General features: G+C 68.2%; 49 protein-coding genes and 1 pseudogene (1 of these 50 running past the window's edge). 23 read left to right on the top strand and 27 right to left on the bottom strand.

All coding sequences use genetic code 11. From position 1 onward, the window contains the following. A pseudogene (locus QOZ99_RS00005) lies at positions 1–99 on the top strand (amino acid ABC transporter ATP-binding protein); the annotation flags it as partial. Between the two features lie 13 nt (positions 100–112). On the opposite strand, the gene QOZ99_RS00010 reads toward QOZ99_RS00005, so the two are convergent. The 6 genes from QOZ99_RS00010 to phnA are packed head-to-tail and all read right to left on the bottom strand — an operon-like array spanning position 113 to position 7,689. Then, on the bottom strand, positions 113–1,777 hold the full coding sequence (locus QOZ99_RS00010) for a dipeptide ABC transporter ATP-binding protein (RefSeq protein ID WP_306887814.1): 1,665 nt from the start codon (positions 1,775–1,777) through the stop codon (positions 113–115). Continuing rightward, the gene (locus QOZ99_RS00015; RefSeq protein WP_306887815.1) at positions 1,774–2,697 is read right to left on the bottom strand and encodes an ABC transporter permease; all 924 of its coding nucleotides are present in this window, start codon (positions 2,695–2,697) and stop codon (positions 1,774–1,776) included. The genes QOZ99_RS00010 and QOZ99_RS00015 overlap by 4 nt, the downstream gene beginning before the upstream one ends. After that, a complete protein-coding gene (locus QOZ99_RS00020; protein ID WP_306887816.1) occupies positions 2,694–3,560 on the bottom strand; it encodes an ABC transporter permease in 867 nt (288 codons plus the stop codon). Before QOZ99_RS00020 ends, QOZ99_RS00015 begins: the two co-directional genes overlap by 4 nt. Further along, complete coding sequence (locus QOZ99_RS00025) at positions 3,557–5,116, bottom strand: ABC transporter substrate-binding protein (RefSeq protein ID WP_306887817.1); 1,560 nt, start codon at positions 5,114–5,116, stop codon at positions 3,557–3,559. Before QOZ99_RS00025 ends, QOZ99_RS00020 begins: the two co-directional genes overlap by 4 nt. Then, complete coding sequence (locus tag QOZ99_RS00030; protein WP_306887818.1) at positions 5,113–6,432, bottom strand: alkaline phosphatase family protein; 1,320 nt, start codon at positions 6,430–6,432, stop codon at positions 5,113–5,115. Before QOZ99_RS00030 ends, QOZ99_RS00025 begins: the two co-directional genes overlap by 4 nt. A gap of 3 nt (positions 6,433–6,435) precedes the next feature. Further along, on the bottom strand, positions 6,436–7,689 hold the full coding sequence (phnA, locus tag QOZ99_RS00035) for a phosphonoacetate hydrolase (RefSeq protein ID WP_306887819.1): 1,254 nt from the start codon (positions 7,687–7,689) through the stop codon (positions 6,436–6,438). 162 nt (positions 7,690–7,851) lie between these two features. Between phnA and QOZ99_RS00040 the strand changes: the two genes are divergently transcribed. Then, positions 7,852–8,757, top strand: a complete 906-nt coding sequence (locus QOZ99_RS00040; RefSeq protein WP_306887820.1) for a LysR family transcriptional regulator — start codon at positions 7,852–7,854, stop codon at positions 8,755–8,757. Between the two features lie 73 nt (positions 8,758–8,830). Here the strand turns inward: QOZ99_RS00040 and QOZ99_RS00045 are convergent, their stop codons facing one another. The 18 genes from QOZ99_RS00045 to QOZ99_RS00130 form a co-directional block, all read right to left on the bottom strand. Then, positions 8,831–9,628 (bottom strand): ATP-binding cassette domain-containing protein, encoded by a 798-nt coding sequence (locus QOZ99_RS00045; protein ID WP_306887821.1) that lies wholly within the window; start codon positions 9,626–9,628, stop codon positions 8,831–8,833. Continuing rightward, a complete protein-coding gene (locus QOZ99_RS00050) occupies positions 9,625–10,497 on the bottom strand; it encodes an alpha/beta hydrolase (RefSeq protein WP_306887822.1) in 873 nt (290 codons plus the stop codon). The genes QOZ99_RS00045 and QOZ99_RS00050 overlap by 4 nt, the downstream gene beginning before the upstream one ends. Beyond that, positions 10,494–12,536 carry a Fe(3+)-hydroxamate ABC transporter permease FhuB gene (gene fhuB / locus QOZ99_RS00055; RefSeq protein ID WP_306887823.1) on the bottom strand — a complete coding sequence of 681 codons (2,043 nt, stop codon included), beginning with the start codon at positions 12,534–12,536 and terminating at the stop codon, positions 10,494–10,496. Before fhuB ends, QOZ99_RS00050 begins: the two co-directional genes overlap by 4 nt. After that, positions 12,526–13,443 carry an iron-siderophore ABC transporter substrate-binding protein gene (locus tag QOZ99_RS00060; protein ID WP_306887824.1) on the bottom strand — a complete coding sequence of 306 codons (918 nt, stop codon included), beginning with the start codon at positions 13,441–13,443 and terminating at the stop codon, positions 12,526–12,528. The genes fhuB and QOZ99_RS00060 overlap by 11 nt, the downstream gene beginning before the upstream one ends. Beyond that, positions 13,440–15,776: a TonB-dependent siderophore receptor gene (locus QOZ99_RS00065; protein ID WP_306887825.1), complete on the bottom strand. Its 2,337-nt coding sequence runs from the start codon at positions 15,774–15,776 to the stop codon at positions 13,440–13,442. Before QOZ99_RS00065 ends, QOZ99_RS00060 begins: the two co-directional genes overlap by 4 nt. Before the next feature lie 226 nt (positions 15,777–16,002). Then, on the bottom strand, positions 16,003–16,989 hold the full coding sequence (locus QOZ99_RS00070) for a FecR family protein (protein ID WP_306887826.1): 987 nt from the start codon (positions 16,987–16,989) through the stop codon (positions 16,003–16,005). A gap of 121 nt (positions 16,990–17,110) precedes the next feature. Beyond that, complete coding sequence (locus QOZ99_RS00075; RefSeq protein ID WP_183189446.1) at positions 17,111–17,605, bottom strand: RNA polymerase sigma factor; 495 nt, start codon at positions 17,603–17,605, stop codon at positions 17,111–17,113. A gap of 203 nt (positions 17,606–17,808) precedes the next feature. Beyond that, positions 17,809–18,711, bottom strand: a complete 903-nt coding sequence (locus QOZ99_RS00080) for a ribokinase (protein WP_306887827.1) — start codon at positions 18,709–18,711, stop codon at positions 17,809–17,811. Between the two features lie 6 nt (positions 18,712–18,717). Next, positions 18,718–19,359 (bottom strand): cysteine hydrolase family protein, encoded by a 642-nt coding sequence (locus tag QOZ99_RS00085; RefSeq protein ID WP_306887828.1) that lies wholly within the window; start codon positions 19,357–19,359, stop codon positions 18,718–18,720. Beyond that, on the bottom strand, positions 19,356–20,423 hold the full coding sequence (locus QOZ99_RS00090) for an ABC transporter ATP-binding protein (RefSeq protein ID WP_306887829.1): 1,068 nt from the start codon (positions 20,421–20,423) through the stop codon (positions 19,356–19,358). Before QOZ99_RS00090 ends, QOZ99_RS00085 begins: the two co-directional genes overlap by 4 nt. Next, a complete protein-coding gene (locus tag QOZ99_RS00095; RefSeq protein ID WP_306887830.1) occupies positions 20,410–21,189 on the bottom strand; it encodes an ABC transporter permease in 780 nt (259 codons plus the stop codon). The genes QOZ99_RS00090 and QOZ99_RS00095 overlap by 14 nt, the downstream gene beginning before the upstream one ends. A gap of 12 nt (positions 21,190–21,201) precedes the next feature. Next, complete coding sequence (locus tag QOZ99_RS00100; RefSeq protein WP_183189800.1) at positions 21,202–22,023, bottom strand: ABC transporter permease; 822 nt, start codon at positions 22,021–22,023, stop codon at positions 21,202–21,204. 94 nt (positions 22,024–22,117) lie between these two features. Next, positions 22,118–23,191, bottom strand: coding sequence for an ABC transporter substrate-binding protein (locus tag QOZ99_RS00105; protein ID WP_306887831.1), 1,074 nt, complete (start codon positions 23,189–23,191; stop codon positions 22,118–22,120). A 172-nt stretch (positions 23,192–23,363) separates the two neighbouring features. Further along, a complete protein-coding gene (locus tag QOZ99_RS00110; protein WP_306887832.1) occupies positions 23,364–24,389 on the bottom strand; it encodes a 2,5-dihydroxypyridine 5,6-dioxygenase NicX family protein in 1,026 nt (341 codons plus the stop codon). A gap of 128 nt (positions 24,390–24,517) precedes the next feature. Then, positions 24,518–25,150 (bottom strand): N-carbamoylsarcosine amidohydrolase, encoded by a 633-nt coding sequence (locus QOZ99_RS00115; protein ID WP_306887833.1) that lies wholly within the window; start codon positions 25,148–25,150, stop codon positions 24,518–24,520. A gap of 10 nt (positions 25,151–25,160) precedes the next feature. Continuing rightward, positions 25,161–25,916: a maleate cis-trans isomerase family protein gene (locus tag QOZ99_RS00120; RefSeq protein ID WP_503128544.1), complete on the bottom strand. Its 756-nt coding sequence runs from the start codon at positions 25,914–25,916 to the stop codon at positions 25,161–25,163. Next, the gene (locus QOZ99_RS00125) at positions 25,913–26,734 is read right to left on the bottom strand and encodes an alpha/beta fold hydrolase (RefSeq protein ID WP_306887834.1); all 822 of its coding nucleotides are present in this window, start codon (positions 26,732–26,734) and stop codon (positions 25,913–25,915) included. Before QOZ99_RS00125 ends, QOZ99_RS00120 begins: the two co-directional genes overlap by 4 nt. Positions 26,735–26,741: 7 nt before the next feature. Beyond that, entirely contained in the window at positions 26,742–27,887 is a 1,146-nt protein-coding gene (locus QOZ99_RS00130; protein WP_306887835.1) for an FAD-dependent monooxygenase, read from the bottom strand. Positions 27,888–28,333: 446 nt separating this feature from the next. On the opposite strand from QOZ99_RS00130, the gene QOZ99_RS00135 reads away from it, so the two are divergent. Genes QOZ99_RS00135 through QOZ99_RS00155 form a run of 5 tightly spaced genes read left to right on the top strand, consistent with a single transcriptional unit; the run spans position 28,334 to position 37,775 of the window. After that, positions 28,334–28,801: a MarR family winged helix-turn-helix transcriptional regulator gene (locus QOZ99_RS00135; protein ID WP_306887836.1), complete on the top strand. Its 468-nt coding sequence runs from the start codon at positions 28,334–28,336 to the stop codon at positions 28,799–28,801. A 40-nt stretch (positions 28,802–28,841) separates the two neighbouring features. Continuing rightward, positions 28,842–29,354: a (2Fe-2S)-binding protein gene (locus QOZ99_RS00140; RefSeq protein ID WP_306887837.1), complete on the top strand. Its 513-nt coding sequence runs from the start codon at positions 28,842–28,844 to the stop codon at positions 29,352–29,354. After that, complete coding sequence (locus QOZ99_RS00145; protein WP_306887838.1) at positions 29,351–32,866, top strand: molybdopterin cofactor-binding domain-containing protein; 3,516 nt, start codon at positions 29,351–29,353, stop codon at positions 32,864–32,866. The genes QOZ99_RS00140 and QOZ99_RS00145 overlap by 4 nt, the downstream gene beginning before the upstream one ends. 23 nt (positions 32,867–32,889) lie before the next feature. After that, entirely contained in the window at positions 32,890–35,112 is a 2,223-nt protein-coding gene (locus QOZ99_RS00150) for an amylo-alpha-1,6-glucosidase (protein WP_306887839.1), read from the top strand. Then, positions 35,109–37,775, top strand: a complete 2,667-nt coding sequence (locus QOZ99_RS00155; RefSeq protein ID WP_306887840.1) for a carbohydrate-binding protein — start codon at positions 35,109–35,111, stop codon at positions 37,773–37,775. The genes QOZ99_RS00150 and QOZ99_RS00155 overlap by 4 nt, the downstream gene beginning before the upstream one ends. Before the next feature lie 42 nt (positions 37,776–37,817). On the opposite strand, the gene QOZ99_RS00160 is transcribed toward QOZ99_RS00155, so the two are convergent. Together QOZ99_RS00160 and QOZ99_RS00165 are read right to left on the bottom strand one after the other, a co-directional pair. After that, positions 37,818–39,101 (bottom strand): glycosyltransferase, encoded by a 1,284-nt coding sequence (locus tag QOZ99_RS00160; protein ID WP_306887841.1) that lies wholly within the window; start codon positions 39,099–39,101, stop codon positions 37,818–37,820. Further along, the gene (locus tag QOZ99_RS00165; RefSeq protein ID WP_306887842.1) at positions 39,098–40,060 is read right to left on the bottom strand and encodes a GntR family transcriptional regulator; all 963 of its coding nucleotides are present in this window, start codon (positions 40,058–40,060) and stop codon (positions 39,098–39,100) included. Before QOZ99_RS00165 ends, QOZ99_RS00160 begins: the two co-directional genes overlap by 4 nt. A 162-nt stretch (positions 40,061–40,222) precedes the next feature. Between QOZ99_RS00165 and QOZ99_RS00170 the strand changes: the two genes are divergently transcribed. From QOZ99_RS00170 to QOZ99_RS00230, 13 genes are all read left to right on the top strand, one after another. Then, positions 40,223–41,269, top strand: coding sequence for a polyamine ABC transporter substrate-binding protein (locus QOZ99_RS00170; RefSeq protein ID WP_306887843.1), 1,047 nt, complete (start codon positions 40,223–40,225; stop codon positions 41,267–41,269). A gap of 113 nt (positions 41,270–41,382) precedes the next feature. Further along, on the top strand, positions 41,383–42,249 hold the full coding sequence (locus tag QOZ99_RS00175; protein WP_306888419.1) for an ABC transporter permease: 867 nt from the start codon (positions 41,383–41,385) through the stop codon (positions 42,247–42,249). Continuing rightward, positions 42,242–43,033, top strand: coding sequence for an ABC transporter permease (locus tag QOZ99_RS00180; RefSeq protein WP_306887844.1), 792 nt, complete (start codon positions 42,242–42,244; stop codon positions 43,031–43,033). The genes QOZ99_RS00175 and QOZ99_RS00180 overlap by 8 nt, the downstream gene beginning before the upstream one ends. Continuing rightward, positions 43,030–44,085, top strand: a complete 1,056-nt coding sequence (locus QOZ99_RS00185; RefSeq protein ID WP_306887846.1) for an ABC transporter ATP-binding protein — start codon at positions 43,030–43,032, stop codon at positions 44,083–44,085. Before QOZ99_RS00180 ends, QOZ99_RS00185 begins: the two co-directional genes overlap by 4 nt. 65 nt (positions 44,086–44,150) lie before the next feature. Further along, on the top strand, positions 44,151–45,425 hold the full coding sequence (locus QOZ99_RS00190; RefSeq protein ID WP_306887847.1) for a nucleotide disphospho-sugar-binding domain-containing protein: 1,275 nt from the start codon (positions 44,151–44,153) through the stop codon (positions 45,423–45,425). A gap of 5 nt (positions 45,426–45,430) precedes the next feature. Next, entirely contained in the window at positions 45,431–45,790 is a 360-nt protein-coding gene (locus QOZ99_RS00195; RefSeq protein ID WP_306887848.1) for a cupin domain-containing protein, read from the top strand. A gap of 12 nt (positions 45,791–45,802) precedes the next feature. Beyond that, positions 45,803–46,147 (top strand): cupin domain-containing protein, encoded by a 345-nt coding sequence (locus QOZ99_RS00200; RefSeq protein WP_306887849.1) that lies wholly within the window; start codon positions 45,803–45,805, stop codon positions 46,145–46,147. A gap of 8 nt (positions 46,148–46,155) precedes the next feature. Further along, positions 46,156–47,193 carry an aminoglycoside phosphotransferase family protein gene (locus QOZ99_RS00205; protein ID WP_306887850.1) on the top strand — a complete coding sequence of 346 codons (1,038 nt, stop codon included), beginning with the start codon at positions 46,156–46,158 and terminating at the stop codon, positions 47,191–47,193. A gap of 11 nt (positions 47,194–47,204) precedes the next feature. Next, on the top strand, positions 47,205–48,764 hold the full coding sequence (locus QOZ99_RS00210; protein WP_306887851.1) for an aldehyde dehydrogenase family protein: 1,560 nt from the start codon (positions 47,205–47,207) through the stop codon (positions 48,762–48,764). Beyond that, positions 48,757–50,265: an aldehyde dehydrogenase family protein gene (locus QOZ99_RS00215; RefSeq protein ID WP_306887852.1), complete on the top strand. Its 1,509-nt coding sequence runs from the start codon at positions 48,757–48,759 to the stop codon at positions 50,263–50,265. Before QOZ99_RS00210 ends, QOZ99_RS00215 begins: the two co-directional genes overlap by 8 nt. After that, positions 50,262–51,005, top strand: coding sequence for an NTP transferase domain-containing protein (locus QOZ99_RS00220; RefSeq protein ID WP_306887853.1), 744 nt, complete (start codon positions 50,262–50,264; stop codon positions 51,003–51,005). Before QOZ99_RS00215 ends, QOZ99_RS00220 begins: the two co-directional genes overlap by 4 nt. Then, on the top strand, positions 51,002–52,393 hold the full coding sequence (locus tag QOZ99_RS00225) for an NAD(P)/FAD-dependent oxidoreductase (RefSeq protein WP_306887854.1): 1,392 nt from the start codon (positions 51,002–51,004) through the stop codon (positions 52,391–52,393). The genes QOZ99_RS00220 and QOZ99_RS00225 overlap by 4 nt, the downstream gene beginning before the upstream one ends. Positions 52,394–52,420: 27 nt before the next feature. Then, complete coding sequence (locus QOZ99_RS00230) at positions 52,421–52,774, top strand: cupin domain-containing protein (protein ID WP_306887855.1); 354 nt, start codon at positions 52,421–52,423, stop codon at positions 52,772–52,774. Between the two features lie 58 nt (positions 52,775–52,832). Here QOZ99_RS00230 and QOZ99_RS00235 read toward each other — a convergent pair whose 3' ends face one another. Next, positions 52,833–53,453 carry a TetR/AcrR family transcriptional regulator gene (locus tag QOZ99_RS00235; protein WP_306887856.1) on the bottom strand — a complete coding sequence of 207 codons (621 nt, stop codon included), beginning with the start codon at positions 53,451–53,453 and terminating at the stop codon, positions 52,833–52,835. Between the two features lie 227 nt (positions 53,454–53,680). Here QOZ99_RS00235 and QOZ99_RS00240 point away from each other — a divergent pair, with 227 nt between their 5' ends. The 3 genes in view from QOZ99_RS00240 to QOZ99_RS00250 are tightly spaced (each overlapping or abutting the next) and all read left to right on the top strand, a layout consistent with a single transcriptional unit that may run on beyond the window. Beyond that, on the top strand, positions 53,681–54,796 hold the full coding sequence (locus tag QOZ99_RS00240; RefSeq protein ID WP_306887857.1) for an efflux RND transporter periplasmic adaptor subunit: 1,116 nt from the start codon (positions 53,681–53,683) through the stop codon (positions 54,794–54,796). Then, positions 54,793–55,878 (top strand): efflux RND transporter periplasmic adaptor subunit, encoded by a 1,086-nt coding sequence (locus QOZ99_RS00245; RefSeq protein WP_306887858.1) that lies wholly within the window; start codon positions 54,793–54,795, stop codon positions 55,876–55,878. Before QOZ99_RS00240 ends, QOZ99_RS00245 begins: the two co-directional genes overlap by 4 nt. Continuing rightward, positions 55,875–57,671, top strand: partial view of an efflux RND transporter permease subunit gene (locus QOZ99_RS00250; RefSeq protein WP_306887859.1) — the 5' portion only. Its footprint extends 1,251 nt past the window's final position; 1,797 of the gene's 3,048 nt are visible here — the first part of the coding sequence; its start codon is at positions 55,875–55,877; the stop codon falls past the right edge of the window. The genes QOZ99_RS00245 and QOZ99_RS00250 overlap by 4 nt, the downstream gene beginning before the upstream one ends.

Here is a 57,671-nt window from a genome sequence, read left to right on the forward strand (position 1 = left end):
GATGCCGGGCAGATCATCGAGATGAACGAGCCCGAGGCGTTCTTCTCCAACCCGCAGCACGAGCGCACCAGGCTCTTCCTCAGCCAGATCCTGCATTGATGGCGCGTGGACCCTACCAGGCCGGCAGGCAATCGGCGGCGGTCGCAACGTGCAGCCGCGGTTCCCCGCCGGTTTTTTCGACGATCGCGCCGTCGAATTCCGGCATCAGCCGCGCGGAGAGGAGACGCCGCGTATAGGGGTCGCGAACGGCCGAAAGGTCGAGCTGCTCGGGACGGCAGCGCTCGACAATGCGCCCCTGATGCATGACCAGCACCTCGTCGGAGATCCAGCGCACCGCCTCGATGTCATGGCCGACGAACAGCATGGCGAAGCCGCGCTCCGCCTGCAGCCGCTTCAGGAGGTCGAGGATCTGCACCTTCACCGTCATGTCGAGCGCCGAGATCACCTCGTCGCAGATCAGCACCTCGGGCTCGCACAGCAGCGCCCGCGCGATGCAGGCGCGCTGGCGCTGGCCGCCGGAAAGCTGGTGCGGATAGCGCATGGCGTGGTCGGCATCGAGACCGACCTCGTGGAGCCCCGCGACGATGCGGGCGGCCTGCGCAGATGCGGGCACGCCGGCAAGCGCCAGCGGCTCGGCCAGGGCGCGGCCGATGGTGAGGCGCGGGTTGAGCGCGCCATAGGGGTTCTGGAACACCATCTGGCAGCGGCGGCGCAAGGCGCCGGGCAGCGGCCGCCCGCCCGGCTCGATCACATGGCCGAGCAGGCGGATGCGCCCGGCGGAAGGCGCGCGCAGCCCGGCAAGCGTTGCCGCCAGCGTGCTCTTGCCCGAGCCCGATTCCCCGAGCAGCCCGACCGTGCGGCCCGCCAGCAGGGAGAGCGAGGCGCCGTGCACGGCGCGGAACGACGTGCCGAACAGCCGGCGCGCGGCATAGTCGACACACACGGCTTCAGCTGTCACCGCAACCGGGCGCGCCATCGTCTGCGCCGCCGGCACGTCAGCCAGACGTCGCCGCGCGCCGACGAGGCGGGCGGTGTAGGGATCGCGCGGCCGGGAGATGACCTCCGCCGCCGGCCCGGTCTCGACAATGCGGCCGTGCTGCATCACCGCGATGGAATGGCCGAGCGCGCCCGCCACCGCCAGATCATGGGTGATGATCAGCAGGGCGAGGCGGCGATTGGCCTGCAGCCGCGCCAGCAGCGCCACGATGTCGGCCTGCACGCTGGCGTCGAGCGCGCTGGTCGGTTCGTCGGCGACGAGAAGGTCGGGCTCGCCGGCCAGCGCCATGGCGATCATCACCCGCTGCTGCTGGCCTCCGGAGAGTTGGTGAGGGTAACGCGTGGCCAGCGCCGCCGGGTCCGGCAGTTCCACCTCGGCAAGGCCGCTCACGATCCGCTGTCGCCGCTCGGCGGGCGCGGCGATGCCGGCGCGCCGCAGCGTCTCCTCGATCTGCTCGCCCACCCGCATGAACGGATTGAGGCAGGCCATCGGATCCTGAAACACCATGGCGATGCGCCGTCCGCGCAGCGCCCGCCAGCCGCGTTCGTCGCGCGGCGCCAGCACGCGACCGTCCACCGCGATGCGGGTCGCGGGATCGACCTCCAACCCATCCGGCAGCAGGCCGAGTAGAGACAGCCCCGTGAGCGACTTGCCGGAGCCGGATTCGCCGATGACGGCCAGCGTGCGCCCGGCCTCGAGATCGAGCGAGACGCCATCGACCAGCCGGCGTCCGCCAGCGCTTATGATGAGGTTGCGCAGGGAGAGAAGCGGTGCGGTCATGACGTCATCCTCGGGTCGATCAGGCGATGGAGGAGATCCGTGGCGGCGTTGATGATCACCAGTGCGATAGCGATGACGAGGATCGCGGCCTGGATCACCGGATAGTCGCGGCCGTGAATGGCGTTGAGCAGCAGGCTGCCGACGCCCGGCAGGCCGAACAGCACTTCCATGGTCAGGGTGCCGGCGACAAGGCTGGTCAGCACGAGGCCGGACAGTGCCAGCATCACCGGAACGGCGGTTGGCAGCAGATGGCGCAGCGCGATGCGCGAGGGCGCCAGCCCCTTGGCGCGGGCGGTGCGCACATGGGCGGAGGTTGCGGCCTCGCGCAGTTCCTCGTGCAGCGGCTTGACGATGAGCCCGGCGCTGTCGATCCCGATGATGATCACCGGCAGCACCATCGACCCGAGCACCGGCAGCCAGCCGAGCCAGATGGAAAAGACCAGGATGCCGACCACCCCGACGCAGAAGGTCGGCAGGGCGATCGACCAGACGTTCAGCACATCGACCAGCCCGCGCAGGCCGCGATGGCCGGTCGTCACCGCGCTCACCGCGACGCCGAGCGCGAGGAGCAGCGCGAAGCTGAAGCTCAGCGCCGTGAACAGCAGGGTCGTCGGCAGCGCGGTCGCCAGCATGGCCGAGACCGGCCGGCCGAAGCGGATCGACGCGCCGAAATCGCCGTTGAGCAGCCGCCAGCTCCAGCCGGCGAGCTGTTCGACGACGGGACGATCCAGCCCGAGTTGATGGCGCAGTTCCACCTGCTGGGCGGCGGTGAGATCGCCCTCAAGGCCCTTCACATCCACGGCGTCGCCCGGAATGAGCCGGGCCAGCAGGAAGACGATGACGACGATGCCGGCGGCCTGCGCCAGCATCCGGGCCAGGGTGAAGGCGAGGGGGGCGAGGCGGTGGAGGAGGTTGGTCATAGCGTGGCCTCGCCGGCCGCGCGCAGCGGATCGAGATGCCGACGCACCGCTTCGCCGAGGATGGACAGCGACAGGGTGAGCAGGATGATCGCGATCACCGGCGCCAGGATGACGTGCGGGGATGTCTCGATATAGCGGCTGGCATCGGCCACCATGCGGCCCCAGGTCGGCTCGTCGGGCGAGGAGCCGAGGCCGAGGAAGCTGAGCACCGATTCCGTCACCACGCAGCGCGGCAGCAGGATGGCCGCCTGGGTGACGAGCCCGCCGACAAGATTCGGCGCCAGATGCAGGCGCAGCACATGCAGCTTGCCGCCGCCGAACAGCCGCGCCGCCGTGACATAGTCCTTCACCGCCTCGCGGTGGAAGGTGGCGCGGGCGACATAGGCGAAGAACGGCGCGAAGGCCACGCCGAGGGCGATGACCACGGGCTGCGCCCCCGCGCCGAGCGCCACGATCAGCAGCAGCGCCAGCAGCACGTCCGGCATGGCGCGCACGAGGTCGATGAGCGCGAACATCACCGTCTCCGCCACGCGCCCGAGCGACAGCGCGACAAGGCCGAAACCGGCGCCGAGGACGAAGGCGACCAGTGCCCCGCCAAAGCCCACCATCAGCGTGGTACGGGCACCCATGGCGAGGCGGGAGAAAACATCCCGCCCCATGTGATCGGTGCCCAGCCAGTGCTCCGGCCCCGGGGGCTGGTTCAGCGCCAGAAGGTCCTGGTCGAGCGGGTCGAACGGGGCGACCAGCGGCGCGGCCAGCGCCAGTGCGACAATCGCCGCCAGCACCAGCGCGGCGATGACGGTGCGGGGGGAAAGCCCCCGCCGCACCGATTCGCCCGCCTCGGAGGGGAGCGCGAGGCTCACGACCGGCCCGCGAGCCAGGTCTGGGCCACGCCGCCATCCACCCGGTTCGGCGACCAGGTGAAGCCGGTCTCATAGCCCTCAACGCCCTTGCGGATGACGATCTGGTCGGCATCCATGCCGAGCGCGACGACATAATACTTGTCCATCACGATCTTCCAGGCGTCGAGATAAAGCTGGCGGCGGGTGACGAGGTCGGTTTCGGCCACCGCCTTCTTCACCAGCGCGTCGAACGCCTCATCCTGCAGGCCGCCCCACAGCACCGGGTTCGGCCCGTCGCTCATCAGCCGCACATAACGCAGGAAGATGTCGGCACGCGGACCCGAACTCATGCAGTTCATATCCCAGTCATACTGGCCGAGCCGCTTCTGGGTGCCGATGTCGTCGAGCGCGACATGGTTCACGTTGAAGCCGAGCTTGCGCACCATCTGCACCACGACCTGCGGGTAGCTTTCCTGCCAGGAGACGAACTCGATGGTTTCCTTGGTGGGATCGACGCCCGCCTCCTTCAGCAACGCCTTCGCCTTGGCGAGGTCCGCCTTGGCATGCGGGTCGGCCTTGAACAGCGCCTCGTCGAAATAGAGATTGCCCGGGCCGACCATCTGGTTGGAGACAACGCCGGTGCCCGCCGAGGCGAAGTTGATGAATGCCGCTTTGTCGATCGCGTAGGTGAGCGCCTGACGCACGCGCACATCATCGAAGGGCGGGCGGGGCTTGCGGTTGTTGAAGGCTACGAAGTACCAGCCAGCGTCCTTCAGCTGGGAAACACGCAGGTTCGGATCCTTGGCGAGCTGCTTGGCGATGTCGGCCGGCACGCTGGCAATGTCGATCTCGCCGGCGCGCAGGGCCAGCTGGCGGTCGGCGCCATCGCGCAGGTCCGCCTCGATCGCCGCGAGGTAGGGCATGCCGCCGCGCCAATAGGCGGTGTGGGCCGGGGCCGTGAGCTTCACCTTGGGCTGCCAGTCGCCGAAGGTGAAGGGGCCGGTGCCGATCGGGGTGGTGATGGTGTCGTCCCAGCCCGGAGATTTGGGCGAGAGGATCCACAGTTCGGACATCAGGTTCAACAGCGGCGCGTAGGGCTCGCGCATGGCGATGACCACGGTGCGGTCGTCCGGCGCCGTCACCGTGTCGACCAGCTTCATGGCCGAGGCGAGCCAGCCGCCCTTCACCTTCTCCTTCACGCGGGTGATGTTGGCGACCACGTCGCCGGCATTCATCACCGCGCCATTGTGGAATTTCACACCGTCGCGCAGCGTGAACGTGTAGGTCTTGCCGTCCGGCGAGATGCTGAAGCTCTCGGCGAGGAAGGGCTTCACCGAGCCGTCATCGCCGATCGAGGTCAGTGCCTCGACATAGATCTGCTGCACCGAGATCGAGCCGGTATGGCGATGGGGATCGGCGGTATCGAGCCCGAGCGTCGCGTAGCGCAGGACGCCCCCGCGCTGGGGATCGGCGGCGGCGCGGGCATTGTGCGGCTGGAAGCCGGTCAGCCCGCCGGCAAGGCCGACAGCGGCGGTACCGGCCAGGAATGTGCGACGGCTGAGACGTAGCGTGGTCATGGGCGGGTCTCCGAAACGGGAAGCTGAAGGGAGAGGGGGCGGGAGCCCGAACGCGAGGGTCCGGTCTCCTGCAGGGGCGTGCCGTCGGTTTGGTCCGCCGGCAGGCCGAGATGGGCGAGAAGGGTGGGGGCGATGTCGACCACCGCCACCGGGGCGGCGCGTTCGCCGGATGTGAAGCCGGCGCCGTCGATGACGAGCACCGGTGCCTGTTCATGGGCATTCAGGCCGCCATGCTGGCCGAAACCGAGCCGGTCGGCCTTGCCGCCCTGCGGCTTCACAGCAAGGCAGGAGCCGGGAATGCCGAAAGCATTGGGCGCCTCGTTTCCCTTCATCGACACCGCGAAGGCGAGGGCGCCGGCCGGGGCCTGCCCGACGGCGCCGAGTTCGTCCCTGCCGAATACCGCGCCGGCCCAGGCACGGCCGCGCAGGAAATCGTCGAGCCGCCCGCGCCGGCTTTCATGGTCGGGGTGCAGATAGATCAGCGCCGCGGTGCCGTTGGCGGCAACCACGACATCGTCGGAATGAAGCTCCGCCTTGAGGCCAGAAGCGACGAGTTCCTCCTCGATGTCGATAATACAGGTGATGGTCTCGTGGCCATGATCGGAGCCGGCGACCAGCAGCACGTCCTCGCCCTCGCGGCGCAGCGCTTCCACCGCGGCGATGACGCGGCCGAGATTGGCGTCGGCTGCCCTCAGCACCGAAAGATGGGCCGGCGAGCCCAGCGGCGTCTCGTGCTGGATATGGTCCGGTTCGCCCATCCACAGCACCGCGAGAGCCGGGCCGCCGGGAACCAGCGCTTCCGCGATGAAACGCGACGTCATCGCCGTATCGCCGGCGACGTCCAGTGCGATGTCGAGCCCGTTGGGAATCGGCACCCGCCCGGGTCCGAAGGAGCCGGCGCGATGGAACACCCGGCCGTGGCCGTCCGGGTCATGGGCATAGGCGGCGCCGGGCGAGACATTGTTGAAGACCATCGCACCGCCATGGCCGGCCATCCGCTCGGCAAGGGTCGGCGTGGCGAGGGAGCGGCCGGTGACGCGGCGCTTGTGCTGCAGGAAGTCGGGGTGGCCCACATCGTGGCGCACCAGCCGGCCGTCCTCGACCAGCACCATGGAATTGCCCTGCAGGCCGTGCCGCGCCGGCCAGCAGCCGGTCGCCAGGGTTGAGGACACCACCCGTGTGGCAGAGGGGAAGGCGGAGCGATAGCCGGCAAAGAAGGCGCCGCGCTCGCGCAGCGCCGCCAGATGGGGAGTGCGCTCCGCGTCGACGAAGTCACGACGCAGGCCATCGAGAATGACGAGGACAGCGCGGCGCATGGCTCAGCCCACCCGGTTCAGCACGAAGTCAAAAATGTCGAAATTGCGCAGTCGGTGGCCCGCCTCCGCCTCCAGCAGCGGATGCGAGAGAAGGAAGGGCACGCGCTGTTCCGACAGGCTGCCATGGGAGCGCAACCGCTCGCCGGCGAGCTGGGTGATATCGTGGTCTACCGCACGGGCGCCGAGCGCGAAGCCCTCGGCCCCCACCGCCACGAAATCGGCCTCGCGGTCTTCCGGCATCTCGAAACGGGCGGCGGCCTCCTCTCCCGTCAGGACGAGCGCGACGCCCGGCTGGGCGATCAGGAGATCCTGCACGGCCTGGCGGGACATGCCGTCCCCGAGCAGGTGGACGCGCACGAAGCCGCCGAGGGCGCCGTGATGCCTCACGAAGGGATCGGTGATCGGGCAGATCACCCGCGTCGCGCCCTCGCCGAAGGCGGTGTCCAGCACATCGCCGAGATAGGTCACGCGCGGCGCGCCATCAGGCTGGGCCATGTCGGTCATGCCGTGATCCGCGGTGATGCCGACAACCGCGCCGAGTTCCAGCAGCCGCGCCACGCGCGCATCCACCGCCGCCATGAAGGCCAGCGCCTCCGGGGCTTCCGGCGCATGCTTGTGCTGCACATAGTCGGACAGCGAGAGGTAGAGCACCTCGGCACGCCGCGCCTCGATCAGCCGGATGCCGGCATCGAGCACGAAGAGCGACAGTTCCGGCGAATACTGGTCGGGTTTCGGCAGGCCAACGAAGCTCGCCGCATCGTCTATGCCGTGTTCATCCTCCGTGGTGCCATTCGCACATTCGGCGGAGAAGGCGATGCCGTCGAGCCCGAAGGCCAGAGCCTTGCGCAGCTTGTCCTTGGCCGTGACCACCGCCACCGCGCTGCCGATGCCGGCCAGGCCGGCCAGAATGGTGGGCGCGCGCATCAGCGCGGCATCGAGCATCATCACGGTCTCGCCGGTGGCACGGTCGAGATAGAAATTGCCGGCCACGCCATGCACCGCCGGCGGCGCGCCGCACACGATCGACACGTTGTTCGGGTTGGTGAAGGTCGGCATGGCCGCATCGGCGAGGGCGAAGTGACCGTTCATGCGCATGGCGTCGAGCGCCGGCGTGACGCCGGCCTGCGTGGCGGCCTCGATATAGGCCGGGTCGCAACCATCGAAACAGATCACCACGGTGGCACGCCGCGGCCTGCGATAGTTTCGCCCGTTCACGTCAATGCATTCGCGCGACGCGCTGACGTCGGTCGTTATCATGTCCATTTTATCTATTCCGTTATTAAATCGTCGCAAACGAGAGGTAAGATTTTGTTTTTGTTTGTTATTATCTCTCGTTACTGTTGTCTTTATTATTGGCTATACACTGTGTGAGTAAAGCGATATTAGTTCCGTCATAGTGTGAGTATTTGGAACAAGGGCATGGCGCGCAGTCTTCCGCCGCTGAAGGCGGTCGTGGCATTCGAGGCGGTGGCCCGCATCGGCAGCGTCACGGGAGCCGCCCAGGAACTCGGCGTCACCCATAGCGCGGTCAGCAAGCAGCTCGCGGTGCTGGAGGCCTGGCTCGGCGCGCCGCTTTTCGACAGCAATCGACGCCACATGACGGCGACGCCACCGGCCCTGCGGCTGGCCTCCGCGGCCGGTGCGGCGCTGGACCTGCTCGCCGCCGCCATTGACAGCTTCATGCCGGACGACGCATCGGAGGTGCTCGATGTCATCGCCCCCGCCACGTTCGCCATGCGCTGGCTGATGCCGCGCCTGCCGGCCTTCGAGGCGGAGTTCAGCCATATCGATGTCCGCGTGCGGCCGATTCACACGGGCGAGGAGTGGAGCGGCATTCCTTTCGATGTGGTGATCCGGCGCGGCGAGGCGCTGCAGGGTGACCTGCGCAGCATCACCTTGCTGCGCGAGGAAATCGGGCTGCTGGCACGGCCGGAGGTCGCGGCGTCTCTCGCCACCTGCGCGGATCTGGCCGGCATTCGTCTGCTGGAATCGGTGACGCGGCCCGGCGAAATGGCACGCTGGCTGCTGGCGGCGAACATGCCGGCCGAGCTTGCCGCCGGCGCATCGCGCTTCGGCCATTTCTATATCGCGCTTGAAGCCTGTCTGGCCGGGCAGGGCGCCATCGCCGCACCGATCGAGGTCGTGTCGGATCTTCTCGCCCGTGGCGATCTCGTCGAGCCTTTCCCGCTCCTGCGCGTGAGTGGACCGGAGTATCGGCTCGGCTATGCACCCGCCGGTTTGCGGGCAAACCTTGCGGCCTCTTTCGCCGAATGGGCGCTGCGGACGGCGACGATCGATGCGGGGCTGGCGGCCGGAGACCCGTGAGGGCGCGGGCCCCCGTCTATGGCGGCTCGCCCGCCGTGGAGCGGGTTCCGGGTTTGCGGCTTGTTCGCCGCTGTCAGATGCGGGGCACCGCGACATACCCCCCGCCATCCCCGCGGATCACATCCATGGGAATGCCGTAGATGCGCGCCAGCGTATCGGGCGTCACGATCTCCTGCGGCGCGCCGCGCGCGATCAGCCGGCCACCATGCAGCGCGATGATGTCGTCGCAGAATCGCGCAGCCATGTTCACATCGTGCAGCACCACGATCACGCCGGTGCCGCGCTCCCGGCAGAGCCGACGGATCAGCGAGAGCGTTTCGATCTGGTGCGCGATGTCCAGCGCGGAAATCGGCTCGTCCAGCAGCAGGCAGCCCGCGTCCTGCGCCACCAGCATGGCAATCCACACACGCTGGCGTTCGCCGCCGGACAGCGTGTCGACCAGACGGTCGGCGAAGGCGCCGGTATCGGTCAGCGTGATCGCCTCCTCCACCTTCTGTCGATCCACCGTGGTGAACCGGCCGAGCGCGCCGTGCCAGGGATAGCGGCCGAGGGCTACCAGTTCCCGCCCGGTCATGCTGCCCGTCGCGGGCGATGATTGCGGGAGATAGGCGACATGGCGGGCGAAGGCCCGCGTGCCCCATTCCGAGAGCGGCCGACCTTCGAAGCGAATCTCCCCGCCCGTGGCTGCGTGCTGCCGGGCGAGCAGCTTCAGCAGCGTCGACTTGCCCGACCCATTATGCCCGATCAGCCCGACAACCCGCCCCTCCGGTAGCGTGAGGCTGAGCGGGTGCAGCAGCGTGCGGCCGTCAATGCGCATCTGGGCATCGAGGAGGTCAAACAGCGCGGGTGCGGGTGAGGGCGGGGCGATCATGCGCGATCCCGGCCGAAGGCAAAACGTATCGCCAGATTGAGCGTCGCCGGAAGCACCGACATATGCGTCTCGCCGGGGATGAGGGCGAATTCCGGTCGCAGGCCCGGTACCTGCGCAAGGCGCTCGGCCATCTCGCGTGTATTGTCCACGATCCGGCTCTCCTCGAAACCGGCGCGCCGCGTCTGCTCATCGGCGGCACCGATCTGGAACGGCGCGAGCTTCTGCTCATATTCGCCGGCAAGGAGCAGAACCCGCCCCTCGCTCGCGATGCCCTTCGAAACGAAGGTCTCGGCGCTATCGACGATGCCCGCGCCCTCCCACCAGATGGCCGGGCTGGCGGCGATCCACCGGGCAAAGGCGGCGGGGCGGCGAAACAGCGCGTGCAGCACGAACAGGCCGCCGAAGGAATGGCCGAGAATCGATTGCCGCGCCGGATCGACCGGAACGCGACGGGCGATTTCCGGCTTGAGCACGTCCTCGATGAAGGCGAGGAACCCGTCCGCGCCGCCGGTGCGAACCTCCGGCCCGTCCGGCGTGTGGGGCGGATAGGATTGGCCGGGCGGCGGCCCCATGTCCCAGGAGCGGCGCACGCTGTCATAGGCGCCCTCGACGGGATAGCCGATGCCCACCATCACGCCCCACGCGAGGCCGGTGCCCAGCGGATAGGCCGCCTGAACGCGCAGGATGTCGGCGGCGGTGCCGGCGACGGCGTTCGCGTCGAGATAATACAGCACCGGCCATCCCGCCGCCGGCGCCTCGCCCGGCGGCCGATAGAGATAGATGCGCCAGGGCTTGTCGCCGGAGGGGTCGCCGCCCGCGGGCGCCGCGATCTCGAAGACTTCCGTGTCGGGGATGGGGGCGGCGATCATGCGAGGACCTGCTTTCGCGAAAGGAGCCAGAGAAAGGCCGGTGCGCCGATCATCGAGGCGACGAGCCCGGCCGGCATCTGCCAGGGAAAGGCGACGGTGCGGCCGAGGAAATCGGCCGTCACCAGGATGAGTGCCCCGATGAGCGCCGCGCCGTAGAGTTCGCTTAGAGGCCGGCGCAGGCCGAGGAGCCGGGCCGCATGCGGAGCCACGAGGCCCACGAAGGACAGCGGCCCGACCAGCAGCGTCGCCAGCGCCGTCGCCACCGCCGCGAGCATCAGCAGCAGCAGCCGGCCCGCGCCAAGGGGCATGCCGAGCGCGCGCGCCGTGTCCTCGCCCAGAGGCAGCAGGCCGAGCCATCGCCGCACCAGCGGCAGCAGCGCCAGCAGCGCGAGCGCGGCAAGGAGGCTCGCGCCGGCGGCCGAGGTATCGAGGCCATAGGTCGAGCCGGTCATCCAGTTGAACAGCAGGATGGCGCGGGGATCGCCGCTGGCCATCAGCACGCTGACCAGCGCGTCGAGCAGCGCACCGACCGCGATGCCCGCAAGGATGATCCGCTCCGGATTGGCCTTCGACACGCGGGCGACCAGCAGCAGCACGATCAGCGCCAGAAAGGCCCCGAGCGAGGCGGCCAGCGTCTGTTCCAGACGACTGGTCTCGGCGATCAGGAAAATCGCGACGGTGAGGCCGCCGGCGGCACCCGCGCTGACGCCCATCACTTCCGGGCTCGCCATCGGGTTGCGGGTAAGGCGCTGCAATACGCATCCCGCCACCGCCAGCAGCGTGCCCCCCGCCAACGCCGCCACCGCGCGGGGCAGGCGAAGCGTCCAGACGGCCGAGGGATCGCCCGGCAGGGCCAAGCTCCACCCGCCCAGATTTGACCCCAGCGGATCTGGCCCCAGCAGGCTCGACACCGTGAGCGCGAGAAGCAGCAGCGCGCCCAGCAGCAGCAGGCGTCGCCCCGGTCGTCCCGCACTCTGCCCAAGCCGGACGGCGAGGCTGCCGGCGGCGGCCGGCGGCAGGCGAAGGCGCGGGATGATCCAGAGCAGCAGCGGGGCGCCGAACAGCGCGGTGACCGCGCCGGTCGGAATCATCTGCGCATAGACGCCGGCGGCGACCTGCACCATCTGGTCGGTGGCCCAGAGCAGCGCGGCGCCGGTCGCGGCGGAGGCGAGGAGCCACGCCCCGATCCGGCGCGCGCCCGCGATCCGCGCCAGCGCCGGCGCGGCGAGGCCGATGAAGCCGATGCAGCCCACGCTGGCGACGACGAACGCGGTCAACGCGACCGCCACCAGCAGCGCGGCGAGCCGAACCATGCCGACGGAGAGCCCGAGACTGCGCGTCTGCGCGTCCTCCATCCCCAGCAGCGCGAGCGGGCGCAGCAGCAGGGCGGCCGCGAGCGCGGCAATCGCCAGACGCGGCGCCAGGAACAGCGGTTCCTCCCACCCCTGCAGGCTCAGCGAGCCGGCACCCCACAGGAACAGGCCGGCCAGATAATGGCTCTCGAACAGGGCGAGCAGCGCGGCGAGCGAGGCGCAATACAGCCCGGCCACCATGCCGGCGAGGATGACCACCAGCGGCGCGAAGCCGCTGCGCCGCGACAGCAGCAGCACGACGGCGATAGCGAGCAGGCCACCGGTCAGCGTCACCCATTCCCGCCCGAAGTCGAGCAGGCCCGGCATCCAGATCAGGGCGGACGAGAGCGCGAGATTGGCGCCGGACTCGATGCCCAGCGTCGTCGGCGAGGCGATTGGATTGCGCAGCACCTGCTGCAGGATGGCGCCGGCAAGGCCAAGCGCCGCGCCCGCCAGCAGGCTCACCACGAGGCGCGGGGCGAAGCTGTAGGCAGCGAGCAACTGGACCGGGACGCTTGCGTCCGGCCGGACCATCGCCGCCCACCATCCGCCGGCCGGCAGCAGCATGGCGAGGTTCGCCACCGTGCCGGCAAGGCCGAGGACGCCCAGGCCGAGAACCAGCAGGGCGGGACCGACGCGAAACGGCGCCGGCGTGCGCGGTTGCGCGCGTGCCGCATCAGCCATCATCCCGCTCTCCGGCGAGATGGAGCGTCAATTGCCGGGCGAAGCGCATGGCCGAGGGCAGCATGCCGAACATGAGGACGGCGGGCAGGCGGATGACCCGCCCGGCCTGCACGAAGGGAAGGCTACGCCAGAGCGGGCTGGCCTCCAGACGGCCCAGCGTGTCGGCCGCGATCGGTTCCAGATAGACCAGGCGACTGGCCGGGCTGGCCGCCAGCGCCTCGATGCCCACGGTGCTGAAGCCCCAGTAATTGCTGGGCTGGGTCCAGCCATTGACCAACCCCACACGCTCCAGGACATCGCCGAACAGGCTCCCCGCCCCATAGACGCGCACATGCCGGGCGTCGAGGAAGTTGACCGCCAGCACCGGCCGTCCCGCGAGGCCGGCCGCGGCGAGATGAAGGCGCGCCTCATCCATGCAGGCCTGCGCCCGTGCGATCAGCGCCTCGCCCGCACCCTCCCGGCCGAGGGCGGCGGCGAGCTGGTTCGTGGCCACCACGCTGCGGTCAAAGGCATGACCAACCGGCGGCGCATAGACCGAGAAGGTTCGGGTCGAGGCAAAACGTGCCAGCAGAGGCGCGATGGCGTCGAGATAGGGCGTCGTCACGATGAGGTCCGGCTTCAGCGCGGCGAGAATTTCCAGATTGGGCTCGCGGTCGGTGCCGAGATTGACGATGCCGGGCGGCAGCGCCGGCTCGACCACCCATTGCGCCCAGCTGGCGGGATCGGGCAGCGCGACCGGGGGCAGTCCCATCTCGATCAGGGTCTCGGCAAGGCCGAAATCCATCGAGACGATGCGCAGCCCCGCAATGACCTGCTCCGCCGCTGCTGAACGCGACAACGGGATCGCGGCGGCGGCGGAAAGCCCGCCGAGCATCACGGCCCGGCGGGAGGGCATGGACGACACGCTCACCAGCGATACTTCAGGCCGGCGAGAACGGTGCGCGGTGCCCCGAGATAGCAATAGCCGGCATCGCAGGTGACATATTCCTCATCGAGCAGGTTCTGCGCGTTGACCTGCAGGCTCCACCCTTTCAGCTTGGGGTCGAGATGGCTGAAATCGTAGCTGATCTTGGCATCCACGAGGGTGTAGGCGCTGTTCTGGAACGTATTGAGCGAGTCGCCCCAGGTGGCGCCGACATAGCGCACGCCGGCACCTATGCCGAGGCCCACCAGCTTCGAGCCGGGCTGGAACTGGTAGTCGGCCCAGAACGCGAACGTGTTTTCCGGCGTGCCCGACGGCACCAGGCCGATCGTCTCCGCGGCGCCCGAGACATTGACCATGTCGAGATAGCTGTAGGCGCCGCGCACCTTCAGCCCCGCGCCGAGATTGGCGACCGCCTCAAGCTCGAAGCCGCGCGCCCGGACCTCGCCGGTCTGCACCTGATAGAGCGGGTTCGCATCATCCGTCACCAGACCGTTATTCTGGTCGATCTGGAACACCGCGGCGGCGATATAGCCATCGAAGCCGGTCGGCTGGTATTTCACGCCCGCCTCGATCTGCTTCGCGGTGGTCGGCGTAAAGGCCGTGCCGGCCATGTCCACGCCGAGATTGGGCGCGAAGGAGGTCGCATAGCTCACATAGGGCGCGAGGCCGTTGTCGAAGCGGTAGGTCAGACCGGCGCGCCCGGTGAATTCGCTGTCGTCGATGGTCTCGGAGCTGTTGTCGAGCAGGTCGTCGCTCTTGGTGTCGACCCAGTCCTGCCGGCCACTCAGGGTCAGGATGAGACGATCGAAGGTCGCCTGTTCCTGCACATAGAGGCCGGTCTGGTTCTGCCGCTGGCGGTAGCGCGAGGCGTTGAGCTCGGGATCATAGGTGGGCCCGACCGGCTGGCCGGCATTCAGGTCATAGTCGGACGCCGTGCCATAACCGATGCCGCCATCCAGCGCGAGATAGGAATAATCGAGCCCCACCAGCAGCTTGTGCTCGATTCCACCGGTCGCGAAATTCGCCTCCAGCTGATTGTCGACGACGAAGGAGTCGAGATAATCATGCACGAAGCCGGTGTAGCGGCTGGCAATATTGGTCGCCGCGTCCACCGCGCTGGTGCCGGCATAGCGCACCGAGGTGTTGGCGCTGCCATAGCGCAGGTTCTGCCGGACGGTGAAGACCTCGTTTATGTCGTGCTCCGCGAGATAGCCGACGCGGTACTGCTCCTGGTTCTGCGCGTTGTAGTCGCCGAAATTCTTCGAGAAGGTTTCGGTTCCGCTGCCGGTCCAGCCGAAATAGGGCAGGGAGGCCGGTGTTTCCGACTTCTGGTATTCGCCGAGGAAGGTGATGCGGGTATCGTTGCTCGGCTTCCATGTCAGCGCCGGGGCGATGAAGTTCACGTCGTTGGTGCCGCCATTATAGACGTTCGGCGAGCCGGCATCGCGCAGCACGCCGGTCAGGCGGTAGAGCCACGTGCCGTCCTTGTCGGCCGGGCCGCCAATGTCGAACTGGCCCTGCCACCAGTCATAGGTGCCGCCCTGCAGCTCGACCTCGCCGAAAGCCTCCTCGGTCGGCCGCTTCGAGGTCATGTCCACAAGCCCGCCGGGCGAGCCGAGCCCGTACAGGGCGGAACTCGGGCCGCGCAGCACCGTCACGCTCTCCACGCCATAGGGCTCGACCTTGAAGATCGACATGTTGGCGCCCGGCAACCGCAGGCCGTCGCGGTAGATGCCGTTATAGGTCACGTCGAAGCCGCGGATGGAGAACGCGTCGAAACGCGGATCGTAGCCGCTCTGCTGGGTGCGCACGCCCGGCGTGTAGGCCACGGCATCGGTCAGCGTCTGCACGTTGCGGTCGTTGAGTTCCTCGCGCGTGACGACGGAAATCGACTGCGGAATTTCGATGAGGGGCGTGTCGGTCTTGGTGCCGGCGGTGCTGGTCGAGGCGACATAGCCGACCGTGCCCTGACCCTCGACGGCGATGGTTTCAAGCTCGATGGAATCCGGATCGGCGCTCGCCGCGCCGGTACGAATGGCGGGATCGATGACGGTGACGCGGTTCTGCGCGGTGAAGCGATAGCTCAGACCGGTGCCGCGCAGCAGCATGTCCAGCGCTTCCGGCGCGCTGAGCGTGCCCACCACCGGGCTGGAGCGCCGACCACCGAACTTTCCCGTGTCGAAGAACACGCGCACGCCGGCCTTCTGCGCGAAGGAGAGCAGGGCGTCGTTCAGATCCTGCGCGGGGATGCTGAAGGCCATGCGCGCCGGCGTCACGCTGGCCGTGGCCTGCGCCTGCGCGGGGGCGGAGGGGGCCATCAGACTGACGCCAGCGGCCACTGCCGCGAGGGTGAGGGCGCGATGCGCCACATTCCCACGAAAATGCCGCCGCTGCCGCAAAGGAGCCGAACGCGTCATGGGGTCTTGTTCCTTCCTGCCAGATGGCGCGACACACGCATCGTCCGGCCTTGGCACCGGCTTGCAGTAGGGAAGACAACCGAGCGGGGGAAAGCCGTAAAAGATTCTCGAGGCTTTCCGCGAAAATCTAATAAAGCACTGTGATAAAAGGATAAATAGACCTTGCGCCGATGCCGAGTTCGGTGGTGATCGTCTCGATCGCGTCGCCGAGGTCATTCGTGGCGAAAACGCCGCTGACCCGGCGCCGGGCCAGGCTGTCATCGAGAATGACGATGCGGCCGCGCCGATAGCGGTTCAGCGTCTCCACCACATGGCGCAGCGGGGTGTCGCTGAACACGAGCATGCCACGCCGCCAGGCCGTCGCCGTCTCGATGTCGCGCGTGCGGACCTCGCCGATGCCCCGCCCGGCGGCGTAGCGCACTTCCTGCCCCGGCGAGAGCACGACGCCATTGCCCGTGGCGCGGTCCTTCAGCGCGACTTCGACATCGTGCTCGACCGCCAGCACGTCGGCACCTTCGCCTGCCTGCTCGATGACGAATTGCGTGCCAAGCGCCGTGGCGGTTCCCCCGGCCGCCTCGACCACGAAGGGGCGCGTCTCCATCCCCGCTCGTGGCGCGGCTGCGAAGAAGATTTCCCCGGCGAGCAGCCGGACGCGGCGCTCCTTGTCGGTGAAGTCGAGGGCTAGGGCACTGTCGGGGCCAAGCTCCACCTCGCTGCCATCGGGGAGCGCCACGCGGCGCAATTCGCCCGGAGCGGTCCGGTAGTCCGCCGCCGCCAGCAGCCACGGATCGCCAAAATGGAAGCGGGCAGCGCCGGCGGCGACCAGCACGGCCAGCACCAGGGCGATACCGATGCCGGCCCTGCGGCGTCTGGCACGGCTGCGGCGCCAGTCGGGCAGCAGGTCCCGCAGGGGGCCCGGATCGTGACGCAGTAGCGAAAGCTCACGCCAGGTCGACCCCGCCTCCTCGAAGGCGGCGCGGTGCTCGGGGTCGGCGGCGAGCCAGTCGCGCAGCGCGCGTGTCTCGGCCTCGCTGAGCGACGCGCCTTCGAGCCGCGCCACCCATTCGGCGGCGCGCAGGCCGATTTCATCCGGTTGCCCGTCGACCCAGCTCACCGCCGAACGTCCGCAAATCGATGCCCGCACATCGAAGCCCCCAATTCATGTCCGCGCCGCTATAGGACATTCCAACCGAGGGCGCGTCGAAAATGACCGCGGTCTCGTCGCCCCGTCCCGCTCATCGTCCGCGCAGGCGGCGGGTCATGTGCGCGATCGCGACGGCAAGATGCTTCTGCACCGAGCTTTCGGATATCCCGAGGCGCCGGGCCACCTCGATCTGGGTCAATCCCTCGATGCGGCTGAGCACGAAGATCTCCTGCGTGCGCACGGGCATTTCGCGAACCAGCCCGTGCAGGCGCTCCAGCTGAAGGCGGGAATCGACGATTTCCTCCGGCGAGGGGCGATCATCCACCATCTGGGCGAAGGCTTCCGGGGCCAGCGTCTGCGTGCGCCGCCGGCGCTCCTGCTTGTGATGGTTCACGAGGAGATTGCGGGCGATGGCGTAGAGATAGGCGCGAATGTCCTGGATGCAGGTTTCCGGCCGCTCCAGCACGTTCAGGAACGTGTCCTGCATGAGGTCGCTGGCCGTATGTCCGTCGCCGAGCCGGCGTTGAAGATAGGTCCGCAGCTCGCGGCTATGGCTTGAAAACACAAGCGACAGGTCTGGTTGCATGAACCGGCCCACTCTCCACATCACGAAGGCGTGCGTGGATCACTATCATGCACCAATTATCAAGGTAAGTTGCGGAGACGTCTTTTAGTATTGATACAATCTACTGAATTAGAACCATTCTTGACTTGCGACTACGTTTCAAGAGGGCGGCTGCGCGGGTCGTGGCCGGAACCGGGAGCCGCCGCGCCCGGCAGTGCTCGCGGTCAGGCTCGGCGGAGACAGGCATCGACCGCCGCGCGATCGGGGATGCTGTCCTGGGCCCCCGTCCGGGTGCAGGCCAGCGAGCCCGCCACGACGCCGCGCCGCAGCGCTTCCGTGAACGGGCGGCTTTCGTCCATGGCGGCGGCGAAGGTGCCCACGAACGAATCCCCGGCCGCCGTCGTATCGATGGCCTCGACGCGAGGCGCGGGCTGGCGATGGATGACGCCGTCGCGGAAGGCCACCACGCCGTCGGCACCCACCGTCACCACCACGGTGAGGCCATAGCTGCGATGCAGGTCCTGCGCCGCGCCGTGCGCATCGGCGGCGGCGAGGCCGGCCTCTCGGGCAACGTGCAGTGCCTCATGCTCGTTGACGATCAACGTGTCGATCCGGCGCAGAATGTCTTCCGGCACCCGGCCAGAGGGGGCGGCGTTGAGCATCGTCCGCCAGCCCCGCTGCCCGGCCAGATGCACGGCCGCGAACAGCGCCTCGTCGCGGATCTCCCGCTGCAGCAGCAACACGCTGCCGGGGGGAGCGGCGAGGGCGGCGAGCTGGCTGGCATCCACCGCGTAATTCGCGCCGGCCGCCACGACGATGGCGTTCTCGCCCCGCGCATCGACGCTGATGAAGGCGACGCCGGTAGGCGTGTCCACCCGCGCGACCCCGGCGAGGTCCACGCCGCTCTCGGCCAGCGAGCGCAAGGCCAGCGTGCCGAAATCATCGCGCCCCACCGCTCCGACGAACGCCACCCGCGCACCGCTGCGCGCGGCGGCAACGGCCTGATTGGCGCCCTTGCCGCCGGGAATGCTGCGAAAGCCAGGCCCGATCACCGTCTCGCCCGGCGCGGGGATATGGGGAACCTCGGTGACGAGATCGAGATTGACGGAGCCGAAGACGATGATCATCGCGGGTCAGTCCGTCCAGAGCGCGAGCAGCGTGGCGGTGTCCATCAGCGCCACCTGTTCCGGCATGCGTGGCAGCAGGTGGGTCATCACCGCCTCATGCGAGGCGGGTGCCGAGCTGGTGACGGCATCGGTCACGACAATGGCATGGAAGCCGCGATCGAGCGCATCGAACAGGCTCGCCAGCACACAAATGTCGGTCTCGACGCCGGTGAAGACCAGCGTGTCGACGGCATTGGCCGCCAGCCAATCGCTGAAGCCCGGATTCGCGAAGATGGAATAGCCGGCCTTGTCGAACACCCGGTCCGGCGCGGCATGCGCCGTCAGCGGCGCGACCAGTTCGTGCAGCAGCGGATCCATCTGCTCAAGAGTGAGCGTGGACCACCGGAGATAATAGGGCTGCCAGCAGCCCGGCGCCGTCTCCGCGCTGTCGGCCACGATGAAGCGGGCAAACAGGCTGCGGCCCGGCTTGGCCTCCGCGATGCGCAGGATGTTGGGGAGCACATCCGCCATGGCCGGTGTGTGCCACGGCGTTGTTTCCGAGAAGAGGCGCTGCATGTCGATGCACAGATGCACGGCATGCGGGCCGGGACGGCGCGGCGCCACCGCCATGTCGCCCGCCATGTCGTCGCCCGCGATATCGAGGCTCATGGCGCGTCCTCGATCGGCACGGTGTGGTCCGGCGACCAGCTCAGCGTCACCTCGTCGCCCCGTGCCAGCGGCCGCGCATCGCGGTTCTGCGCGAAGATCTTGAAGCGCTGGCCGGCGGCGTCCACCTCATAGGTGAGCGCGGTGCCGGAATAAAGCGAGGCGATGATCGCGCCCTCCACCCGGTTTGTCAGCCCATCCTCCGGCGCGGCATCGCGCGTGGCCACCGTGATTTTCTCGGGCCGCACCGCGAGCGTGACGGGCGCGCCATTGGCCGGCAGCGGCGAGGCCGTGGCGATGCGCATCCCATTGCGCAGGCTCACCCGGCCATCCGCCACCGTGCCGGTGAAGAAATTGGTGTCGCCGAGAAATTCCGCCGCGAACCGCGTCCGCGGCCGCTCATAGACCTCTGTCGGCGCGCCGATCTGCACGATGCGGCCGCGATCGAGAATGGCGACCTTGTCGGAGAGGGTCAGCGCCTCTTCCTGGTCATGCGTGACGAAGATGGTGGTGAGGCCGCTCTCGCGCTGGATGCGCAGCAATTCCACCTGCATCTCCTGACGCAGCCGCCGGTCGAGCGCCGAGAGCGGCTCGTCGAGCAGCAGCACGCTCGGGCGGGTCACGATGGCGCGGGCCAGCGCCACGCGCTGCTGCTGGCCGCCGGACAACTGCTTGGGCTTGCGCGTCCCGAAGCCGCCGAGATGCACCATGTCGAGCGCGCGCTGCACCTCGCGGCGGGCCGGCTCGCCCTTCACGCCGCGCTGCGCCAGCCCGAAGGCCACGTTGTCGGCGACGCTCATGTGCGGGAACAGCGCGTAGGACTGGAACACCATGCCGATATTGCGCGCCCATACCGGCACGCGCGTGACATCGCGCTCGCCGATCGTCACTCGCCCGGTATCGGGGATGACGAAGCCGGCGATGATGCGCAGCAGCGTGGTTTTCCCCGAGCCGGAAGGGCCGAGCAGGCTGGTGAACGAGCCTTCCGGAAAATGGGTCGTGATGTCGGAGAGCACCTCGACCTTGCCGTAGGACTTGGCAATGGCGGTGACGTCAACTGCGGTCACGGGAGGCTCCCGGTTTGGCGAACAGAGTGAAAAGCAGGAAGATCGATACCGAGCCGAGCAGCAGAATCGTGCAGACGGCGTTGATCTCCGGCGTGAATCCCTTGCGGATGGCGGAATAGATCTCCACCGGCAGGGTGGAGGAGCCCGGCGTCGCCAGGAAATAGGACACCACGAACTGATCCAGCGACACGGCGAAGGCGAACAGCGCCGCGCCGAAGATGCTGGGTGCCAGCAAGGGCAGCGTCACCCGGAAGAAGGCCTTCACCGGCGGCGCGCCAAGGCTCATCGCCGCTTCTTCGAGATCGGCGCGGATGGTGGTGAGGCCGGTTCCGACCACCAGCACCACATAGGGAATGGCGAGCGCGACATGGCCGATGAGGATCGCGTGGAAGCCGCGCCCGATTCCGGTCCAGTAGAAGAAGACCAGCATCGCGGTGCCGGTGATCAGCCAGGGAATGGCGATCGGCGGCAGCAGCAGCAGGCGCAGCGCCTCCTTGCCGAAGAACTGGCGGCGCGACAGCGCCACCGCGGCGAGCGTGCCGAGCACCGTGGCGATCACCGCGGTGATGGCGGCGATGAGCACACTGTTCCAGCTCGCGTTGAGCAGCTTTCGGTTGCTCATCAACTCCACATACCAGTGGGAGGAGAAGCTGAAGGGCAGCTGGTAGAGCGGCGATTCATTGAACCCCATCGCGATCAGCACCGCGATCGGCAGATAGAGAAAGATCAGGACGGCGAGGATATAGGTGCGGGCGGCGAGCTTCATGGCGCATCTGCCTCACAGGGACGAACTGCGGCGCAGCACGCCGGAGAAGGTCGCGAAGATGCCGAGCACCAGCGCCAGGATGGTGAAGGACAGCGCCGCTCCCAGCGGCCAGTTGAAGGCCTGGGTGAACTGTTCCTCGATCACCGTGCCGAGCGTCACCCCGCGCGGGCCGCCGAGAATGCGCGGTTCCATGAAGGCGCCGATGACCGGCACGAAGATCAGCACCGAGCCGGAAATGAGCCCGGGCGCCGCCATCGGCACGATGATGCGCCACAGCACGGTCCATTTGCGCGCGCCAAGGCTTTCCGCCGCTTCCAGAATGGAATCGTCGATCGTCACCAGCGCGATGTAGCAGGTGAGCACCATGTAGGGCAGGTAGCCGTGCACGAGGCCGAGGATGATGGCGGGCAGCGAATAGAGGAAGCCGAGCGAGGGCGCATCCGGCCACACGCTGCGCGCCAGGAGATCGAGAAAGCCGCCCTCGCGGATCACCATGGTCCAGGAAAACACCCGCACCAGCCCGTTCGTCCAGAAGGGCAGGATGACCAGGATCAGCAGCGTCTCGCGCAGCCGCCCGGCGGTGGCGCGCGCCAGCGCCAGCGCCGTGAAGAAGCCGACCACGGCGCAGAGGAAGGTGGTCCACAGCCCGATGAGCAGCGAGGTCCAGGCCACGCCGATGAGATAGGGCTGGTCGATGAAGGCGCGGTAATGCTTGAAGGTGAATGCCACCTCCTTCTTGCCGAGCGGCGTCGCGGTCATGAAGCTGAAGCTCAGCATGGCGCCGAGCGGCAGCAGGATGGCGAGGGTCAGCCACGCATAGGTCGGCAGCAGCATCGTCAGCGTGACGAGCCAGCTCGGCAGACGCAGGCCGGCCGAAGGGACCGCGCCAAGGGCGCGGTCCGGGGTCGGCGGGGTCCGGGAGGCGGCGTCAGCCGGCATAATAGGCTTTCACTTCCTGCCAGAGATTGTTGAAGCCCTCGCGCCGGTCGTCGGGCAGCGGGGCCATCAGCGTCATCGTTTCGAGATAGTGGGCGGCATGGACGCGACGGTTGAGATCGTCGGCCGGCAGCCGGTCCATGGCAAGGGCATTGGCCGAGGCCGGGGCGCCGATCTTGGTTGCCCATTCGTGGTAGAAATCGGGGCTGATCATGTAGTTGATGAACGCCTCGGCATTGGTCTTGTTGGTGCTGGAAGCGGGAATGGCCAGCGTGTCCAGCCAGCCCACGGCGCCCTCCTTCGGCACGACGAAGGTGACCGGCAACTTGAAATTGCGCTGCGAGCGCACCGAGGCGCCCGACCAATAGACCGAGAGGTCGAACTCGTTGGCCGCGAAGCCCTTGTTCCACTGGTCCTCGCTGGACCACAGCGTCTTGATGTTCGGCTTCAGGCTCTTCAGCCAGTCGCCGATCGGCTTCAGGTCCTTGGGCGCGTTCATGTCCTGGCCGGTCATGAAGGCGCCCAGCGCGATCGCGGTGACGGCATCATCATACATCGCCACCTTGTTCTTGTAGGCGGGGTCGGCGAGCGCGCCATAGCTCTCCGGCAGCGGCCGGCCGTCGCGGATGGCGAGCGAGTTCATGCCCCACAGCCACGCGACGCCGTAATGCTTGCCGTCCACGGTGAAGGCCGCGTTGTCGCGCAGCTTGGGAACGAGGCCGGCGGCATTGGGGATCTTGGCGAGGTCCACGGCGTCGAGCAGGTCGTCCGCCATCGCCTGCTGGGTGCGCGCGCTGTTGATGAGCACGACGTCGTAGACGCCCGGATTGGTCCGCAGCTTGGTGATCATCTCGGATTCGGCGTTGAAGTAGTCATTGACCACCTCGATGCCCGTCATCTTGCGGAAGGCTTCGAGCGCCCACTTCTCGTCGGTGCCGTATCCCTGCCAGTTCAGCACCGTGACGGTTCCCGCCGCCCGCGCGGGGCGGGAGGTGGCGCTGAGCCCGGACAGGGCGGCGGTGCCGGCACCGAGCAGGGTGAGAAACTCGCGTCGAGACTGCTTCATTGTCGTTGTCCCCTTGGAAGCTGCGGTCTGGAAGGTGGCCTGGAAGGCGGCTGGCTGGAAGATCGGTGCCTGTTCTCGTCTCGTCATTGCCGGCGCGGGCCTGGCCCCAGCCGGATCGTCATCGGTGGAAGGCCGGCGCGATCCCGATAGGAGCGCCCCGGCCGGGGGCAGGTCACGCGCGGCGCTGCATTTCCTTCACCGCGATGTCGCCGTCCAGAACGATCGGCTCGTCGTCGAGGAAGAGGGAGCACCCGCGCATCGGAATGTCGAGATGGCAGGGCGTGTCATTGGGCCCGCCCAGTTCGTTATTGGGTCCGGTGGAGAACATCACGTTGCCGTAGAACGAGCGCAGCTCCATGCCCATCCCGCCCGGGAACTGGGTCAACCCGTGCCACTGGGCCCGGTGGTCGAGACCCCAGCCGACATGGCTCATGCCCATGCCGCGCGGATCGTTGAACTCGCCCATGTAGCTCTTGATCAGCTCGGCCTCGAGCCCGCCGCGGATATCGGTAACGAAGCCCTTCTCGATCGTATAGGTGACCTTCTCGCGCACATAGCTGTTGAAGGGCAGCAGCACGTCGCCGGGGGCGAGCACGATCTGGCCATCGACGCCGTCATCGGCGCCGCCGGTGAAGACGAAGGCCGCGGGCCAGTGATCCCAGCGGCCCGGCTCGTCGGTGTAGCCATATTCGGCAATGGTGGGGTACTTGCCGATCTTGTAGGTGACGTCGGTGCCGTGCTTCGAGGTGATGCGCATCACCTTGGCCTTGGCGAGGATCTCCGCGCCGACCTCGACACGCTCGCGCAGTTCCTTGGTCGGCAGCAGGCGGGCGAGCAGCGGGGCCGGCTCCACCGCGGTCAGCACGCGGGTTCCCGCCGCCTGGATCGCCATCTGCTCGGGGCTGAACAGCAGGAAGATGAGGTCGACCACCATGTCGGCCTGCTTGAGCGCCTCAACCGCCTCGGGATTGGCGGCAAGGCCCGTCTGCCCCACGGCCCAGGAGCCGGTGGCCGGCAGCGGCGCGGGCAGGCGCATATGGTACATCTGCGCGCCGAGGCGCTGACCGGCGGCGAGGAAGGCGTCGGCATAGTCGAGTCGGTCGCTGCCCTGGCTGAGAACCACGACCTTCTCGCCTTCATGCACGCCCGACAGCGTGAGCTGGTGGAGGCAGATTTCCGTCAATACGTTGCGATCCATGGGTCTCGTCTCTCCTCGGGGCGGTTGGACGGGGGGCGATTGGGCGGGGCCGGGAGCCCCGATCGGTTCAGGCACGCAGGCGATACATCTCAGGCGACACGTCTCAGGCAGCACGTCTCAGGCGAGGCTCAGGCGGCGCGGCCGATCGCCTGCAGCGCCTCATCCAGCGTGACGACGTCGCCATATTTGGAATCGATGTCGAACAGGTTCGCCTCGTGCGGCCCTTCATGGCGGTCGCCGACGCACTCGCGCACCACGATGGTGCGGAAACCGTGCTGGCAGGCGTCGACCGCGCTGGCCCGCACGCAGCCGCTGGTCGAACAGCCCGCGAGGATCACCGTGTCGATTCCTGTCGCGTGCAGCATCGAGCCGAGGCTGGTGCCGAAAAAGGCGCTTGCATATTGCTTGGTGAAGACCGGCTCGCCCGGGCCCGGCTCCACGCCCGCGCAGAATTCCGCGAGCGGATTGCCCGGCACCATCGCGGTCATGACCGGCGCCTTCTTCACCCACACCCCGCCATCGGCGCAGTTCGGGGCGTGGTAGAGAATATTGGTGTGGATGACCGGCACGCGTGCGGCCCGCGCCGCCTCCAGCAGCCGGGGCGCCTGCGCCACCGCCGCGACCACGCCGGGGGCGAAGAGGGCGGCGCCCTCGGTCGTGTAGGCCTTCATGAAGTCGATCATCAGCACCGCCGGCTTCGTGCCGAAGCCGATGCGATGCCCCCACACGCCGCGATAATTGTCGGATGCGCTCTCGCTCATGGTTCGCTCCTCAATAGGCGCCGGAGAGCAGCGCCCCGGCCCCGGGCACCACGGGCTCCAGTTCCAGCGCCTGCAGCATGCGATAGGTGGTGGCCACCGCCGCGGTGAGGGTCGGCTTGCCGGTGAGCGCTTCCACCTTGGCGACGCTGCCGAGCGAGGGCATCTGCACGCAGGCCGACAGCACGATGGCGTCGACACCCGCCGTGTCGAGTTCCGCGACAATGCCCGGCAGGCGGGCCGGATCATGCGCCGCCACCGCCAGATTGTCGGAAATCTCCAGCGCGCGATGCGTCACCACTTCCACGCCTTCGGCCTGGATATAGTCGATCACCATGCGCGTGAGCGGCTTCATATAGGGCGCGACAAGGGCGATGCGCCGGGCCTTGAGCACGCCGAGCGCCTCGACCAGCGCCCCCGCGCTGGTGACGACCGGGGCCGGCGCGCCATTGGCGGCGGTCACGCCTTCCAGCCGGCTCCGGCTTTCGCGGTGATAGCCGTGGCCCATGGACATGATCGCGACCAGGCAGGCATAGCCGAGCACATCCACCCGCGCATCGGACAGTTCCAGCGCGCAGCGGTCGGACTGCGCGTCCATCGCCGCCAGTTCTTCCTTCGTCACGTGCTTCATGCGCATGCGGGCGGAATGGAAGGTGAAGCGCTCGGGACGGATCAGCTGGCGAGCGGCCAGCATGGCCGGAATTTCCGTCTCCATGGTGACATTGGAGCTGGGGACGATCTGTCCGATGCGATAGCTGCGCGCGCTCATGGGGTGTTTCCCTCGAAATCCGTGCCGAGAAGCTCATCGAGGGCGCGGAAGAAGCCGTCGAAATCGTCCCACGGGATCATGTGGCCGGCATTGGCCACGCGGGCGATGCCGATGCCGGGCGTGAGCGCGGCGATCTCCGCCTCGTCCGCCGGCTCGATGACACCGCCACGGCCGGCAACCATCAGCGCCACCGGAACGGCGAGGGCGGGCAGGTCGCGGTGAATGTCGTCGCTGTGGAAGCCCTCGAAGGCGGTGACGATGGCCGGCTCGAAACAGGTGTGCAGCCATTCGGCGCGCAAGGCGCGCTGCTCCTCGCTCCAGGTGGGGCAGAAGGCGCGCATTGCTTCCGCATCCATGCCCACGCTCGCCTGCCGGATGGAATCGACATACCAGGGCAGCTTCGAGGGGTAGGCGCGGCGGCCGGGGCCGGAAACCGGCGGGTCGACCAGCACCAGCCGGCTCATACCGGAACCATCGCGCGCAGCGGCGCGGATGGCGACGCGTGCGCCCATCGAATGGCCGAGCACGGTGACGCCCTCAAGCTTCAGCGCCGCGATGAGGCCGATGAGGTCGTCGGCCATGGCATCCAGGCCATAATCGAGCGTGGGCCCGGTGGAGGACAGGCCGCGCCCGCGCACGTCGACCACATAGGTGTCGAACACCGCCGCGAGCCGCCGCGCGACGAATCCCCATGTCACGGCGGGGCTGGTAATGCCCGGAACGAGAATGAGCGGCGCGCCGGGACCGCGAAAGCGCAGCACATGCTGGCGGATGCCGTTGGCGGCGATGTTGTGACCGGTGGGAAGGAAGGGCTCCATCACATCCTCACGCGGCCGCGTCGCTGCTGAGCGCATGCTCATAGAGATCGTAGCCGAACACCCAGGCGGGATCTTCCTGCGTGCGCAGCCAGGTATTGGCATTGGACACCGCCTGCACGCGCGAGGCGCGCTCGCGGCGGTTCGCCTCATAGAGCTGGAAGCCGGCGGCGAAGTCGGTGAGGCCGGTTTCGGCCAGGCACCGCGCCAGCATGGCGCCATCCTCGATCGCCATCGCCGCGCCCTGCGCCATGTGCGGCTTCATGGGGTGGCAGGCATCGCCCAGCAGCACCATCCGCCCCCGGCTCCACAGCGGAAGCGGGCTGCGATTGAGCAGCGGCCATTTGGAAATCTCGTCGGCGCTGTCGATCAGCCCCTGCACGACCGGATGATAACCGGCGAAGGCCGCATGCATTTCCTCGCGGCTGGAGGGCACCGAATTGCCGTCGAACTCCCAGGCCGGGTGCGGCACGCCGGTGACGAAGTAATATTCGTCGCGCGTGGACGTGGTGTAATAGGCCATCATGTGGCGGTCCTCAGTCCACCACTTCACGCAGGGCTCGACGGTGATGCCCGCGGCTTCCAGCGTCGCTCCGGGGATCAGCGCACGGTGCGCGACCCAGCCGCTGTAATTGGGCTTCTCGACCCCCAGCAGCGCCTCGCGGATGCGTGAATTGATGCCGTCGGCACCCACCACGATGTCGGCGCGATGGCGCGTGCCGTCGGCGAAGGTGAGGTCGACGCCTGCGCCATCATCCTCGATCTCGGTCAGCCGCTTGTCGAAATGCAGCGTGCCCGGCTGCAGCGCGGCGATCTGCAATTCGTGAAGGTCGCCGCGATGGATGGTGACATAGGCCGCGCCATATTCGCGCCGCGCGAAATCGCCGAGCGGGATGCGGGAGAGATAGTCGCCGCTGGCGCCGTCCCGGCTCAGCCAGAAATCGGGCTGCGATCCCAGGCGGGCGACGGCATCCTCGATGCCCAGCCGGCGAAAGATCTTCATCACGTTCGGCCCCATGTGGATGCCGGCGCCCAGCCGCGAGAAGGCATCCGCCTGTTCGAAGACATCGACCGAGAAGCCGGCACGCTGGAGAAGCGCGCCCGCGGCGGCGCCTCCCAGTCCGGCGCCGATAATGGCGATTTTCTGTGGTGACATAGGCGCTCCAAGCGGCGGTGCGGTAACTGAGATTGCTCTCAGACAATAGTGTATGCGCTATAATCGCAAGCCTAAAAAACACGCAACTTACGCATTTTTCCTGATTGAAATTCAGTCATGACGACGTTTTTGGACAGTGTTATTGACATAACGCAGGAACTTGATGGCCGTGATATCAGTGTATACGCTTATATCTCGGGGTCGAGAGGAGGGTGCGCGGCACGCCTCGCGGGGTCAGGCCCAGCGGCTGTGAGGGGAGCGTGATATGCCGGGCGGCGGTCGGATCAAGGCGAGCGGGCATCGCAGGGGGGCAGGCTGTGATGCAGGCTCCCGTGGCGGCTCCCGTGGCGGCTCTTGCCCTGCGCCGACTTTGCCCGTACCCGCACATGGCGAGGGCCGCGGCGATGGTGCGCCGGTGCCCGCCCATGGCAGGGAAGGGGAGGCGAATGCACGATCCGGACGACGCGCCCGAAGCGCCGCAGGCGGATGGATACGTCCTCGCCGAGCAGGTCGGCTATCTGCTGCGCCGCGCCTATCAGCGCCATCTCGCCATTTTTCAGGCCGAGGCCTGCGATCCGCAGCTGACCTCGGTGCAGTTCTCCACCCTGTGCGCGCTGCGCGACGGCGGGGCGCAATCGCAGGGGCAACTGGTCAAGGCCACGGGCATCGACCAGGCGACCATTCGCGGCATCGTCGACCGGCTGAAGGCCCGCCATCTCATCGCCCTGTCGAAGGATCCGGGCGACGCGCGCAAGGTGATCATCGCCATCACCCCCGCCGGCAGCGCCCTGCTGGACCGCATGATACCCTGCGCCCAGCTCATTACCGAACTCACGCTCAACGGGCTGAATCCGGCCGAGCGCATGGCGCTGCTCTACACGCTGAAGCGGATCGCGGGCACGGACGAGGACTGAGCCACACCGGCTCCCGCTCCCGCCGAGGGAGGCCCCCGCGATGACCGCCTCCACCATCCTGTGCGTCAACGGCCGGCATGTCACCGTCGAGGCCGACTCGAAGACGCCGCTGCTCTATGTGCTGCGCAACGATCTCGGCCTCAACGGACCGAAATATGGCTGCGGGCTGGGCGAATGCGGCGCCTGCGCGGTGCTCATCGGCGATCGCGCCGCGCGCTCCTGCACGGTGCCGATCGGCGCGGTGAAGACGCGCCCCATCACCACGCTGGAAGGGCTGGGCACCGAGCGGGACCCGCACCCCGTGCAGGCCGCCTTCATCGCCCATCAGGCGGCGCAGTGCGGCTATTGCCTGAACGGCATGATCATCGCCACGGTGGCGCTGCTGCGCGCCAATCTGCACCCGGCGGAGGCCGAGATCCGCCAGGCCCTGCGCCATCATCTGTGCCGCTGCGGCACGCATATCGAGATACTCGCCGCCGTCCGGGCGGCGGCCGCGCCCGCCGATACCGGGGACAGGACACGCGGGGACAGGACATGCGGGGACAGGACATGACCGCGCCTCACGATCGCCCCGCAGCCGACTACCGGGCCGATGCGGATACACTGCTTGTCGCGCGGCCCGTCGCCGGCGGCGCGCCGGAGCTTTTCCTCGCGCTGCGGGCCGATGGCGGCATCACCGCCTTCAATGGCCATGTCGACCTTGGCACGGGCATCCGCACCGCGCTGGCGCAGATCGTCGCCGAAGAGCTGTCCGCGCCGTTCGAGCGCGTGACGATGGTGCTGGGCTCCACGGCCGCGACGCCGAACCAGGGCCCCACCATCGCCAGCGAGACCATTCAGGTCGCGGCCGTGCCACTGCGCCAGGCGGCGGCGACGGCGCGCGCCTTCCTCGTCGATGAGGCCGCGCAGCGCCTTTCCTGCCCGCCCGGCGCACTCCACCTTGAGGACGGCGTGGTGCGCGCGGCGGAGGGGGACAACCTGTTCGTGACGGTCGGCGAACTCATCGCCGGCCGCGCGATCCGCCTTGCCCTCGATCCGCAGGCGCCGCTGAAACCGTCCGCCGCGTACACGCTGGTCGGCCGCGCGCAGCCGCGTTCCGATATATCGGCCAAGGCGACGGGCACTTTCCAATATGTGCATGATGTGCGCGTGCCGGGCATGGTGCATGGCCGGGTGGTGCGTCCGCCCCATGCCGGATTCGATCTCGGCCCGCATGTCGGCGCCAGTCTCATCTCGGTGGACAGGGCCTCGGTCGCGGATATTGCCGGCCTGATCGACGTGGTGGTGATCGGTGATTTCGTCGGCGTGGTCGCGACGCGCGAGGAGAACGCCGTCGCGGCGATGCGCCAGCTCAAGGTGGCGTGGCGGACGCCGCCGCGCATCCCCGATCTCAACGCGCCGGAAGCGCCGCTGCGCGACAACCCCTCCACCGCCCGCGTGCTCGCCGATCGCGGCAATGTCGGGCGGGCGCTGGACGCCGCGCCCGGGGCGATGGAGCGGACCTATGTCTGGCCCTATCAGATGCATGGCTCGATCGGGCCCTCCTGCGCCGTCGCGGAGTGGCAGGACGAGGGACTGACCGTCTGGTCCGGCACGCAGAACCCGTTCCCGATGCGCCGCGATCTGTCGCGCCTGCTCGACCTGCCGGAAGAGCGCATCGTGGTCGAGCGTCTGGAGGCCGCCGGCTGCTATGGGCGCAACTGCGCCGATGACGTGACGGCCGATGCGGCGCTGCTGTCGCGGGCGGTTGGCCGCCCCGTGCGCGTGCAGCTGACCCGCGAGCAGGAGCACGGCTGGGAGCCCAAGGGTGCCGCGCAGGTCATCGATGTTCGCGGCGCGCTGGACGCGGAGGGCGGGCCGGCCGCCTATGATTTCGAAACGCGTTACCCCTCCAATCTCGCGCCGACGCTGGCCCTGGTGCTCACCGGCAAGGTACCGCCGGTCGCCGATGTCGCGCAGATGGGCGATCGCACCGCGATCCCGCCCTATGCCATCTCCAACCTGCGCGTCACCGTCCATGACATGCCGCCGATCGCGCGGGCCTCATGGTTTCGCGGCGTCTCGGCGATGCCGAACAGCTTCGCGCATGAATCCTTCATCGACGAACTGGCCAGCGCCGCAGGCGTCGACCCCATCGAGTACCGGCTGCGCTATCTCACCGATCCGCGCGCCATCGACCTCGTGCGGGCGGTGGCCGAGAGGGCGAAATGGCAGCCCCACACCGGCCCGTTCAGCCATGGGCAGGCGGGCGACATCCTCTATGGTCGCGGCTTCGCCTATGCCGTCTACATCCATGGCACGTTTCCCGGCACGGCCGCTGCGTGGGCGGCGTGGGTGGCGGACGTCGCGGTCAACAAGGTTACCGGCGAGATCGCGCTGACGCGGGTGATCTGCGGTCAGGATACCGGCCAGGTGGTCAATCCCGACGGCGTACGCCACCAGATCCACGGCAATGTCATCCAGTCGACCAGCCGCGTCCTGAAGGAGGAAGTGCGCTTCTCGCAGACGGCGGTGGCCAGCTTGGAGTGGGGCGCCTACCCGCTGATCACCTTTCCCGAGGTGCCGGATATCGATGTGCTGATGATCCCGCGCCCGGACGAACCGCCGCTTGGCGCGGGCGAATCCGCCTCCGTGCCCAGCGCGGCGGCCATCGCCAACGCGGTGTTCGATGCGACCGGCATCCGCTTCCGCGAATTGCCGCTGACCCCCGAGAAGGTCCGCGCCGCGCTCAACCCGCTGACACCGCCCGCGTCGGCGGCGCAGGAAGAGAAGAAGCCGGCAAGGCGAGGCTGGGCGTGGCCGTTTGCCGGCGTGCTGTGCGGGGCGCTGGCGGCCGGTGCCGCCCTGCTGCCGTGGCGCGCGCCCATCGCGCCGGTCTCGGCCATGGGCGGCGACGTCTTTTCCAGCGCCGCCATCGAGCGCGGGCGCCTCGCCGCCGCGGCAGGCGCCTGCAATGTCTGCCATGTCGGCGCGGATGGCACGGCCTTCGCCGGCGGGCGGCCGCTGGAAACGCCGTTCGGCACCGTCTACGCCTCCAACATCACGCCGGACCGCGCGGCGGGAATCGGCTCCTGGAGCTACCGCGCCTTCGAGCGCGCCATGCGGCAGGGGATCCGCCGCGACGGCCGGCATCTCTACCCCGCCCATCCCTACACCTCCTTCGCGAAGGCCGACGAGCGCGACATTCAGGGGCTCTACGCCTATCTCGCGACGCAGGCGTCGTCGCCGGTTGCCGCGCCGGAGACCCGGCTGCGCTTTCCCTTCAGCCTCCGCCCGCTGATGGCCGGCTGGAACGCGCTGTTCCTCTCCAGCGCGGCGGCGCCCGCCGACCCCGCCCGCAGCGCGGAATGGAACCGGGGCGCGGAACTGGTGGAAGGGCTCGGCCACTGCGCGGCCTGCCATTCGCCGCGCAACGCGCTGGGCGCGGAGAAGACCGGCGCGGCGCATCTGGCCGGCGGCTTCGCCGATGGCTGGCACGCGCCGGCCCTGTCCTCCGCCTCGCGGGCGCCCGTGGGATGGACGGAAACGGCACTGTACGACTATCTCCGGACCGGGCGATCCGCCGATCACGGCGCGGCCGCCGGGCCGATGGCGCATGTGGTGGAATCGCTCGGGCCCTTGCCCGACGCCGATATCCGCGCCATGGCGACCTATCTCGCCAGCCTCAACACCGCGACACCGGCGCGCGATGCCTCGGCGGTCATCGCCGCGTCCGAGACCGCAGCCACCCGCGCCGCCATGGCCGAACCGGTCGGCGCGCGCCTGTTCGAGGGGGCCTGCGCCGCCTGCCATGGCGCCGGCACCCGCCTGCCGTCGCTGGCGCTGAACAGCAATCTTCACGCGAACCAGCCCACCAACGTGCTGGCCGCGCTGCGCGCCGGCATCGCGGCGCCGGCGGGCGAACCCGACGAGACCATGGCGATGCCGTCCTTCGACGCCTCACTGGACCAGCGCGCGCTGGGCGATCTTCTGCGCTATCTCAGGGCGCGCTTCGCCCCCGAGCGCGCACCGTGGCAAAATCTCTCGGACGCCATCGCCTCCGCCCGTAACGCCCCCGGGCCCTGACCTTGAAGTGTGGAACTCTCCCGATGCTTTTGGATCCGAACATCGCCCCGGCCGAGGCCTGGAACAGCTGGTCCGAGCGGCCGGCGGAAATGGTGTTCCTGCCGCTCGGCGTGCGCATCACCCCGGTGCTCTATTCCAGCAAGATGCGGCAGGCGACGCTGATCCGCCCGCCCGAGGAAATCCGCTTCGGCCGGCATGACCTGCGCGGCGAGCACATCTCTTTCGAGACGTTTCACGGCGGCACCCGCCTCGCCTTCGCCTATGAAAAGGGAGACCCGTTCACCTTCAGCGGCGGCTGGGAGCGCGTGGAGGGCGGCGAATGGGGCCTGCGCTACTGGGTTGTCCTCGCCATCAGCGCGGCCGGCCATGAAGTCCAGTTCGACGCAGCGAGCGGCAGCGCGATCGTCGAGGTGGGCGGGCGCTTCGTCGCGCTGGCCTCCAGCGAGGCGCCGGTGCTGGTGACCACCCATGACGATGCCGAGGCGCTGGCCGCCGACATGCAGGCCAATGGCTATTTCGACAAGTCGAGCCGCGGCACGCGAGGGGCCACGCTCGGCCTGCGCTTCAATCTGGAAATGATGCCCCGGCAGCGTTTCGCCGCCGCCGTGGCGGACAATCGCGACCTCGCCATCGCGACGGCGCGGCAGGCGCTCGAAGCTCCCCCCGCGCCGGGCGTGGCGTTGCAGGAGGGCCGCAATGCCGGCGCGCTCGACGCGGTGCGCGACGTGCTCGGCTGGAACACCGTGTTCGATGCCAGCCGGCGGCGGACCTATACGGCGGCGAGCCGCATCTGGGGCCTCGGCGATGCCGTGTGGTTCAACGACCAGTGCTTCGCGGCGCTGATGGGCAGCGTGCTCGACGCGCCGTTCGGCCGCGCCAATCTCGCGGTGGCGCTGTCCAATGCGACGCCGCAGGGCAACATGGCCTGCCTGGTCAACCCCAGGGATGCCTGGGTCGATCGCAGCCAGGCTCCGCACGGGGCCTTCACCGTGTGGTCGATGTATCTGCGCAGTCGCGACCGCTCGCTGCTGGAGGCCGCCTTCCCGCCGCTGGCGCGCAACCAGCTGTGGTGGCGCGCGAACCGCGATCCCGAGGGGCGCGGGTTGGTGTCCTGCGGCACCTCCGATGTGGGCGATGCCATGTACAAGGGCACCGCCTTCGGGGCGCGCAACGAGACCGGCATGGACAATTCGTCGACCCATGACGAGGCGGTCTATGACCCGGTGACGCGCACGCTCTCCACCTTCGACGTCGGGCTCAATTCGGCGCTGGCGCTCGATGCGCAGATGCTGGCGCGGATGGCGCGCGAACTCGGGCGCCACGACGAGGCCACCCGGTTCGAGGGGCTGGCCGCCGTTACCCGCACGCGCATTCACGATGAACTCTGGGACGCCGAACGCGGCCTGTTCGCCAATCGCCAGCGCGACGGCGGTTTCGTGCGCAGCGTCTCGCCGACCAGCTTCTTCCCGCTGCTCTGCGGCGCGGCGGATGAGGAACAGCTGCGGCGCCTGCTCTTGCATCTCGCCGACCCCGACATGTTCGCCACCCCGTTCGGCCTGCCCAATGCCACGCGCAACGACCCTGCCTATCGCGACGATACCTATTGGCGCGGCCGGATCTGGCCGAATGTGAACTTTCTCGTGTGGCAGGGCTTGCGCCGCTACGGCCTCGACGCGCCCGCCGATGCCCTGGCGGAGGCGAGCTTCGCGCTGTTTCTCGGGCCCTGGTCGGCGCGGCGCCTCTGCGGCGAGAATTACGGCGCCGAGACCGGCGAGATCGACGACAAGCCGGGCAACGACCCGTTCTACACGTGGGGCGCCATGCTGCCGCTCATGGCGGTGGCGCAGGTGATGGACGTCAGCCCGTGGAACGGTTGGGAAGTGACCAATGACGGCGCGCCCGCGCGGCTCGGCCCGCTGGCGAGCCCGGCCGGCGCGGTGACGGTCGCTGTCGCGGAGGGCGCGCTGACCCTGTCCGGCCCCGAGGGCGCCCTGTTCACCACCGATCTGAAGGGGCGGCTGACCCATATCATCGTGGAGCGCGGGCTTCTCTCCGTGACGCTTCCCGCGCGCATCGCGGCCGGCGCGTGGCTGCGGCTGGGGGAGGGGCCATCCGCCCGCTTCCTCACCGCGCGCTGCGACGGGCAGGAGGTGCCCACCCATGTCGATGAGGGATGCCGCGTGATCGATCTGACCGGCCTGCCGCCGGGCACCCGTCTCGATTGCCATGTCGAGCCCCGCGCATGAACGAGGATCCCACCGCACAGACCGCGGCACCGGCTTGGTTCCACACCCCCGGCCGGCCGTTCGAGGTCGCCACCTTCTGGTTCTGGCACCGCCTGCCGACCGGCGAGGAAATCCACACCCAGCTCGCCGACATGAAGGCGAAGGGCATCGGCATGGTGATGATCCAGGCGCGGCCGGCGCTGGAGCGGACCCTCTATCTGTCGCCGCCCTATCTGGAAGCCTGCCGCGCGGCCTGCGCGCAGGCGCGGCGCCTCGGGCTCGGCATCACGCTCTATGACGAATATGGCTGGATGTCCGGCCATGGCGGCGGGCGCACGGTGGAGGGGGGCGAGCACCTGCGCGAGCGGCACCTGTTCTGGGCGACGGGCGCCGCCGAAGCTTCCGAACTCATGGTGAGCGGAATCCGCGCACCGTTCTTCGATTTCATGGGGCAGATGGGCCGCGACTGGCTCTATGAGGGCGGTGTCGCCCGCTGGGGCGACTGGCGCTCCATTCTGGTTATTGCCCATCCCGCGTCGGTCACGACGCCGGACGATATCCGCCCGCTCGACGGTGCCGTCATCGAGGAGACCGGCCCGGATTCGTGCCGCATCCGTCTGGCCCCCGGCGTGTCGATCCCGGAGGGTTGGCGCGTGACAGCCTTCGTCTCGGCGCGGTGCCTCACCTCGCGGCTGGTGAACTACCTGCTGCCGGAAACCGCGCAGCGTTTCGCGGAGGCGGTCTATGGCCCGCTGCTGGCGGCCGCCGGCGGGCAGGCGGACAGCGTGTTCTTCGATCATCCCTATGCCGGCTTCTATTTGTGGAACGAACATCACGGCCCACTCGGCAACAGTCTCCTTTCCGACGGGACATCGGCCGACCCGGCGGACGCGCGCGCGCTGCTCTCGCTCACGTGCGATGTCGGGCCGGAATCCGCCCGGCTGCGGGCCGGTTATCTGCGCCGCTATGGCCAGCGGATGCACGAAGCCTTCTTCGGCACGCTGTCGCGCTGGGCGCGCGAGCACCATATCGGCCTCACCGGCCATGAGTTGCTCACCCATGTCGGAAGCTGGAACCTGCAGGGTGATCTCAGGGGATTCGACCCGCGCTCCATGCCCGGCATCGATTATTTCGGCATCGACGCCTACCGCACCGAGACGACGGTCGACGCCGCCGATTACGCCCCGCAACTGGCCGCGCGGTTTGGCGACAGCGTGGCGCGGGCGCATGGCCGCACGCGCTGCACGATCGAGCAATATGCGACGGGACGGGAGGTCGGCCTGCCGGCGCTGGCCGGGCAGTGGGGCCTGACGCCCGCGCGCTTCCGCGCCCAGTCGATCCGGCATCTGCTGTTCGGCGCGCGCCGCATCCTGCTGCACGCGGTCAACGTGACCGATGGCTTCGACGACGATCCGCGACCGCTGGCCAATCCGCGCTTCGATTTTCCGCCCGCCTTCAATTTCGAGCCGTGGTGGGAGGATTGCCACCTCATTTTCCGCGAACTCGCCCGGCTTTCCGCCTTTCTGGAGGAGGGCGAGCCGGTCCGTCCGGTCGCGCTGTTCTACCCCCTGCAGACGCTCTACGCCGAAGGACCGGACCACGCGTGCGGGGCCCATTTCGGCCGCTGGGCGCAGGCCCTCGCCCGCGCCGGCATCGGCTATGACATCGTCGACGAAGCCACGCTCGCGCCCGCCCTCGGGCACGAAACACGCTACGCAACACTGATCCTTCCCGCCGTCACCCTGTTCGGCACGGATGAGACGGCGGAGATCATCGCGGCCTTCGCCCGGCGGGGTGGACATGTCGTCCTCTCGCAGACGGCAGCGGACGCCCGCGTGAGCGAGGGCATCCTGCCCGATTTGACCGCGAGCGAGCCGGTCACGCGGCTTGTCGATCCCTCCGTCAAGACCATAACCGCGTGGGTTGGCCAGCTGGAGCGCCCCGTGCCGGATGTGCGCTTTGCCGATGGCGGCACGACCTGGTGCACGGCGTTGCATTGCGGGGACGAGTGGCGGCTGGCCGTCTTCAACGACATGGCGCAGGCGCGCGACCTGAGCATCGCCTTCGCGGCCGAGACTCTGGAGGGCGACATCTGGTGCCCGCGCACCGGGGAGAGGAGGGCGCTGCCCGCCTCCGCCTTCGACGGCCGCCATTTTCGCGGCACGTTGGCGCCCGAGGGCATATTGTGCCTGTCCATACGCGCCGCCGCGCCGCCTGTGGCCGCGCCTCGCGAGATGACGACCAAGCCCGCGCACGCCACCGAACCGCTCGCCTCCCTCACCCTGTCGGAGGGTTGGACGCTGGAGGCCGATGGACGCCCGCCCGTCCCCATCGCGGTGGACGGCGGCTGGGAAGGGCAGGGCTTTGACACCTTCGCCGGCACCGGCATCTACCGCTGCACGGTCCGGTTGCCCCGGATGGCCATGGCGCGCTGGCAGATCCGGCTTCCCGCGGTCCATGAGAGCGCCGAATTGTGGATCGACGGCGCCTGGGTGGGAACGCATATTGCCGGCGAGGCGTGTTTTCCCCTCCCGGCAGTATCGGGAGCGGACTGCCTCATCGAACTGCGGGTGAGGAACACGGCGGCGAACCGCTATTATGCCGGCTCGGCCTTCGGCGCGCGGCCCAGCCCCTCCGGCCTCACCCAGCCACCACGGCTTGAGGCGCTGTCGTCCTCCGATTGACGGGAGCGGGCGGCCGGGATGGCATCAGGCGGTGCCACCGGTTCAGCCGGCCCCCAGTCGCGACAGCACCGCGTCGGCTGCCCGCACCACGCCCGGATCGGCCTTCATCTGCGCCGAGATCGCGGCGAGGCGGCCTCGGAGCGCGTGGTCGTTCAGAAGCGCCTCGATCATGCCGCGCAACGTCTCGGGCGACCAGTCCGAGCGGTGCATGCTGCGCCCGGTGCCGGTATCCTGCGCGCGCCGGGCATTGTCGTGCCCGTCCCAGCAATAGGCCATCACCAGTGATGGCACGCCGTGGAACAGCGCCTCGCAGAAGGAATTGTTGCCGCCGTGATGGATGAACAGCGCCGACTGCGCGACGACGGAGGGCTGGGGAAACCAGCTGCCGAGAAACACATTGTCCGGCACTTCGCGATAGTCATCGAGAAACCCGCCGACATTCACGAAAAAGCGGGCCGGAATGGTCGCGAACACCGCGATCATGCGCCGGATCTGGTCGGTATCGATCGCGCCCAGGCTGCCGAAGCTCATATAGACCAGCGGCCCGTCATTGGCCGGCAGGGCCGGGGGATCGAACGGCACCTCGTCGCGCACGCAGCCTTCGAGAAAGGTGAAGCGATCCGCCGGCAGCGCCTCGGCGCGCGGATAGCGCACGGCGGAAGGCGCCAGAAGCAGGTTGAGCCAGTCGGAACATTCCAGAAACTGCCCCGGTGGCAGCGCGCGCAGCCCCCGGGCGCGACGGAAGGCGTTGTAGCGATGATGCGCGGGTCGCAGCGCGGCCGTGGCCGCCTTTTCCCAGAGGGCGCGGCCGACCGTGTCGTCGGGGCCAAGGCCCGAGAGATAGGGCGGCACGAGCGCATCCGGTATCTCGGTCTCGGCGCAGGACACCACCCGCGCCCAGGGCCGGCCGGAACGCAGGATCGCCGGAAACATGATGACGTTGTCCAGCAGGATGGCGTCCGGCTGGATCTGCCCGAGTAGCGCCTCCAGAGAATCGTCGACCGCGATGACCGTGTCGATGATCGCCTCCCAGGTCGGGGCGACATAGGCATCCAGCTGCGCCGCGGGCGTCAGGTCGAAATGGGCGAGATGCGTGTTGACGAAGTTCTGCCAGTAAGCCTCGCCACGCGCCTGCGCCGGGCCCGCCTCGGGCTGGAGGTGATATTCCCGGAAGCCGTATTCGGCGAAGACGCCGGTAAAGCCGGGATGGCACAGGAAGACCGGCTCCGCGCCGCGCGCCGCCAGTTCCCGCGCGATGCCGACGCAGTTGAGCGCCGCGCCGAAGCTCGCCTCGGGGAAAAGGGCAATGACGGGAGGGCGCTTCACGAAGCCGATCCTTTGCTGCGCGCGGGCGCCGGTTGCGCGCCCCGGAGCAGCGCCGACATGCCGCGCCCGGCGGTTTCGGGCCGGCGAATCCCGGAGCGACGCAGATGCAGCACCATTTGATCGGCCGCAAGCTCCAACTGGTTGCGCTCCAGACTGTCGAGAATGTCGAGATGCTCCTCCATCGCCTGACGCTGGCGAAACGGGGGCGGTGCGGCTTCCTTCTGCGCCATGCGCCGCAGCCGGTGATGCGCCAGAAGCGCGCCCTGCACGAAGCGGTTGGCCGAGCCTTCCGCGATCATCACGTGGAAATCGATGTCGAGACGCTGGAACCCCGCCGCCGTCAGCCGCCCGTCGGGCAGCAGCTGAAAGGCGCGCATCTGCGCACGCAGGGCGCTGGCGCGGGTGGGATCGAGCCCAAATCCCGGCGTGAGAATGGCCTGCGGCTCCAGTGTCAGCCGGAAGGCGAAGCTCTCGGCGATCGCCGGCGGGGTATCGAGCAGCGGCTGAAAGGCCCAGGCGCTGCCCGGAAGCTGGGAGACGATGCCATCGCGCGACAGTATTTTTAGCGCATTCAGTACTTCAACACGGGAGGCAGAATAACGCCGCGCCAGCGCGCTGACCGACTGCACGTCGGAAATGCGCCGCGCCGCGCGATCGGCCAGGATGCGGGTGAACAGACCCTGTTCGAGATCGGCAGCGGCAAGGCTCGCATCCGAGAGCCCGTCCTGCGCACTGCGCGCGAGAAAATAGCCCTCCTCTTCCTTCCATGTCAGAATATTGTTTTTTTCCAATATTTTAAAAGCAGACCGGATCGGCGTTCGGGACACGCCGCAGGCCTCGGCGATCGCCTGTTCCGGCATGTGCTCGCCCGCCTTCATGCCGCGATCGAGCGCCAGCGCCACGATCTGCTGCGCCAGCGACTGATGGTTGTGACGCGCGGCGCGGCGCCGTTCGGCCATGGATTTCCCCCGGAAGGCCCCTGCAGGGCGGGCAAGACAGGCAAAGAACCGTGAATACAGTTTGACGTATTTTTCCGCTTATACGTACTCTTGTCGTCAGCGGTCATCAAGAACCGCTCCTTCCGACACACCGCCTCCGGCGGGGGACAACAGGAGTTTGCAATGGTGGGAATTTCCTGCCGCGCGGCGGTCATTGCGGGCGTGGCGCTCAGCCTCACCGCGTTTTCCGCCGGCGCCGATCCGCTGGTGATTTCGAACTGGGACGGCTATCTCGCCCCCGACGCGATCAAGAAGTTCAACGAGGCCAGCGGCAACAGCGCCGAACTGGTGCTGCACGCCACCAACGAAGAGATCATGGGCAAGCTCATCGCCGCCAAGGGCAAGGGCTATGACGTGGTCTTCGTCTCCTCGCCCTTTGCCGAGGTGCTGCACAATCTGGGCCTGGCCGAGACGCTCGACCATGCCAAGATCCCCAATCTCGCCAATCTCTACCCGGAAGCGACGGTGCTCGCCCATGACAAGGGCAACAGCTTTTCCGTGCCCTATACCTGGGGCACCACGGGCCTGTGCTACCGCTCGGACCTGACCCCCGCGCCGACCTCGTGGAACGACCTGCTGAAGCCGACGGATGCGCTGAAGGGCAAGACCACGATGCTGGCGACCGACCGCTGGCTGCTGGCGGCGGGCTTCCTCGCCGAGGGCTATTCGGTCAACGAGACCGACAAGGCGAAGCTGGCGCAGACCCGCGACCTGCTGATCGCCGCCAAGAAGACGCTGCTCGCCTATGACGACACGACCTTTTATTCGAAGCTCGTCTCGGGCGAAGCCCAGCTGGTTCAGGCGTGGGATGGCTGGTGCAATTACGGCATCACCGAAAATCCGCAGATCAAGTATGTGATCCCGAAGGAAGGGTCGGATCTGTGGGTCGACACGATGGTGATCCTCAAGTCCTCCGAGCACAAGGACGCCGCCTACGCCTTCGTCAATTCCATGCTCGACGGCGCCAACCACCGCTGGGCGGCGGAGAATATTCTCTACAAGGTGCCGAATAAGGCCGCGATGGACGGGCTCGATCCGAAGCTGCTGGAGAAATACCCGAACATGACGATGACGCCGGTCGAGCTTCTCAAGCATGAGCAGCTTCGCGATGTCGGCGCCGCGCAGCGCGATTATTCGCGCACGGTCTCCGAGATCAAGGCGTCGAACTGACCCCCGCGCCCCTCTGCCCCTCAACCATCGAGCGCCCGTGAGCCGATCCGATTGCGACGCGACCGGATCGGCGCGTGCTCCAGCGCCGGATCACCGAGCGGTGCCGTATCGTCATGCAAGACCGTAAATCCCTGGTGCTGGTCGCGCCCGCCTTTGCGTGGCTGACCGCCTTCATGGTCGTGCCCTGCCTGCTGATCCTCGCGCTGGCCTTCTTCCGGCGCGGGATCTATGGCGGTATCGAATATGACATCACCTTCGAGAATTTCGCGATGGTGCTGGATCCGCTCTATGCGCGGATCTTCCTGAAATCCGCGTGGATTGCCGGGCTCGCCGCGCTCATCGCCGCCGTGCTCGGCTATGCCGCCGCCTATGCGATTGCGAGCATGCCGCGCCATCGCCAGCCGGCGCTGCTGTTTTTCGCCATCCTGCCGTTCTGGTCGAACTATCTCGTGCGCACCTATGCGTGGATCGTGCTGCTGAACCGTGAGGGACTGATTGTCGGCATCGCCCGTGCGCTCGGCTTTTCCGGCGAGATGCCGCAGATGCTCTATACCGAGGGCGCGGTGGTGCTGGGGCTGGTCTATAATTACCTGCCCTTCGTCATCCTCGCCGCCTACGCGCCGCTCTCACGGCTCAACCCGGAGATTTCGGAGGCCTCGCGCGATCTCGGCGCCGGGCGCTGGACGACATTCCGCCGGGTGATCCTGCCGATCACGCTGCCCGGCGTCGCCACCGGCTTCGTCTTCGTGTTCGTGCTGTCGATCGGCAATTTCGTCACCCCGGCGCTTCTGGGCGGCGGCCAGTTCCAGATGATCGGCAACCTGGTCTACGACCAGTTCCTCTCCGCCAATGACTGGCCGTTCGGCTCGGCGCTGTCGATGGTGCTGATCGCCGTCATGCTGGTGCTGCTCACGGCGCAGACCTTCGCCAATGAGCGCGCCTCCACCGGCCGCCAGTCCGCGGAGCCGGCCGATGGCTGATCGCCTCAACATGCGGGTGATGCTGCTGATCCTCAGCCTCGTCTTCGCCTTTCTCTACCTGCCGATCTCCGTGCTGGTCGGGCTGTCCTTCAATGCCGGCGGCATGCCCACCGCCTGGACCGGCTTTTCGCTGAAATGGTATGGCGCGCTGTTCGCCAACCGGGACATCCTGCGCGCCGCCGGCAACACGCTGGTCGTCGGGCTGGTCTCCGCCGGCATCGCGACGATCCTGGGCACGCTGCTGGCGATCGGCATCGAAATCCGCCGGCGCAAGGGCCGCTTCCTGGAGACGCTGGTCTTCGCGCCGATGGTCATTCCCGACATCGTGCTGGCGATCGCGCTGCTGAGCTTCTTCTCGCTGCTGGACGTGCGGCTGGGGCTGCACACCGTCATCCTGGCGCATGTGGTGTTCAACCTCGCCTTCGTCTGCGCGGTGGTGCGGGCGCGGTTGAAATCCTTCGACTGGTCGATCGTCGAGGCCTCCGCCGATCTGGGCGCCTCGACGCTCACCACCCTGCGCCGCGTGGTGCTGCCGGCGCTGGCGCCCGCCATCATCGCGGGAGGGCTGCTGGCCTTCACGTTGTCGGTGGACGAGTTCATCATCGCCTTCTTCACCGCCGGGCCCGAGCGTGCCTCGATCACCCTGCCGATGCAGATCTACGCCATGATCCGCTTCGGCGTGACGCCCGAGATCAATGTGCTGGCGACGCTGGTGATCGGGTTTTCCCTCGTCACCCTGGCCCTGTCGCAGCGCCTCAACCGCGGAGGCCTGCCGGGCCAATGACCACGCTGCTTTCCATTCGCAATGTCGAGAAGCATTTCGGCCGGGTGCGCGCCGTCAATGGCGTGTCCCTCGACATTCGCGAGAACGAGTTCTTCGCCCTGCTCGGCTCCTCCGGCAGCGGCAAGACCACGCTGCTGCGCATGCTGGCGGGGTTCGAGACGCTGAGCGCCGGGCAGATCCTGCTGAACGGGCGCGACATTTCCAACGTGGCGCCCAATCACCGCCCGGTGAACCTGATGTTCCAGTCCTATGCGCTGTTTCCGCATATGAGCGTGGCGCAGAACATCGCCTATGGGCTGGAGATGGAGAAGCTGCCCCGCGCCGAGATCCGCGCGCGCGTCGACGAGATCCTCTCCACCATCCAGCTTTCCGCGCTGGCGGCGCGCAAGCCCGAGCAATTGTCCGGCGGCCAGCGCCAGCGTGTGGCTCTGGCGCGCGCGCTGGTGAAGCGGCCGCAATTGCTGCTGCTCGACGAACCGCTCGGCGCGCTGGACAAGAAGCTGCGCAGCGAGATGCAGCTGGAGCTGAAGCGGATCCAGCACCAGTTCGGCATCACCTTCGTGATCGTCACCCATGATCAGGAGGAAGCGCTGGTCATGGCCGATCGCATCGCCATTCTCCAGCACGGCGAACTCGTGCAATGCGCCCCGCCGCGCGAGGTCTATGAACACCCGGCCACCCGTTTCGCGGCCGAATTCATCGGGGTGATGAACTTCATCCCCGTGCAGCGCGACGGCGCAAAGCTGACGGCGGCCGATGGCAGCGCCATCCACGCCGCGATCCCCGAGGGGCTGGGAGCGGACATCGTCGCCGCGGTGCGGCCGGAGCGGCTGCGGCTCGATGCCGAAAACTGCGACAACCGGCTCTCGGGGCGGATCCTCGCCACCGCCTATCACGGGCTCGACCTGCAGGTGCATGTCGCCATCCCCGCCATGGCCAAGCCCATGGTCTGCCGGGTGACGGCGGATGCCGCCGAGGCGCGCGATTTCAAGGCGGACGACATCCTCACCCTCGGCTGGAACAGCGCCGACACGCGCCTGTTCGCCGCCTGACGACCATGACGACGCCCGCAAAGCCAACGCCCGCAAAGGGCGATCCCGACCAGAGGTACCAGCACATGGAACAGAAGACCTTCGCCTTCTTCCCCGAAGCGGCCTTCGGCCCCGCCCTGAACTCCGTGGGCATCGCGCAGGCGGTCACCGCGCTGGGCCACAAGGCGGTGTTCCTGTCCGATCCCGGCTTTGTCTCGGTCTATGAGGGCTATGGCTTCGAGGCGCATCCCGTCGCGCTCTCCGAGCCCATGCCGCCCGAGCAGATGGCCAAGTTCTGGGAAGACTTCATCAATGGCCACATCCCGAACTTCTCGAAGAAGCCGATCGACCAGCTCGACAACTACGTCAAGGAATGCTGGGAGGCCATCGTCTCCAGCGCCACATGGGCGCAGAAGGACCTGCCCGGCGTGCTCGCGCGCATCAAGCCGGACGTGATCGCGGTCGACAACGTGATCCTGTTCCCGGCCATCAAGCAGTTCGGCGTGCCGTGGGTGCGCATCATCTCCTGCTCGGAGAACGAGATCGAGGACGAGGCGATTCCGCCGCATCTGTCGGGCATGGGCGAGCATGACCGGGAAGGCCACGCCGCCTTTCGCGCGAAGTTCAACGAGGTCATCCAGCCGATCCACGACGCGTTCAATGCCTTCCTCGCGGAGAATGACGAAGCGCCGTACCCGCTCGGCCAGTTCTTCGAGGCCTCGCCCTATCTCAACCTGCTGCTCTATCCCGAGCAGGCGAAATACCAGCGCGAGGTGCCGCTCGACCCCGCGCGCTTCCAGTATCTGGAAGGCTGCGTGCGCAAGGACGAGCCCTACACCGTGCCGAGCTTCGGCGCGAACAATGACGGCCCGCTGCTCTACATCTCCTTCGGCTCGCTGGGCTCCGGCGATACCGAGTTGCTGAAGCGGCTGATCGCGTTGGTCGGCAAGACGCGCTATCGCGCGCTGGTCAATGTCGGCGACTACATGGCGAGCTATACCGACGTGCCCGACAATGTGGTGCTCGGCAGCTGGTTCCCGCAGCCTTCGGTGATCCCGCAGGTCGATGCGGTGATCCACCATGGCGGCAACAACTCCTTCACCGAATGCCTCTATTTCGGCAAGCCGGCGATCATCATGCCCTATGTCTGGGACGGGCATGACAACGCGATGCGCGTCGAGGAGACCGGCCATGGCTTCCGCTCCGAGCGCTACGAGTGGAGCGACGCGGAGCTGATCGCCAAGATCGAGGCGTGCCTCGCCGATCCCGCGATCAAGGCCAAGCTCGCTACCACCTCCGCCCACATGCAGAGCTGCGAGGGGCCGAAAAAGGCCGCGCGCCTGCTCACCTCCCTGGTGTGATCGACATGACCAATCTCACGAGTTCCGCGCCGCACATCCACAACGCCACAACTTACGACGACCTCGCGGACTGGGGCGCGCAGCCCGACGCCATCGAGGGCGCTTCCCATTCCACCGGCCGGTTGCTGTTCAAGGGGCCGGGCAACTCGCCGGAGACCGGCATCTGGGTGTGCACGCCCGGCCGCTGGAAAATCGCCGTGCCGCGCGACGAGTTCTGCCACTTCGTCTCCGGCCGCGCCCGCTACACCTCGGTGACTGGTGAGGTGACCGAGGTCGAGGCCGGCACCTGTGTCGTCTTCCCCGCCGGCTATGAGGGCGAGGCCGAGGTGATCGAGACCATCCGCAACATCTACATGCTGGCCTGAGAGGGAAGAACAATGAAAACGCCCGTGATGAGGAATCCCCTCGACATCACCGATGTGGTCGATTGGGGCATCATCCCGACCATGATCGAAGGCCAGTCCCATGTATCGGGCCAGGTGCTGCACAAGGGGCCGAACGGCCAGTCCGAATGCGGGCTGTGGATCTGCACGCCGGGCAAGTGGGACTGCCACGTCACTTCGGACGAGTTCTGCCATTTCCTGGCGGGGCGCTGCACCTATGTGCATGAGAGCGGTGACGTGATCGAGATCACCCCCGATACCGCCGCCTTCTTCCCCAAGGACTGGAAGGGCGTCTGCACGGTCCATGAGACCATCAAGAAGGTCTACATGATCCGATGATGCCGGCCGTGACCTGCCGCCCCCGCCTCGATCCGCCGGGCATCACCTTTCTCACCCGCCTCGGCCAGTCCGGCGTGCCGCTTGTGGCGCTGCCGGGCGACGCCTCGGCCCGCCGCTACCATCGGCTGGCGGGGGCCGGCCTGCTGCTGATGGAGGACCGCACCGATCCGCAGGGCTTCGCCTCCTATGTCCGCGTCGCGCGGCATCTGAACGGGCTCGGCCTGTCGGCGCCGCGCGTCGAGGCGACGGATCCGGTGCATTGCCTGGCGCTGATCGAGGATTGGGGCGACGCCACCTATGCGCGGCGCCTTGGCGAAGGCCGGTCGGAAGCGGAACTCTATGGCGTGGCGGTCGACGCATTGGCGCATCTGCACCGCGCGCCCAACGGCCCGGCGGTCGCGCAACCGCGCTACGACCACGCGACATGGCTGGATGAGTTGCGCCTGTTTGCCGACTGGTTCGCCCCGGCCATCGCCCCGGATCTGGACCGCGAGGGTTTCCCCGCGCGCTTCCTCGCGCTGTGGGACGACGCGTTGCGCCCCGTCTGCGACCGGTTCGAGACGCTGGTGCTGCGCGATTTCCACGTCGACAACCTGATGGCGCTGGAGGATCGCGCGGGCGTGCGGCGCTGCGGCCTGCTGGATTTTCAGGACGCGGCCCTGGGCCCGCGCGAATACGACCTCGTCTCGCTGCTGCAGGATGCCCGGCGGGATCTCGCGCCGGGGCTGGAGGAGGCCATGCTGCAACGCTACATCGCCGCGCTCCCTTCGGGCCCGGGCGGCGAGGCGGCGATCCGCGCGCGCTATCATCTTCTCGGCGCCCAGCGGCACGCGCGCATCGCGGGCGTGTTCGTCCGCCTCTGCCTGCGCGACGGCAAGGCGCATTACCTCGCATGGCTGCCCCGCGTTCTCGGGCAGCTGGAGGCGGCACTGAAGGCCGCCGGACTCACCGCCATTGCCGACCTGCTTGCCGTGGAACTGCCCGACTGGCGCGCCCGCGGCGTGGCGATGGCACGGCGTCTCGGCGCCGCCGGCACGCTCGCTTGAAGGAAGACCGAATGTCCAGCTCCGCGATCATCGACCCCGCCATGCCCGATCCCGCCATGCCCGATCTCGCCAGCCCGCGTTACTACCTCGCCCCCGGCCTGCGCCTGTCCGCCGGCCCCACGCATCGCGTGGTCGACCCGGCGACGCTGGAGGAGGTCGGCGCCCGCGCCGAGGTCACGCCGGACGAAGTCGTCGAGGTGCTGGCGCGGGTGAATGCGGCGCAGAAGCTGTGGAACCGTACCGACGCCAAGAGCCGGGCGCGGATGCTGCACCAGCTCGCCAACCGCATCGAGACCGCCGATTTCACCGAGTGCGCCATCCTGATGAGCCGCGAGATGGGCAAGCCCTATCCCGAGGCCATCGGCGAACTCGCCAATGTCGCGCCGATCTTCCGCTATTACGCCGAGATGGCGCGCGACGATGCCGGCAAGATCGCCGGCACCACGCAGATCGGCTCGACCCAGTACGCCCGCTACGAGGCGCTGGGCGTCTCGGTCCACATCATGCCGTTCAATTTCCCCATCCTCCTGATGTGCTGGACGGTCGCGGCCTCACTCGCCGCCGGCAATGGCTGCATCGTCAAGCCGGCCGAGGCGACGACGCTCTGCACGCTGGACTTCATGAAGGTATTCGACGAACTGCCGGCGGGGCTGGTCGCCTGCCTGCCGGGCGGGGCGGAGGTGGGCCGGGCGCTTGTCGACAGCGAGCGCACGCATGCCGTCGCCTTCACCGGCTCCGTAGCTGCGGGCCGTGCGGTCGCGATGGCGGCGGCCTCCCGGCTGAAACCGGCGGTGATCGAGGCCGGTGGCTCCGACCCGATGATCATCGCCGCCTCGGCGCCGCTCGATGTCGCGGCGGCGGGCGCGGTGACGGGCGCCTTCCACATGTCCGGCCAGGTCTGCACCTCCACCGAGCGGATCTATGCGGTGGACGCCATCCATGACGATTTCGTCCGCGCCTTTGTCGCCCGCACGAAACAGCTGCGCATCGGCAACGGGCTGGAGAGGAACGAGATCGGCCCGCTGGTCGCCAAGGCCGCGCGCGACAAGGTGATGCGCCTTGTCGCCGACGCCGTGGCCAAGGGCGCGCGCGTGGAGTGCGGCGGGCGCATCCCCGAGGGGCTGGAGACCGGCTGGTTCTATGCGCCCACCATTCTGACCGGCTGCACGTCCGACATGGAGATCCTGCACGAGGAGACCTTCGGCCCCGTCGTCGCGGTGTGCCGCGTGGCGGATTTCGATGCGGCGGTGGCGGCCGCCAATGACAGCCCGTTCGGCCTCGGCGCCTCCATCTTCACGACCTCGCTGGAGGAGGCCATCGAGGCCTCCGAGCGGCTGGAGGCCGGCATGGTCTGGGTGAACAACCCGATGATCGACAATGACGCCCTGCCGTTCGGCGGCTGGAAGGCCTCCGGCATGGGCCGCGAACTGGGCCGGCAGGGTCTGGATGCCTTCCGGCGCTCCAAGATGGTGGTGATGGATCACAAGCCGCAGATTCACGGCTGGTGGTATCCCTATCCCGATGACTGGTTCCTCGATCGCGCGGGAACCGGCGGTCGCAAGCATGTCTGAGAAGGTCCGCGCCATGCACAGGACGCAGCTTTATATCGACGGCGCCTTCGCCGATGCGGAAGCCGGCGGTACGTTCCTCGCCATCGATCCCGCCACCGAGCAGGCCTTTGCCGAGGTCGCGGCCGGGCAGGGCGCCGATATCGACCGTGCCGTGCGCGCGGCGCGGCGCGCTTTTGACAGCGGCGCGTGGTCCGGCCTCTCCGGCACGGTGCGCGCCGGCCATCTCCGCCGGATCGCGCAGGGGCTGCGCGACCGGCTGGCGGAGATCGCGGCACTGGAAGTGCGCGACAATGGCAAGCCGCTTCCCGAGGCGGAATGGGACGTGGGCGATGCCGCCTTCACCTTCGACTATTATGCCGGCCTCGCCGAGGCCGAGGACAGCCGCCCGGACGAGGAGGTCGATGTCGGCGATGCGCGCTTCCTCGCGAGCATCGCCCGCGAGCCGCTGGGCGTGGTGGGCGCCATCACACCGTGGAACTACCCGCTGCTGATGGCGGTGTGGAAGGTGGCGCCCGCGCTGGCGGCGGGCTGCACCATCGTGCTGAAGCCTTCCGAAATCTGCTCCCTCTCCTGCGCCACGCTGGCGCAGATCATCCATGCCGCCGGCCTCCCGCCCGGTGTGTTCAACCTCGTGACCGGCACCGGCCCGGAGGCGGGGCAGCCGCTCGCCGATCATCCGCTCTGCGACAAGATCGCCTTCACCGGATCGGTGGCCACGGGCCGCAAGGTGATGATGGCGGCGGCGGCCGGCATCCGCACCGTGGCGCTGGAACTTGGCGGCAAGTCGCCCTTCCTCGTCTTCGCCGATTGCGACATCGAGAAAGCCGTCGAGTGGATCCTGTTCGGCATCTTCTGGAACAAGGGCGAGGTCTGCTCCGCCACCTCCCGCGTGCTGGTGGAGCGCAGCCTCTATCCGCGCCTGCTGGCACGGCTGAAAGAGGCGGCGGAGGCGATCCCCATCGGCGCGGGGCTGGAGCCGGGGGTGAAGCTCGGGCCCATCGTCTCCCGCGGGCAGTACGAGAAGATCCTCGCCGCCATCGCCTCCGGCAAGGCGTCCGGCGCGCGGCTGGTCTCGGGTGGCGAGCGGCCGGCCGGCCGGCCGACGGGATATTTCCTGCAACCCACCATCTTCGCCGACGTGCCTGTTGAGGCCAGCATCTGGCGGGAGGAGATCTTCGGCCCGGTCGTGTGCGTCAACCCGTTCGACACCGAGGAGGAGGCGCTCGCGCTCGCCAATGACAGCGCGTTCGGCCTCGCCGGCGCGGTCATGTCGGACGATCTGGAGCGCTGCGAGCGGGTGGCGCGCCGGCTGCGCGCCGGCATCGTCTGGATCAACTGCTCGCAGCCCACCTTCGTCCAGCTGCCCTGGGGTGGCACCAAGACCTCCGGCATCGGCCGCGAACTGGGTCGCGCCGGTTTTGAGGCCTATTTCGAGACGAAGCAGATCACCCGCTTCGATCCGGCCGAGAGCTGGGGCTGGTATCTCGCGGGTGGCCAATGACCGCCCGCCCGACGCACGCGATCGCCGCCATCGTGCTGGCCGCCGGCAAGGGCAGCCGCATGGGATCGGAGCTGCACAAGGTGCTGCACCCGCTCCGGGGCAAGCCGATGCTCGGGCACCTGCTCGACAGTCTCGCCCATATCGATGCCGCGCGCATCGTGCTGGTGGTCGGCGCCGGGCGCGAGCAGATCGAGCGTGCCTATCCCGATACGCCGAAGGTCGTGCAACGCGAACAGCGCGGCACGGCCGATGCGGTGCGCACGGCCGAGGCGGAGCTGGGCGATTTCCCCGGCACGGTGCTCATCCTCTATGGCGACGTGCCGCTGATCGCGCCCGCCACGATGCGCACGCTCTGCGCGGCGGTGGCGGGAGATGCCGTGCTCGCCGTGCTGGGCTTCCGCCCCGGTGATACCCGCGCCTATGGCCGGCTGGTCACCGCGCCCGATGGCGGCCTCGCCCGCATCGTCGAGCATGCGGATGCCAGCGAGGAGGAGCGCCGGATCGACCTGTGCAATTCCGGCGTCATGGCGGTGCGGGGCGAGGTTCTGTTCCCCTTGCTGGCGCGCGTGGGCTGCGCCAATGCCAAGGGGGAATACTATCTCACCGATATCGTGGCGCTGGCGCGCGGCGATGGGCATCGCGTCGCCATCGTCGAGGCGGCGGAGCTTGAGGTGAGCGGCGTCAATTCGCGTGAGGAACTCGCCGCGCTCGAAGCCCGTCTCGCGGATGCCGCCTCATGAGCGAACACGGCCCCTCGCTAGCGGGCATCGCCCTGCGCCCCTACTGGTTCGACACCGTGCCGCCCGAGCCGGCCCGCCCGGCGCTGGCCGGCGATCTGCGCGTCGATCTCGCCATTGTCGGTGGCGGCTTCACGGGCCTGTGGACGGCCCTGCAGGCGCGCAAGCGCGACCCGCAGGCACGTATCGCGCTGGTCGAGGCGGGCCGCACCGGCAATGCCGCCTCCGGGCGAAATGGCGGCTTCTGCGCGCCATCCATCTCGCACGGGGTCGGCAATGCGCTGCGCCGCTGGCCGCGGGAGGCGGAGACGCTGGTGCGGCTCGGCCGCGAAAATCTCGACGGTTTCGCGCAGGACGTCGCCGCGCACGGACTGGCCATCGAATTCGAGCGCGCGGGCAAGCTGACCCTCGCCGCGACGCCGTGGCAGGTGGAGGGGCTGAACGCCATGGCGGCCAATTATCGCCGCTTCGGCATCGCGGGCGAGCGGCTCTCGGGCGACGCGCTGGCGGCAAAGCTCGACAGCCCGGTCTATCGGGCCGGGTTTTTCGAGCCCAATTACGCGCTGGTCAACCCGGCGAAAACCGTCGCGGAACTGCGCCGCGTGGTGCTCTCGCTCGGCGTTGACATCCACGAGCAAACCCCCGTCACGGCGCTGCGGCACACCGGTTCGGGCATCGAGCTGGTCACGCCGGGCGGGGTGATGCATGCCGCGCGGGCCGTGCTGGCGACCAATGCGGCGGTGCCGCTGCTGGCGAGGCTGAAGCCGGCGGTCATCCCCATCTACGACTACGCCATCATGACCCGCCCGCTCGACGCCGACGAACTGGCCGCCATCGGCTGGACCGGGCGCCATTCGGTGGCCGATAGCGGCAACCAGTTCCATTACATCCGCAAGACCGCCGATAACCGCATCCTGTGGGGCGGCTATGATGCCGTCTATCATTTCGGCTCGCGCCGCGACGCCGCCTTGCTGGACCGGGCGGAGAGCTATGACCGGCTGGCACGCCATTTCCGCCGCGCGCTGCCCCCGCTCGCTCATGTGCCGTTCACCCATGCCTGGGGCGGCATCATCGACACCTCGGCCCGCACCACGTTCTTCGCCGGGCTCGCCTTCGGGGGACGGCTCGCCTATGCCATGGGCTTCACCGGGCAGGGCGTCTCCGCCAGCCGCTTCGCCGCGCGGACGATGCTCGACCTGCTGGCCGGGGAGGAGACCGAGCGCACGCGGCTCGCCATGCTGCGCAGGCGGCCCTTTCCCTTCCCGCCCGAGCCGCTGCGCTGGCTCGGCATAAGCTGGGCGCAGGCGGGGTTGGCCAGCGAGGACCGCACCGGGCGGCGCTCGCGATTCAACCGGCTGCTCGATGCCTTCGGCGTCGGTTTCGATTCATAGGAGGTGCCCGCCATGGGAGAGCTCACAATGTCCCCCCGCCATGTCATCGCCTTCGACCCCGACACCGTGCCCGCGCGCGAAATCCTGACCGATGACCCGGCCGTGGTCGACACGCCGTTCCGCGCGGAAAGCTGGCGCCATTTCACCCATGCCGAGAAGGGCGCGCTGGCCGGCATCTGGCAGGCGGGGCCGCATCTGGAGCGCGTCGACTGCGATTATGACGAGATGTGCCACCTGCTGGAAGGCGAGGTGCGCCTGACCGATGCCGAGGGCCATGCCCGCATCTTCGGGCCGGGCGACAGCTTCATAGTGGCGCGCGGCTTCAAGGGCACGTGGGAGAACCTGTCCCATGTGCGCAAGGTGTATTTCATCCTGACCTGACCCATCCCGGCCGAACAGGGGCCGCCATCGCCCGCGCCACTGGCGGGGCGATGGCGGCTCACGCATCGCGTGAGGGCTCGATCGACGTGGAAACCGCCTCAGGCGGGCGCGGCTGCTCGCCCTTGAGGAACATGTCCCACGCATAGTCGAAGAATGTGGCGCGGGCAGTGGCGTCCGCCAGCCCGTCAAAGCCCAGCAGCGCCTCCTTGAGGGACCAGCCGGTCAGCATGCCGCTCAGGGCGCGCATCGCGGTATCCGTGTCGAGATCGCTCCGCAGCTGGCCGGCACGGGACGCGTCGATGAGCAGCTGGCGCGTCAGGTCCTCGATCGGCCGCATCACATTGTCATGCACCCAGACGGCGAGTTCGGGAAAGCGCGACGCCTCGATCAGCAGAATGCGGTAGATGGCGACGACGGACGGCTGCGTCACCACGTCCAGCGTGGCGCGACACGACAGTTTCAGCTGCACCAGCGGATCCGGAGACAGTTTCTGCGCGTCGACATGGGACTGGGTGAGCACGTCGCCCAGGCTTTTGACGACCGCGAAAAACAGCGCGTCCTTCGAGGGATAGCGCCGATAGATCGTGAGCTTGCCGATGCCGGCGACCGCCGCGATCCGCTCGATCGATGTCCCGGCAAATCCATGCGTGACGAACATCTCGGCCGCGACTTCGAGCACGCGTCGATCCAGCTCCATCGCGCGCTGCGGATCGGGGCGGCCGGTTTTTCTCACAATGTCCGCCTCTCGCATTCGGTCCTCGCCTTGTTTCAGGTTGCCCGCCGGTTGACCCGGCTTCAAGGAAATATTAATAGAACGATACGGTACCGTTCAATAACACATATCTTCCGTTCGCGAACGAATCCGGTGGTTTTTCCCAACGCGCCCGAAACCCGATGAGAATGCAGATGGCAGTCTGGCAGACTGGACGATGGCCCACGAGAGGAGGGGCCGCCTGCGCGATCGCGCTTCTGGCCGCCTCGCTCGCGGCCTGTGGCGACGACAAGGCACCCGCCGCCACGGCGACGCTGCCGGTGGAGACCGAAACGGCGGTGCTGGCCCCCGTCACCAATACGGTGTCGCTGACCGGCGAGGTCCGCGCCCGCGTCGAGAGCGACCTGTCCTTCCGGGTCGCCGGCCGCATCGCGACGCGCCTTGTCGATGTCGGCGACACCGTCGCGGCCGGTCAGGTTCTGGCCACGCTGGAGACCACCGAGCAGGCCGCCGAGGTCGCCTCCGCCACCGCCGGCGTGCAATCGGCCGAAGCCACGCTGCGGCAGGCGACCAGCGCCTTCGAGCGGCAGAAAGAACTCATGAAGAGCGGGTTCACCACCCAGTCCAGCTACGACAATGCCAGCCAGGCGCTCACGGCGGCCGACTCGGCGCTGAAGACGGCGCAGGCCAACCTCTCCACGGCGCAGCAGCAGCTCGGCTACACCTCGCTGCGCGCGGATTCGGCGGGCACCATCACCACCCGCGATGCCGAAGCCGGACAGGTCGTCGAGGCCGCGCAGGCTGTCTTCACCCTCGCCCATGACGGGGCGCGCGACGCGGTGTTCGACATCGATGAAGCCCTGCTGACCGACGAGCTGAAGGACAAGACGCTGACCATCACCCTCTTGTCCAATCCGGCGATCCGGGCCCTGGGCAAGGTCCGCGAGGTCGCGCCGACCATCGATTCCACCACGGGCACGCTGCGCATCAAGCTCGCCATACAGGACCCGCCGCCGGAGATGGGGCTCGGCACGTCGGTGGTCGGGGTCGGCCGCTTCCAGTCACGCGAAGTCGTGACCTTTCCCTGGCAGGCCTTCTTCTCGCAGGGCGACAGCCCGGCCGTCTGGGTGGTCGATCCGGCCAGCCGGACGGTGTCGCTACGCCCGGTTGTCATCGATAGCTATCGCAGCGGCAAGTTCGTTCTGCGCAGCGGCGTCGCGCCCGGCGAGAGCGTGGTCACAGCCGGCGCGCAATTGCTGCGCCCCGGGCAGGTCGTCGTCCCCCGGCCGGCGGAAGGGCAGGCGCTATGAAACACTCCCCCATTGTTTTCCTCATCCTGGGCAGCCTCGCGCTTGCCGGCTGCAAGGCCGAGGGCGAACAGGCCGATGCCGCGCCGCCCCCGCGCCCGGTGCTCAGCGTGCTCGCCGAGCCGGCCTCCGAGCGCACGACCGGCTTCGCCGGCACGGTACAGCCGCGCTACCAGACCGAACTCGGCTTCCGCGTGCTCGGCCGCGTCATCACCCGCAATGTCGATGTCGGCGATCGCGTCAAACCGGGGCAGGTGCTGATGCAGCTCGATCCGATGGTGCTCGATCTCGTCGTGCGGACCCGCGAGGCCGATCTCGCCACCGCGCTCGCCCAGCTGTCGAACACCACGGCGGCCGAGACGCGTAGCGAGACGCTGCGCGACAAGAAGGTGGTCAGCCAGGCCGAATTCGAGAACACGCTGCAGGCCCGCGAGGCCGCAGCCGCCTCGGTGGAGCAGGCCAAGGCGGCTCTCGCGAAAGCCCGCGAGCAGCGCAGCTATGCCACGCTGAGCGCGGATGTCGACGGCATCGTCGTCTCCATCGACGCCGAGGTTGGCCAGATCCTCGCGCCGGGCCAAAAGGCCGTCACCGTCGCCCGCACCGATGAGCGCGAAGCGGTGGTCGATCTTCCCGAGGAGGTGGCACGCACGCTGTCGAGCGACACCCGCTTCACCGTGGCGCTCCAGTCGGCGCCATCGGTCGCAGCCATCGGCACGGTGCGGGAGATCGCCCCGCAGGCCGACGCGACCACGCGCATGCGGCGGGTCAAGATCACCCTCGACAATCCGCCCGAGGCCTTCCGGCTGGGCGCGACGATCTCGGCGACGCCTGTCGATGCGGGGGGTGATCGTTCCATCGAATTGCCGCTCTCGGCCGTGCTGGAGCGCGATGGGGCGCCGCGCGTGTGGGTGGTGGATTCCGCCACGCGGACGGTGAAGACCGTGCCCGTGGTCATTGCCCGCCGGGATGACGCCAGCGTGCGCATCGCCGAGGGGCTGGACGTGGGCGCCCGCGTGGTGATCGCCGGCGTGCACAGCCTGACCGAAGGCCAGCCCATACAGATAGACGAAAAGGCCAGCCAGTGAAGACGTTCAACCTTTCCGACTGGGCGCTGCGGCACCGTTCGCTGGTCTGGTATTTCATGCTCGTCTTCTCGCTGGCGGGCCTGTTCTCCTTCTTCAATCTCGGCCGCGCCGAGGATCCCGACTTCACCATCAAGACGATGATCATCCAGGCCAGCTGGCCCGGCGCGTCGGTGGAGGACACGGTCAGCCAGATCACCAACCGGATCGAGAAGAAGCTCGAGGAGCTCCCCTCCTTCGACTACGCCCGCAGCCTGAACACTCCGGGTGCGACGACGATCTTCGTCAATCTGCGCGACACGACCAAGGCCAAGGATATTCCCGATATCTGGGTCAAGATCCGCAACATGATCGGCGATATCCGCAGCCAGTTCCCCGAAGGCGTGGTCGGGCCGTTCTACAATGACAGCTTCGGCGACGTGTTCGGCAATATCTACGGCTTCACCGCCGATGGCCTGAGCCAGCGCCAACTGCGGGACTATGTCGAGGAGATCCGCACCAAGATCCTCACCGTGCCCGATGTCGGCAAGGTCGATCTGATCGGCGCGCAGGACGAGGTGATCTATCTCGAATTCTCGACCCGGCAGATCGCCGCGCTCGGCATCACGCAGAAGATGATCATCGACACGCTGCAGGCGCAGAATGCCATCTCGCCATCCGGCGTCATCGAGGCCGAGGGCGAGCGCATCAGCATGCGCGTCGGCGGCCAGTTCGCCTCGGAGGACAGCCTCCGGGCGATCAACCTGCGCATCAATGATCGCTTCTTCCGGCTGGGAGACGTCGCCACCATCCGCCGCGGCTATGTCGACCCGCCGTCCGCCTTGTTCCGCGTCAATGGCGAGCCGGCGATCGGCGTCGCCATCGGCATGAAGCCGAACGGCAATCTGATGGCGTTCGGCGAGGCGCTCAAGGCCGAGATGGCGCGGATCGAGCAGGAACTGCCGATTGGCATCGGTGTGCACCTCGTGTCGGATCAGCCGGAAATCGTGCGCGACGCGATCGGCGGCTTCATCCAGGCGCTGGTCGAGGCGGTGGCCATCGTGCTGCTCGTCAGCTTCGTCAGCCTTGGCATGCGCGCGGGCCTCGTGGTGGCGGTGTCCATCCCGCTGGTGCTGGCCATCACCTTCGTGGTGATGGAGTTTTCCGGCATTTCCCTGCAGCGCATCTCGCTCGGCGCGCTCATCATCGCGCTGGGACTGCTGGTCGACGACGCGATGATCGCGGTGGAAATGATGGTGGCGCGGCTGGAGATGGGCGACCCCATCGAGAAGGCCGCCACCTATGTCTACAGCCACACCGCCTTTCCCATGCTCACCGGCACGCTCGTGACCGTGGTCAGCTTCTTTCCGGTGGCGCTGAACAACAGCAATGCCGGCGAGTTCACGTTCACGCTGTTCGTCGTCATCGCGGTCTCGCTGATCGTGTCGTGGCTGGTGGCGGTGCTGTTCGTGCCGCTGCTCGGCGTGACCATGCTGCCGAAGACGATGAAGGGCCATCACGACCAGCCCGGTCGGCTGACGCGGGGGTTCGGCGCGCTGCTGCGCCTGTGCGTGCGCTGGAAATGGATGACCATCGCCGCCACCGTGATGATGTTCGGCCTGTCCATCTTCGGCATGGGCTTCGTGCAGCAGCAGTTCTTCCCGTCCTCCGACCGCACCGAAGTCATCATCGACTGGACGGCGCGGCAGAACACCGCGATCACCGAGACGCTGGCGCAGATCGAGCGCTTCGAGACGACCGCGCTGGCCGGCGATCCCGATATCGACCACTGGTCCTCGCATATCGGCGAGGGCGCG

This window comes from Ancylobacter amanitiformis, from assembly GCF_030814815.1.
Taxonomy (GTDB): Bacteria; Pseudomonadota; Alphaproteobacteria; order Rhizobiales; family Xanthobacteraceae; genus Ancylobacter; species Ancylobacter amanitiformis.

Bases quoted from the DNA above. Each gene is read 5' to 3' on its own strand.
- QOZ99_RS00010 (WP_306887814.1), bottom strand. From the start codon at position 1,777: ATGACCGCACCGCTTCTCTCCCTGCGCAACCTCATCATAAGCGCTGGC.
- QOZ99_RS00015 (WP_306887815.1), bottom strand. From the start codon at position 2,697: ATGACCAACCTCCTCCACCGCCTCGCCCCCCTCGCCTTCACCCTGGCC.
- QOZ99_RS00025 (WP_306887817.1), bottom strand. From the start codon at position 5,116: ATGACCACGCTACGTCTCAGCCGTCGCACATTCCTGGCCGGTACCGCC.
- QOZ99_RS00030 (WP_306887818.1), bottom strand. From the start codon at position 6,432: ATGCGCCGCGCTGTCCTCGTCATTCTCGATGGCCTGCGTCGTGACTTC.
- phnA (WP_306887819.1), bottom strand. From the start codon at position 7,689: ATGATAACGACCGACGTCAGCGCGTCGCGCGAATGCATTGACGTGAAC.
- QOZ99_RS00040 (WP_306887820.1), top strand. From the start codon at position 7,852: ATGGCGCGCAGTCTTCCGCCGCTGAAGGCGGTCGTGGCATTCGAGGCG.
- QOZ99_RS00045 (WP_306887821.1), bottom strand. From the start codon at position 9,628: ATGATCGCCCCGCCCTCACCCGCACCCGCGCTGTTTGACCTCCTCGAT.
- QOZ99_RS00050 (WP_306887822.1), bottom strand. From the start codon at position 10,497: ATGATCGCCGCCCCCATCCCCGACACGGAAGTCTTCGAGATCGCGGCG.
- fhuB (WP_306887823.1), bottom strand. From the start codon at position 12,536: ATGATGGCTGATGCGGCACGCGCGCAACCGCGCACGCCGGCGCCGTTT.
- QOZ99_RS00065 (WP_306887825.1), bottom strand. From the start codon at position 15,776: ATGGCCCCCTCCGCCCCCGCGCAGGCGCAGGCCACGGCCAGCGTGACG.
- QOZ99_RS00075 (WP_183189446.1), bottom strand. From the start codon at position 17,605: ATGCAACCAGACCTGTCGCTTGTGTTTTCAAGCCATAGCCGCGAGCTG.
- QOZ99_RS00080 (WP_306887827.1), bottom strand. From the start codon at position 18,711: ATGATCATCGTCTTCGGCTCCGTCAATCTCGATCTCGTCACCGAGGTT.
- QOZ99_RS00085 (WP_306887828.1), bottom strand. From the start codon at position 19,359: ATGAGCCTCGATATCGCGGGCGACGACATGGCGGGCGACATGGCGGTG.
- QOZ99_RS00095 (WP_306887830.1), bottom strand. From the start codon at position 21,189: ATGAAGCTCGCCGCCCGCACCTATATCCTCGCCGTCCTGATCTTTCTC.
- QOZ99_RS00100 (WP_183189800.1), bottom strand. From the start codon at position 22,023: ATGCTGCTGCCGACCTATGCGTGGCTGACCCTCGCCATCCTGCTGCCG.
- QOZ99_RS00105 (WP_306887831.1), bottom strand. From the start codon at position 23,191: ATGAAGCAGTCTCGACGCGAGTTTCTCACCCTGCTCGGTGCCGGCACC.
- QOZ99_RS00110 (WP_306887832.1), bottom strand. From the start codon at position 24,389: ATGGATCGCAACGTATTGACGGAAATCTGCCTCCACCAGCTCACGCTG.
- QOZ99_RS00115 (WP_306887833.1), bottom strand. From the start codon at position 25,150: ATGAGCGAGAGCGCATCCGACAATTATCGCGGCGTGTGGGGGCATCGC.
- QOZ99_RS00120 (WP_503128544.1), bottom strand. From the start codon at position 25,916: ATGAGCGCGCGCAGCTATCGCATCGGACAGATCGTCCCCAGCTCCAAT.
- QOZ99_RS00125 (WP_306887834.1), bottom strand. From the start codon at position 26,734: ATGGAGCCCTTCCTTCCCACCGGTCACAACATCGCCGCCAACGGCATC.
- QOZ99_RS00130 (WP_306887835.1), bottom strand. From the start codon at position 27,887: ATGTCACCACAGAAAATCGCCATTATCGGCGCCGGACTGGGAGGCGCC.
- QOZ99_RS00135 (WP_306887836.1), top strand. From the start codon at position 28,334: ATGCACGATCCGGACGACGCGCCCGAAGCGCCGCAGGCGGATGGATAC.
- QOZ99_RS00140 (WP_306887837.1), top strand. From the start codon at position 28,842: ATGACCGCCTCCACCATCCTGTGCGTCAACGGCCGGCATGTCACCGTC.
- QOZ99_RS00145 (WP_306887838.1), top strand. From the start codon at position 29,351: ATGACCGCGCCTCACGATCGCCCCGCAGCCGACTACCGGGCCGATGCG.
- QOZ99_RS00150 (WP_306887839.1), top strand. From the start codon at position 32,890: ATGCTTTTGGATCCGAACATCGCCCCGGCCGAGGCCTGGAACAGCTGG.
- QOZ99_RS00155 (WP_306887840.1), top strand. From the start codon at position 35,109: ATGAACGAGGATCCCACCGCACAGACCGCGGCACCGGCTTGGTTCCAC.
- QOZ99_RS00165 (WP_306887842.1), bottom strand. From the start codon at position 40,060: ATGGCCGAACGGCGCCGCGCCGCGCGTCACAACCATCAGTCGCTGGCG.
- QOZ99_RS00170 (WP_306887843.1), top strand. From the start codon at position 40,223: ATGGTGGGAATTTCCTGCCGCGCGGCGGTCATTGCGGGCGTGGCGCTC.
- QOZ99_RS00175 (WP_306888419.1), top strand. From the start codon at position 41,383: ATGCAAGACCGTAAATCCCTGGTGCTGGTCGCGCCCGCCTTTGCGTGG.
- QOZ99_RS00180 (WP_306887844.1), top strand. From the start codon at position 42,242: ATGGCTGATCGCCTCAACATGCGGGTGATGCTGCTGATCCTCAGCCTC.
- QOZ99_RS00185 (WP_306887846.1), top strand. From the start codon at position 43,030: ATGACCACGCTGCTTTCCATTCGCAATGTCGAGAAGCATTTCGGCCGG.
- QOZ99_RS00190 (WP_306887847.1), top strand. From the start codon at position 44,151: ATGGAACAGAAGACCTTCGCCTTCTTCCCCGAAGCGGCCTTCGGCCCC.
- QOZ99_RS00195 (WP_306887848.1), top strand. From the start codon at position 45,431: ATGACCAATCTCACGAGTTCCGCGCCGCACATCCACAACGCCACAACT.
- QOZ99_RS00200 (WP_306887849.1), top strand. From the start codon at position 45,803: ATGAAAACGCCCGTGATGAGGAATCCCCTCGACATCACCGATGTGGTC.
- QOZ99_RS00210 (WP_306887851.1), top strand. From the start codon at position 47,205: ATGTCCAGCTCCGCGATCATCGACCCCGCCATGCCCGATCCCGCCATG.
- QOZ99_RS00215 (WP_306887852.1), top strand. From the start codon at position 48,757: ATGTCTGAGAAGGTCCGCGCCATGCACAGGACGCAGCTTTATATCGAC.
- QOZ99_RS00220 (WP_306887853.1), top strand. From the start codon at position 50,262: ATGACCGCCCGCCCGACGCACGCGATCGCCGCCATCGTGCTGGCCGCC.
- QOZ99_RS00225 (WP_306887854.1), top strand. From the start codon at position 51,002: ATGAGCGAACACGGCCCCTCGCTAGCGGGCATCGCCCTGCGCCCCTAC.
- QOZ99_RS00230 (WP_306887855.1), top strand. From the start codon at position 52,421: ATGTCCCCCCGCCATGTCATCGCCTTCGACCCCGACACCGTGCCCGCG.
- QOZ99_RS00240 (WP_306887857.1), top strand. From the start codon at position 53,681: ATGGCAGTCTGGCAGACTGGACGATGGCCCACGAGAGGAGGGGCCGCC.
- QOZ99_RS00245 (WP_306887858.1), top strand. From the start codon at position 54,793: ATGAAACACTCCCCCATTGTTTTCCTCATCCTGGGCAGCCTCGCGCTT.